Below are 57,671 nucleotides of genomic sequence, written 5' to 3' on the forward strand. Positions count from 1 at the left end.
TCGTTTCAGTATTTTATATTCTGAAGGCGTTGCCAAAGGTAGAATTTCGATTCATGAATTTGTCGATATGATTTCAACAAGTGCTGCAAAAATATTTGGTTTATTCCCGCAAAAGGGAACAATCGCCATCGGCTCTGATGCAGATATCGTTATTTTTGATCCAGAGGCAAAACGCCAAATTTCGGCTAAAACACATCATATGAACGTCGACTATAACCCATATGAGGGATGGGAAGTGACTGGCGAGCCTGTTAGTGTGCTAGTACGTGGCGAATATGTCATTAAAAATAAAGAATTTGTTGGTGTACTAGGTAGCGGACAATATATTAAACGTCCATTAAAAACAGTAGCTGCGGAAGCCTTGAAGATTTAGCTTCCTTCAGTTTAGGACCGATTGTTTTGGCTGGAGAACAAAACAATCGGTCTCGTAATTGGTGCACGGAAAAAAGAACACATGAGGGGGATGTGGAATGGTTCCGATTCAAGAAAATGCGATGACCTTGCAGCTTAAACGTAATTTTGTGGAATTAAAAAACAAGATGACAAAGAATGAGGCTATTGAGGAAGCCAATCGTTGTCTTTATTGTTATGACGCACCATGTATTAAAGCTTGTCCGACAAGTATTCAAATTCCAAATTTCATAAAAAAAATCGCATCTGGTAATATGAAGGGCTCTGCTACGACTATATTAGAAGCAAATCCTATTGGTGCAAGCTGTGCAAGGGTTTGTCCAACGGAAGAATTATGCGAAGGAGCGTGTGTCTTAAATTCTTCAACAAAGCCAATCAAAATTGGGGAGTTACAGCGTTATGCAACGGATTGGGCAATGGAAACGAATGCTCAGCTATTTAAACAGGGGCCAAGTAATGGTCATAAGGTAGCCATTATTGGAGCTGGTCCTGCTGGTTTATCGGCTGCACGTGAACTAAGTCGTTTTGGCTATCAAGTAACTATCTATGAGGCTGAAGCGAAGGCAGGTGGCTTAGGTAGTTTTGGTATTGTAGCGTTCCGATTACCTAATGATGTTGTTGATTGGGAAGTCGAGCAAATTGAACAGCTTGGAGTGGATATTCAAACTAATATGACGGTTGGCGTCGATATTACTGCCGATGAAATTTTGGGAGAATATGACCATGTTATTTTAGCTGTCGGTATGGGGGCTGTTCCCAATCTAGGCATTGAGGGAGAAGATTTAGATGGTGTCCACGATGCTATTGAGTTTGTCAGAAAAACAAAAATGGGGCCGCTTACAAATGAGATTGTAGGAAAACGTGTTGCTGTTATTGGTGCCGGAAATACAGCGATAGACGGTGCTACAAGTGCAGTGCGTTTAGGGGCAGAGAATGTCCAAATACTTTATCGAAGAACGCAAAAAGAAATGACTGCCTATCAATTTGAATATGAATTTGCGAAGCAGGATGGTGTGGAATTTAAATGGCTCACAGCACCAAAGAAGATTATTGGCAATGAGGATGGCAGGGTAACAGGTATTGAATGCGTGAAAATGAAGCTTGGTGAACCTGGGCCTGATGGTCGACAAAGACCAGAGGAATTACAGGGCTCTAATTTTATTATTGAAGTGGATGCGGTCATTAAAGCCATTGGGCAAACTCGTTTTGTTTCATTAATTGAAGCATTTGGTTTAGCCCATACAAATGGCGTTGTTGATATAGATGAGACGACGATGCAAACGTCCAATGACAAAGTGTTTGCATGTGGAGACGTTGTCTTTGGCAATGGACAGGGAGAAGCGATGGTGGTGACTGCTGTACAGCAAGGAAAAGATGCAGCATACAAGATTCACGAACGTTTAAGAAAACCAAGTGAGATTGCATAAAGGGGGAACTTACATGGCAGACTTACGCATTAACTTAGCAGGCATCCAATCGCCGAATCCATTTTGGTTGGCATCCGCACCGCCTACAAATTCTGGTTATCAGGTACAACGCGCATTTGAAGCAGGATGGGGTGGTGCTGTATGGAAAACATTGGGGGATCCAATTTTAAATGTATCCTCCCGTTTTGCGGCTGTTAGTTTTAACGGCCAGCGTGTAGCGGGCTTCAATAATATTGAATTAATTACAGATCGACCGTTAGAAGTAAATTTACAAGAAATTTATGAGACAAAAAAGAAATTTCCTAATCACGCGATTATAGCCTCTTTAATGGTGGAGCCAAAGCAAGAAAAGTGGCATGAAATCGTAAAACGTGTAGAAGATGTGGGGGTTGATGGTCTTGAGCTTAACTTTGGTTGTCCACATGGGATGGCAGAGCGAGGCATGGGTTCTGCCTCTGGTCAAGTCCCTGAACTGGTGGAAAAACAAACGTACTGGGTAAAGGAAGCGGCACGTACACCTGTTATTGTGAAATTAACACCAAACATTACGGATATTACAGTTACGGCAGAAGCAGCTAAAAGAGGTGGAGCAGATGCCATAAGTATGATAAACACGATCAATAGTTTGGCAGGTGTAGATTTAGATACTTGGAATACAGTTCCTCATGTTGCTGGTAAAGGGGCGCATGGTGGCTATTGTGGTCCAGCTGTAAAGCCGATTGCACTCAATATGGTAGCAGAATGTGCTCGTAATCCATTAGTCAATGTACCGATTTCGGGCATTGGCGGAATTTCTAATTGGCAGGATGCCGCAGAATTTATATTAATGGGTGCAACAGGCGTTCAAGTTTGTACAGCAGCGATGCACCATGGCTTTAGTATTGTGGAGGATATGATTGATGGGTTGAACAATTATTTAGACGATAAAGGTTTAGCTTCCGTCATGGACTTAGTAGGTCGCTCCGTTTCAAGATATTCAAACTGGGGTGATTTAGACTTAAATTATAAAATTGTCGCAGAAATTAATAATGATGTTTGTATTAATTGTAACAAGTGTCATATTGCTTGCGAGGATACGTCACATCAATGTATTGATCTTTATACAGAAAATGGACGTCCATTGCTAAAAGTTCGTGAAGAAGACTGCGTTGGTTGTAATCTATGCTCTATTGTTTGTCCAGTAGATGGTGCCATTTCTATGGTTGAACGTAAATCAACCGTTCCACCGATGACATGGAATGAACGCCAATCGCTCATTAGCAGTCTCTCAAAATAAAGACTTTTCATCTTTATTCAGTAGTAGACATTTATAGGGATGAGCTATAGCCTATCGAACACCAACTGAATGAAGATAAATGAATAAAATCGAAATTCCACCTTCCTTCATCAAGTGGCGATGGAGGAGGGAAAAACTTCAAGTAGGTTGTCACGGAAATTAGAAAAAAAGGAGAGAAACTTTATGGAACGTGAAGGGAATTATTTAAAATCCCCAGATTTACTTCCAGTGACACATCAACAAAGAAATATTGGAACATTTGGTTTTGCGGTGATTTGGATAGGGATGGCGATTGTTTTAGCGGCTTTTGCAATTGGCGGTTCAGCCATTATGAATTTATCCTTACCTATGGTTATTTTAGCTACGTTGGTAGGTTCCTGTTTGATCGGTGTCTTTATGACGTTAATTGGTGATATAGGTATTGAGCATGGATTATCATTCCCTGTTTATATGCGTGCACCATTCGGCACATTTGGCACTCATATTCCTTCTCTTGTAAGGGGCATAACAGCCGCATGTTGGTTTGGTCTTAATACGTATTTTGGCGCATTAGCCATAAACGGCATTTTAAATTTATTGTTTGATTTTGATAATTGGTTCATTTGTTTCCTTGTATTTGCGGCGCTTCAGCTCTTTAATACATCACTCGGCATTAAGTCCATTGAGCGCTTCGCTGATCTAGCAGCGCCTGTCATTATTTTGATTTCTTGCTGGATGTATTACACATTAGCTGATAATGCTACGTCCCAAGGGAAAAATATATGGACGTGGGTAGAAACGCCAACAACGGGCTTTGCTGCCTTTACAGCTTTTATGGTAGTGGTCATGGCAAACATGGGCTTTTGGTCAACACTGGCAGCTGATATGCCATCATTATCTCGCTTTTTTAAAGCACCTAAAAATGAACGCAATTGGTTCAAACGGAATAAAACACAGCTCGTGGGCTCATTAATTGTTATGCCAATAACGAACACATTTATTGTTACAATTGGTGCAGTTTGTTATATGGCGGTAGCATCTGCTGACCCTATCAATGCTTTACAACAAAGTGCGAGTGGTTTTATTTTAGGTATCCTTTTGCTGATGATTGTTTTAGCACAATGGTCAACGAATACGTCTGCTAATGTCGTACCAGCAGCTACTATTTTCTCAAATATCGGTGGCCCCAAAGTACCTTTTTGGGTAGGGGTTGTTATTGCGGGGATTATTGGTATTCTTGCTCAACCATGGAATTTATTTGATGTAATGGTCAATGTTTTATTGATTATAGGTGGAATATTAACGGCGATTGTAGGGATTTTATTTGCGGATTATTATCTCATTCGCAAACGACGTGTACATGTCAAGGAACTCTATGAATTAGATGGGCAATTTAAATACTATAAAGGTTTTAATATCGCCGGGTTAGTGGCCTGGGTAATCGGTGGTGCTATCGCCAATATTTTTTCAACTTATTCTTCTTTAGTAGGGTTCTTTGTAGGAGCAATTGTCTATTATGTCTTAGCGAAGTATTGGTGGTTTAAAAAATACCCTCAAGCAGAGCTAGTAGATCCAAGTGATGCGAAGTATTTAGGTATTACAGTCGGACATAATTTGGATGAATTATTTGGCCAACAAGCACATGCGCCACTGACAGATCAAGAGGAAGATGAGCTAGTGGAGCAACCAGACCCTCTGCTAGAAATAAAAGGTGCCGAATAAGTGACACTACATCAAGACATTTTCAAATGAAGGTGAGGTGATGGCATGTCTGAATTCCAACAAAGCAAAGAGGAAATCCAAAAAGTGGATCTTTATTTAGATAGCGGCTTTAAAATCAAATATGTCTACGAAAATTTAAGTGGGATGTTTGTAGAATTTGCTCGTCAGGAAGAAGTGACCTTACTACAAATTCTAACGGCAGATGCACGAAAGTATTTCACAGCAAAATTACAGGAACAAACCTTACTATAATAACGAAGTAACCTCTATTTCATTCGCCAAGGATGGATAGAGGTTTTTTGTTTGCCAGTTCTTTATGTAACAACAGAGCAAGCCTTTAGTTTTATGGGAATTGACATCAATTAAAATAAAAAAGATGTCCCTATGAGAGACACCTTTTTCTTATTCTTTATTCATTTCGCTATGCTTTCGACCATAAACCAAATAAACAATCAAACCGATGATGAACCAAATACCACATGCAACCCATGTAAGGACAGAAAGCTGTGATATTAAAAAGAGACATAATAGGAATGATAAAATCGGTAGGACTGGGAAAAACGGTACTTTAAAGCCCCCAGAAGGGATATTTTTATTTTTACGTAAATACACCACACCGATGGATACAATAGTAAATGCGACTAATGTGCCCATATTGACTAGTTCGGCAAGCTTAGAAAGTGGCACAAATCCTGCACAAAAGGCAACTAATATTGCGAAAATCCATGTGTTTTTCACGGGAGTTTTAAATTTAGGACTGAGCTCAGCCATACTTTTTGGCAGTAAACCATCACGGCCTAATGCGTACAGTAGTCGTGTTCCTCCGTAAGACATCACTAATATAACAGTCATCATTCCAACTACGGCACCTAATGAGATTATTCCCGCAATCCAATCTTGGTGGACCATCTGCATCACATAGCTAACAGGGTCACTTACATTTAACGCATGATAGGGAACGATACCTGTTAAAACCATTGATACAACAACATAGAGCACCGTACAAATAAGTAAAGAACCGATGATGCCAATGGGCATATTCCGCTGTGGATTTTTAACTTCCTCAGCAGCCGAAGATACCGCATCAAAACCTAAATAAGCAAAAAATACAAGTGCTGCTCCACTGAAGACGCCGCTTATGCCAAATGGTAGAAAGGGCTCCCAGTTAGTAGGCTTTACATAAAATACCCCTACGCCAATAAATAGTAAGATGACAGCGACCTTCAAGAAAACCATCCAAGTATTGAATCGAGTGGATTCTTTAATACCAAGCGTTAATAAAAATGCCGTAGCAAAAATAATCAAAATCGCAGGTACATTCATATATGTGCCAGCAGCAGGATTAAAGGCTCCTGAAATTGCTTGGGGCAAAACGATATGAAAGCCGGCAAGAAGTGAGGTTAAGTAAGATGACCAACCTGTCGCAACAGCGGCAACAGCCAGTCCATATTCCAAAAGTAAAGCCCATCCTACTAACCACGCGATAATCTCGCCAAAGACAATATAGCCATACGTATAGGCGCTCCCAGTTACGGGGACACTTGATGCAAATTCGGAATAACACATGCCTGCAAAAGCGCAAACAATGGCGGCGATAATAAAGGAAAAAACGATCCCAGGCCCAGCATGTGTTGCTGCCACCGTTCCAGGCAAGATGAAAATACCAGTGCCGACGATGGCACCAACTCCTAATAATATAAGATCAAAGGCACCTAACGTTTTCTTTAGTTGAATAGTCCCGCTATTTTGTAATAGTTCCTCGATTTTCTTTCTTCTAAATAATATTTTACTCACGCTCAATCCTCTTTTTCTTAGAAATATGTAAAAATATTATACTTTTTTGATAATTAGGTCAATCTTTTTGTCGAAATAAAGTGAAAAAACTAATATATTTAGAATTTTTAGAACAATAATAGTAAGGGAGCTACTCCATATGCTAAATCTACCAAAAAAACATTATTTTTTGTTTTTCCTAAAAATACAATTGTCTTTTTTAGAAAAATTGATTATGATTTTAAAGTATATTCAACGTAGATAGAACAACAGGAAAAGAGGCGTTATGGAGTGGCCAACAAAGAATTACAACGAGGATTAGAGGCACGTCACATCCAAATGATCGCGCTAGGCGGTACGATTGGTGTGGGCTTATTTATGGGTTCTGCAAGTGCCATCCAATGGACAGGACCTTCAGTACTCCTTGCCTATGGAATTGCAGGTATTTTTATATTTTTCATTATGAGAGCAATGGGTGAGATGCTTTATATGGAGCCAAGTACAGGCTCTTTTGCAACATTTGGCTATAAATACATTCACCCTTTAGCAGGCTATTTAACAGCATGGAGCAACTGGTTCCAATGGGTAATTGTTGGGATGTCTGAAATTATAGCCGTGGGAACGTATATGCAGTATTGGTATCCTGATTTACCAGCATGGATACCGGGTCTCATTGCAATGATCATATTAGGTGTGGCAAACTTTATCTCAGTTAAATCTTTTGGTGAATTTGAATTTTGGTTCGCCATGATTAAAATCGTAACCATTATATTAATGATTGTAGCAGGGGTTGGACTGATCTTCTTTGGCTTTGGTAATGATGGTATTGCGATTGGCTTATCAAATCTATGGAGTCATGGTGGCTTCTTTACTGGTGGCTGGACAGGCTTCTTCTTTGCATTATCGTTAGTAGTTGCAGCCTACCAAGGTGTAGAGCTTATTGGTATTACAGCAGGGGAAGCAAAAGATCCACAAAAGACAATTACGAATGCTATTCAAAGTATTATTTGGCGCATTTTAATTTTCTATATCGGAGCTATTTTTGTCATTGTGACAGTGTATCCGTGGGATGAATTGGGTACGATCGGTAGTCCCTTTGTTGCGACATTTGCCAAGGTAGGTATTACAGCTGCTGCAGGTATTATTAATTTTGTCGTTATTACAGCTGCTATGTCTGGCTGTAACAGTGGTATTTATAGTGCAGGACGTATGTTATATACTCTTGCGATGAATGGACAAGCACCGAAATTTTTCGCGAAGCTTTCTAAAAGTGGTGTACCTTTATTTGGTACAGCTGGCGTGTTAATTGGTTTAGTGATTGGTGTCATTTTAAGCTATATTGCACCACAGAATTTATTTGTCTATGTGTACAGTGCAAGTGTTTTACCAGGAATGATACCATGGTTCATTATATTAATTAGCCAAATGAAATTTAGAAAAGTAAAAGGTGAACAATTAGCGAATCACCCGTTTAAAATGCCACTAGCCCCTATTACGAATTATTTAACAATTATCTTCTTAATGATGGTGCTGGTTGGCATGTGGATTAATGACGATACGCGTATATCATTAATCGTAGGAATTGTATTTTTAGTAATTGTAACTATTAGCTATTATGCATTTGGTATTGGCAAAAATCGCTACAGTACGGATCAGGGCGAATAGCAAAAAGATGCTTCTCTTAACAAGAGAGGCATCTTTTTTTGCATATTTTTGCTAGCATATTTTTTACATAAACATTCGTAAACATGCCAAACTATAAAAAACTACGTGTGGAGACTGGTATTCGTTGAAATAAAAGGGGTTGAACGGAATGCACGAAATACCTGAACAGCTTGTTGCTAAATTAAAGAAGGAAATAAATGATGTAGATGATGTAAAGCTAAATATGATTGCAACAGAAGAAGGGGATGTTACCCTTATATATTTTTCCTCTCTTATAGAAAAAATGACGTTACAATCAATGGTATCTATTCCGTTAACCAATAATATCAAACAAATTCATCAAATGGCTCAATATGTGGACCCTAAAGATATACAAGGCGTCATTAAAAAATTGAACTCTGGGCAAACACTGCTGTTTTTTCATGAAACCAATGCACTTTTAAGTATGGATACGTATAGTGCACCTACAAGGGCCATTACAAATACTGAAACAGAATCAACCGTTATAGGGCCTCAGGATGCATTTACGGAATCTTTGGAGACCAATATTTCTCTAGTGAGAAGACGAATTCAAAGCGCTCAGCTAAAAAATGAAAATCGTATTGTTGGTTCTGAGGCTAATATTAAAATTTCCATTATGTATATGGATAATATTGTGAACCATAAAAACTTAGACGATCTTAGGAATCGTATTGATCAGGTGGAATTCCCTTTATTTACAGATATTTCGGTGTTGAAGCAATTAATTGAGGATAATCCGCTATCCCCTTTTCCCCAATATTATATGACGGTACGCCCTGATAGTATTTGTCGATACTTAATTGACGGCCGGATTGTCATGTTTATGGATAATAGCCAATTAGCGATTGTCTGTCCGACCTCGTTTTTTGAAATGTTCGTGTCGATTGAGGATTATTATAACCGATGGACAACAGCCTCATTACTAAGGATGCTGCGCTTCTTTGGTTTTTTCTTAACGATCATGATTACGCCCATGTATATTTCTGCCTTAACCTTTCATCCAGAAATATTGCCATATGAGCTTTTGTTAAATCTTCAAGAATCGAGAAGTAAAGTGCCTTTTCCACCTCTTATCGAAGTGTTATTTATCGAATTGATTGTAGAGGTATTACGGGAAGCGGGTTCTCGAATGCCGGCAAAAGTAGGACAAACAATCGGTATCGTAGGAGGTATTGTCATTGGGACTGCGGCTGTGCAGGCAGGATTACTTAGTAATATTCTCATTGTGTTGGTGGCCACTTCTGCACTATTATCTTTCCTACCACCGATTTTCTTGATGAGTAATGCTAGCCGATTTGTGCGATATATTTTCATTTTATCCGCTGGGTTATTTGGTCTATTTGGGCAAATGCTTGCCTTTGCTTGGTTAATTCATCATTTACTAAGTTTAAAATCATTAGGAACTCATTATATGACACCAGGTATACCGAGAAATCCAACAGATTTGTTAGATAATGTCATCAGATTTCCTATCAACTATTTAACGAAAAAATCAGGCATATCAAGTGCTCAGAAAAAACCGACAGAGGAGAAATGAGGTAAAAGACTTGGGCGCAGCTAACGTAAAGATGTTAAATCGCTATCACGTCATTTTTTTGGCCCAGAGTATTATGGTAGGGACAGGAATACTATCATTGCCGCAAAAATTAAGTGCTATGGGTTATACCGAGTGGTTTATGCCCGTATTGTTCGGTATTATTGCTACCTTAACTCTTTGGCCCATGATTTGGCTTTGCTCGAAATACCCGAATGAACATCTATTTCGTATCAATGAAATTCTTTTCGGGAAAGTTTTAGGGAAAAGCCTTAATCTCTTGTTTGTCATTCAATTTATTATCTTTAGTGCAGGAATTATTAGCAACTATATGCATCTCATACAAAGTACAGCGTTACAAGAGCAAACCATCACTTTACCTGTGCTGTGTTTCTTACTGTTACTGATATATATTGTAAGTGGTGGTATCAAATCCATTGCTAGATTTTGCATGATGAGTTTTTTTATTACAATCGGCATGTTCTATTTTACACAGTGGGCTATTGAAAAAGGGGAGGTAAGTCATTTACTCCCTTTATTCAATTTTAGTGGGCTAGATTTCTTTAATGCATTTAAAGAAGGCTATTTATCAGTCCTTGGCTATGAATTAATTATGTTTTACTTTCCATATATTATCGATCAGAAAAAAGCCTTTCGTCATTCATTGATTGGTATTTGGATTAGTATTTTCCTTTGTTTTTTCACGACAGTAGTAAGCGTCATCTATTATTCTGAATGGCAGTTGAAAAACGTAGAGTTTTCCGTTTTGAATTTATTTAAAGCCGGCGAACTTACCTTCGTGGAACGAATCGATATTATCGGTATAACATTATGGGTATTTTTAATATTATCGACAGCCACAGCCTATGTATGGTGTGCTAAATTAGGCGTGGATACGCTGTTTAAAAAGAAAAATAGTTATCAATTATATGTGATTGCTGCTATCATTTTTTTGATTATTAGAATGCCATTTTCTCGAGAATTCCAAGAGAAACTTTTTACAGCAAGTAATTACATTGGTTATATGCTAATTATTTGGCCAATCTTCTTAAGCATGATCTATATAGTTCGAAAAAAGAAGGTGCAACAATGAATAGAAAGCTTCTACTAAGTATCACACTTGCGCTTTTATTGTTATTGGCTGGTTGTTCAAGAAAAGAGCTGAAGGTACCTTTAGAGGATATAGGGATGGTTGGAACAATGGCGTTTGATTATATTGATGAAGATCAAATGAAATTAACGGTCGCTATTCCTCAATATTCACCAGAGGCACAACAAAACACACAAATTTTTTCGGTGTCTACAGATCTTGTATCGAATGGCATCGTAGAAATCGAAAAGCTTTCGGATAAAAAAATTGTCTTTAACCAATTACGAGTTGTGTTGGTTAATGAAGATTTTGCACGAAAAGGTGAGATACAAAATGTCATTCAGCATCTATACAGAAATGCTGAGGTGGGCAATAAAGTCCTCATTGCTATTGTGAAGGACAAAGCAGAAGCCATTATAAAGGGAAATTACCCGGATAAACCAAACATTAATATTTACATTAATGATTTATTGGAACCCAGTATAAATACAGCATTTAATCCGAATACGAATATCCATGATTTTATGTATACAATAACGAATCCTGTGACGGATACGATTATTCCATATCTTGAAAAACGCGATGAGAAGATTGAAATTAAAGGTGTTGCTGTTTTTAAGGGGAACCATATGCATGAAGTGATTAAGCCAGAGGAGGCACTCATTGTTCAAGCATTACTAGGAAGAAAAAGTCTAGCACCTCTCCATTTAGATCTACATGAGGGATATGGGGAGGAAAAATTAATGATTGATTTAATTGAGAGCTCTATTAAAATGCAAAGTAATAAAAATGTTGACTCACCTAAGCTCATCATTCACCTACAAATTAAAGGAACGTTAAGTGAATACAAAGGGGCGAGAGAATACGAGTTGAATACGATTGAAAGCATTAGTCGGTTAGAGAAGGATGTAAATAAGCAGCTAGAAGTGGATATTACCAAGTTTTTAGATAAACTAAAAAATATGGATGTCGATCCTAGTGGGTTAAGTGAAAAATTTAGAATGTACTATCATGGAAAGTGGACGACCAAAAAAACGAGGGAAGTCATAAGTAAATTACAAACAGAGGTACATGTTGAGACGTCAATTATTAGTACTGGTACATTAAAATAAACAGGACAATCCTTATGCTGAAGTGGATTGTCCTTTTCGTTTGTTTAAGATTTTCGCATAATAAAGCTTAAATGTCTGCCTGCCTGTTTGTCCTGACGATAGGAGAAGCCATCAGGGCTAAGGAATGTACAAGTGGCATCAACTTGGATTTGCTCAGATGGAATACCAGCAAGTTCACATTGTTTTTTCACCGTTTTTTGATTATCAATATGGTATTTATTCGTCTCGGTATTCAAATACATAAATTCCTCTGCATAACCAAGGCTGTGGAACTTCTCATACACATCAGCATCTACCTCAAATTTTTGCTGGCTTAATGCCATACCAATTTGAACGTGAAAATCCTCTGGTCGACATTGTTCTTCTTCCAACAGATGCTGGAACAGTTTAGGAGTAATTTCTTTAATAGTGCCCTGCCACCCTGAATGAATGACGCCCACTAAACCATTGGCCACATTATAAAAAATCACAGGAACGCAATCTGCCGTAAAACTACATAATAATAAATTAGGCTCAACTGTATAAAGAGCATCTGTGTTTTTCACAGCCGTATCCATTTGCACGGCGCCACGTCCTTTATCGGCTAAGGTCACTCGATGGAAGTTGGCACTATGTGTTTGTTCCGTACAAATAAAATCTTGTAGGTCGCAGTTCAATGCTGTTGCTAATTGTTGACGATTGTCAATGACATCATGGATATGATCGCAAACATGCAACGCCATATTATTATGCTCTAATTCCATCGTATCCTTTAAGGTAGTGCCAGCGATAAATTGATCATTATCTACATATATTTTTGATTTCATTCAATCACCCCGCTTTACTATATAGGATTCCACTACGAATGTATAGGTTCCATTCCCTTGAATATTTGTTACTACTTTCCCTTACTCTACTAGCAAACTTTTAGACATAATGAATAGATTTCTTCACATATAGTATGAGGAATCATATGTGGAGGGAGAGAGTAAAAAATGGCTCAACTAGATATTTTATTAATTTGCCAAATAGGCATGGGCCTTTTCTGGATTATTACATATATATTAGTTATTTACAAAGGGTGGAAGGATAAAAAATACGGCATGCCTATGGTTGCTATTTGTGCCAATATTGCATGGGAATTTATCTTTACTTTTCTTTACCCACAAAATGACCTTCAACGATTGATTACGCTCACTTGGCTCATATTAGATGTCGTTATACTGATGCAATTTTTACGTTTTGCACCACCAGAATATCGGAGAATCCTGTCTAAAAAATTATTATATGCCTCTTTTTTGGTCACTTTAATTTTCAGCATGTTAATGATTTTAGGGATTATTCATCAATTTCAGGATTTTGAAGGGAAGTACGCAGCGTTTATGCAAAACCTCATGATGTCAGGATTATTTATCGGTTTATTATTACGAAGAGGGAATTTAGATGGTCAATCCATGGGCATTGCTGTCTGTAAGATGATTGGAACATTGTTTGCTGCAGTTGGCTTTTATCTTTATTTCCGTACGCCGTTTATTACCATTATTTCTATAGCTACCTTTTTTTATGACTGTCTCTATATTCTATTAATTTACCAAATGAAGAGGAAATTAGTAGCGAAGTAGGGTTTCTTCAGTAAATATGGAAGACTAATTTAGTTGGTAATGTTTGTTAATGACAATTAGATTGCAACTTGATGACAAGGTGCATCATGATAAATGGTGTTAAATTGGGATTCGTAAATTTTTGTTGTTCATCTGTCATGTATTTGTAAAAATCCTTCCAAATATTTTGTGATGATCATTGCTCAAAAACTATTTACCATAATAGGAGAGCAAACAGGAAGGATGATAGACATGTTGAAAAAAGTAAAAAAAGCGGCACTTGCTTCAGTTATTGCAGCTTCATTATTAGTACCAGTGGGGGCAATGGCGGCTGAATCCTATACAGTCTCATCTGGTGACACTCTTTGGAAAATCGCATTGAAAACGGAATCAGGTGTACAAGAATTAATGGATGTAAACCCACAGCTTGCCAATCCAAATCAAATTTATCCTGGACAAAAAATAAATGTCCCTGTAAAGGAACAAGCAAGCGTTGAACAAGAAGTCATTAAACTGGTGAATGCGGAACGCGCCAAAGCAGGTCTCTCAGCATTACAAGACGACTGGGAGTTATCAAGAGTAGCTAAATACAAATCTCAAGATATGCATGATAAAAAATACTTTGACCATACAAGTCCAACGTATGGAACGCCATTTACGATGATGAAAAATTTCGGTATTTCATATCGATCAGCCGGTGAAAATATTGCCAAAGGTCAACGCTCTGCACAAGAAGTCGTTACAGCTTGGATGAACAGTGAAGGGCACCGTGCGAATATTCTCAACAAAACCTATACACATATCGGTATAGGTTATGTAGCAGATGGCAACTACTGGACGCAAATGTTTATACAAAAATAAAAGAAGAACTGCCCCAATCAGGTAAGACTGAGTTTGGGCAGTTTTTTTGGAATTTATTTAAATATATCCAGATCTTCTAAGAGCGGTAAATTATTATTTTGTACAACTATAAATAAATGAATCTTTATAGCAAAAGGCATCAGTGTGCCTTTTAGGAGCTTTAATGTTTTTTGAGGGCAATCGCCTTGGCTCGGGAGTTAACCCCTAGCTTACTATAAATTGTAGATAAATAAACACGAACAGTGCCTTCTGATAAATGCAGACGTTTAGCTATTTCACGATTAGTTATACCATCTACTAGCAAATCATAAATATCCTTTTCCCGTTGTGTCAGCATTGATGGAGCTTTGGCAGGAAATGCGGTCCCTTCTTTTAGGTAACTAAAATAAACTGTCGGTATGGATTCCCATCGTTGATGAAGCTGTTCGAAATAAATTTCTAATAGCGGCTCTAAATCCTTTTCATCTAAAAAGGATCGAACATAATAGAAGGGTGCTGCGAGTTCGAAAGCCTCGTGTAAAGATTCTAAGGCGAGTTCTTGGTGACCTAGACGGTATTGACAAATAGCTTCAAGAATTGTGGCTTCAATAATTGTAGCAATTTGCTCTTCCTGCTGACCTTTCATTTTTATCTGAATTAAGCTCGTTAAGGCTTCGTTCGGCTTTTCCTTCAATAATAGTAAACGGGCATGTACTAAGAGCCAGAATGGTTGCTTTGATTGGATAGACTGTAAGATCAACTCAGCCTGATGACTATCGCCTGCAATAATATGACAGTAGGCTTGCATAATTTGTATAGATGTACGCCAGTGCTTTTCCGTCACATCCTCTAATAGCTGGGTCAGCATAGCAACAGCTGAACTTATTTGATTTTGCTGGATATAGATTTTTGCTTTCAGGAGATACATGGGGATACATAATCCAGGATCTTGTAACTGATGGCCAAGCTTAAGTGCCATTTCGATTTCTTTATGGGTAAACGGTATTAGGTTGCGTTCATACAATGATTCGGCGGCAACACCATAGCTAAAAGCAGTTACATTAGCTGTTTGTAAAGACGTTTCTCGAAAAAGCTCACTTATGACTGTTCCTTGTTCCATTGTTTGAAGTTTTCCTTTTGAGCCAATGCTTGTTCGTAAAAGCTTATATTCAAAACTATTATAGGGAATAGGCACATGATCCCATCTAGAGGGGATATGTCCTTTGGCGAGCTGTTTTCTCATAATTTGTTCCACTAACTGTAAATCACCACCAGCGGCAACGATAGCAAAAGCCTTTGCACTTTCATAAATATAGGTCATGGCCGCATGCTCCTCTTGCTCCATCCATTGTTCAGTCAGCTGCCGCAATTCAAGTTCCTCCATAAGAGATGACGCTGCTTCAACTTCCGTGGTTGAAATCGATGTCAAAAAGCCAATGACTAGCATTTCATAAGAGACTTTATATTGGTCACGACGAAGCTGGTGCAACCACCGCATAAACGTTGCTGTTTGACCTGATAAAAAAAGCTGAACAAGATGATCGGTCATCCATGGCGTCGCTAGGTCATATTGTCCATGTTTAAGTGCTAATTCAATAGCAGAAATATAATCCCCTTGGTCATAAATGAATTGAGATGTTTCGAGAACAAGATTACGTATGTCCTGCTTCGAAAATTGTCTTGTTAATTCCATTTGCAATGCTTCCGCTAATAAATGATGGTAACGGAATATGGGCTGTTTGGATTGCAACCGAATGGTGAAAAGTCCTTTTGCTTCTAAATGTTCCAATTGTTCAAGACTATTTGTCTGTTTGGTCAATTGATCACAAATAGCAGGGTCCAGCTCCTGCAATAGGGAAGTGCGCAGCAAAAATTGTTGTGTTTCAGAAGGTAGATTATGAATAATTTCTTGCCATAAAAATTCTGAAATAAAGGGCTGTGCAGCTTCTTCCAAAGCTTCTATATCAGGGTCATGTGCAAAGCTAGTTAACAATAATCCGGCTACCCAACCTTCAGTTTTATCTAAAATAGCTTGCAACTGTTGGTGGTTGAGAGCAGGTAAATGTTTGCAGGAAAAAAATCGCTTCACCTCCTGTAACGTAAAGCGTAAATGTCCCGAATGGATTTCATGTATCCACTGCTTAACTCGCCACTTAGCTATTGGTAGTGCAGGGACGGAACGAGAGGACATATAGATATGTGCATGACTAGGTAAATATTCTACGAATTGTGTCATGAGTTGATGTATCACTGGATTTTCTATGACATGATAATCATCTAGTACAATCGAGATGGGCTGTTGGATGGCATTCATTTCTTCTAACAGAGAATAGATAAAAAATTCAAGTGTTGCAGGGTCCTGCGAGTTGAGTAGCGGTGCAAGAATCTGATCTATTTCACTTTTAGAAGACCTAGCAATAGCGTGTAAAATATATGTCCAGTAACGTATCGGATCATTATCAGCAGCATCTAGGGAAACCCATGCAGTGGTTTCTTTTTTATTTTTCAACCAGCTAGTTAGTATACTGGTTTTCCCATAACCCGCTGGAGCTCGTAAAATCGTTAATTTAACATGTATATGTTGATCGAATAAATCGAATAATTGAGTTCTTTCTATTAAAGTGGGTGAATGATGTGGCATTGTTATTTTAGAAGATAATAATGTTTGAGGCACCTTAATTTCCTCCTTTAGTTCAGAAAAGTTCCATAATTTTCATTGTACTAAACTATTATCATTTTTTCGTATGTTAATAGTCCTATCATTTCCATCTTTCATTGTTTTTTGGTGTCTAATGGTAGTGGACATTCAAAACTGAGGCCATCGTTCTTCCTCTTTTTCATGATCCATTTCAACATGGTACAAAGTCTATCTTACATCACCCAAAAAAACTAAAAGTGCTGGTATCTCATGTAAACAACTAATCTACACATTTCACACAAGTTCAAATAGGTAAATATACAAGAAACTCAATTTTGTGGGCATATAGTAGTCATATATGTCTGGGAGGTTGTTCAGTGTGGGAAAAGAACAAAGATTTTTTAAAATCAAGTTTAAATCAAATCCAGGTTGTCATTGCCATTGCTGCGGTTTTTGTTGCCCTTGTCGTTGTAAGCACCCATTTTTACCAGTACCACCAACTTGTAACTATCTCGTCTATGTAACAGACGCTGGACAGTTAGCAACTCCTGATAACAGAGTATCAGTAATCGATACAGCAACCAATACGATAGTCGCTACCATTCCAGTAGGAACGGCTCCACTAGAAATAGCGATTACACCAAATGGTGCGTTTGGTTATGTGCCAGCGCTCTTCTCCAATAATGTAACTGTATTTGATACAGCGACAAATACGGTAGTCGCTACGATTCCAGTTGGAAGTGAGCCTCTTGGTGTAGCGATTTCACCAAATGGAGCCCTTGCCTATGTTTCCAATCACGGATTAGGCGCTAACTCTGTATCCGTCATAGATACAGCGACAAATACCGTGACAGCAACAATTCCAGTAGGGCTTCAACCTCAAGGTATTGCTTTTACGCCGAATAGTGCGTTTGCTTACGTGGCAAACGAAAATTCAGGTAGTGTATCTGTTATAAATACAGCGACCAATATGGTGGTTGCTACTATCCCTGTTGGAATTCGCCCAAGATCAATTGTCTTCACATTAAATGGACAATTTGCTTATGTTACAAATGAAAATAGCGATAATGTATCTATCATTAATGTTGCAACCAATATAGTAGTTGGTACAATCCCTGTAGGAACAGGACCTGTAGGATCAGCCATTACACCTGATGGAACACTTTTGTATATCGTCAACAAAGGTAGTGATACCGTATCTGTCATCAGTACAACGACAAATATGGTGATAGCAACAATCCCTGTTGGTTCTTCACCTGACCAAGTAACGATCTTACCAAATGGCACTTTTGCATATGTCACAAATCAAACGGACAATACAGTGTCTGTCATAGATATAGCAACCAATATGGTAGTGGATGTAATCCCAGGGTTTAATGGACCGACTGGTATAGATACAGGGGTAATTTGTCTATAGCCTGTAATAAAGACAAGTTAATTTCATCCACCAATGTTCTGGTAGCTCAAAGGTTTCAACAAAATACTCGTAGTACTCAAATACTTTGCAAAGAAAAAAATAGTAAGATACGTTCTGTCAATTGTGCATGATTAAAGAGCAAAATATTGGGGTAGCAGTCGTTTACTTCTAACTTGTCTTAGTGCCAGGCTATCCCTGCGATACATAAGAAAAAGCCTACCTTATTAACTGTGATCGTCAAGAGTAAGCAGATCCGGAAGTTTCATTTTGTCAGGCAAACAAATAAATATCTACAAAAACCACACACTATAAGCAATATATGAATAAGATGTCTCTGTAGTATGAACATAGAGGTAGGTGTATATGTTGAAAAGGAAGTTAGTTTCCGCATTTTGTGTTTTATGTATGGTGGGACTAGTAGGTTGTCAAAAAAATTTGAACAACGACCAAAGTCTAGAGCAAGAAAATCAACCATTAAAACAGCCAGTCGAAGAAATGAAAAAGCCAGTTACCTATGAGCAAGTTCCACAAAATGGGCCGGCTCTTGTGGAGATTGTAGATCCGAAAACAAAGAAGATTATTGAAACCATTTCACCAAAGGATAGTGGCTATGAGACAAATTTGCAAGCCTATCAGCAGCATATCGAGCAGTTAGCAAAGGAATTAGCAAGAGGGATGGATGAAATGGAGGGCTATGACCAGCGAATGATGCTTGATCGATTGGATGAAGAAGGAAAAGTAATCAAGGGAAGGCCGCAAATGATTTTAAAAGAAAGTGAATTAGTAGAGAGAATACTGGATGCCTCTGCGACTGGTGGTCAAGTGGAGATACCTCTTTATTTGACGCAAAGTGGATATTCATTTGAGGACATTCCTTATTTAGAGGAGGTCGTTGTAGCATCCTATACGACGTATTTTAATAGCGCTGATTTGGGAAGAAATAAAAATATTGAGCTTTCTGCCAAGGCTATTAATAATGTCATCGTGGGTAGTGGTGACCATTTTTCATTTAATACGATGGTTGGACCTCGAGATGAGGCAAATGGCTATCAGCCTGCACCAGAAATTATTAATAAGAAAGTGGTAATGGGGATTGGTGGGGGTATTTGTCAAACTTCCTCGACCCTCTTTAATGCAGTGGATCAGCTACAAGTCAAGTATGTAGAACGTCACCATCATTCTCTGGATATTGGATATGTGCCAAAGGGAAGGGATGCGACGGTTGCCTATGGAAGCTTGGATTTTAGGTTTCAGAACACTAGTGATGTTCCATTTGTAATTCAAACTACCTATGGAAAAGATTTTTTGACAATCGACATACGAACTGCTGAAAAATATGTAGAAATATTGACAAAGGGTTAATGCGACGAAAAGACACCATAGGACGTTGGTGTCTTTTTATAAGTGTCATGATATAGTTAAAATTGAATAGTTAGTAAATATTTGGGGGGGACAGACAATGCATCCAAAACTAATGGCCGTCATAGAGACGATGGATTTATATCAGGCAACATACCCAGAAGATGCTTGTGTCATAGTGGCAGACACTGAAAAAGTACTTGCCTATAAACCGGGGAAGCATGTTGACTTAAAAGTAGGTGTAGGTGAGCCAGTACATAAATATCGAGGAACAGCAACAGAAATCGCGTTGAGTTCAGGTCGATTCGTTAAAGAGGAACGAGGAGCAGAGGGGTTTGGTATGGCCTATATCGCCTCGGCACAGCCTATTTTTGATGGAGGTCAAATTATAGGTGTAGTAAGTGCCATCATTTCTAATGAAAAAATGGATCATATGCGTCTATTGGCGACGGATCTTTCGAGTGCGGTAGAAGAAATGACTGCCACAAATGAAGGATTAGCTACTGCCAGTATAGATGTTTCCAATCGTTTAGGGGCACTATCAAATTTCTCCGAATCAATGGCAGGTGATATTGAACAAATTAATGTAATTGTTCAATTAGTAAAAGACTTAGCGATGAAATCTAAAATTCTTGGCTTGAATGCATCGATTGAAGCGGCACGTTCGGGGGAGCATGGTCGTGGTTTTGCAGTTGTCGCATCTGAAATACAAAAAATGTCCCAGAGCAGTACAGAAAGTGCAAATAGTATTACGAAACAATTAGAAAGCATTAAACAATCGATTGATCAAGTGAATGCTTCTGCTAATCAAGTGGCTGCCTTTACCCAGCAATTTGCCACGAGTATGTATGAATTAAGCGATGCGTATAAAGGAGTAAATCATACTGCTGAAAAGTTAATGCATATTAGCGAAATCAAAGCTTAAACATATAAAGGATAATAGCCAGTAAAGGGCTATTATCCTTCTACTAAATAATCTCTAAAATCTCCTCAGGTGTCGTTACCTTGTATTCAGGCTCTTCATTTTGTATAACTTCAATTGCATCATAGCCCCATTCCACCCAAATAATAGGTACTCCAGCTTTTTTACATGCTACAATATCCCTCTGTTCATCCCCTATATATACCACTTCAGTTGCTGAAACATTCGATTCTTTTAAAAACTTCTTCATGACTTTATCCTTGCCAAAAATACGATTGGAGCAAAGGACATCTGCAACACAGTGAATGCCATTCATTTTGAGAAACTCTAAAATATTGTCCTTCGAATTGGAAGAGATAATTAAAATCTTATACCCTCTTTTATCAATTTCGAGCAAAACTTCCTTCATCCCTTCAAAAAGATGAACATCGTTTAATGATTGGCGATATAATTTGTAAAATTGCGGTAAAATCATAGGTAATTTATACATGGGGAAGTCAAATAATTTACTACGTTCTGAAATCGATAATTTTTTTAATGTATCAATTTCCTTCAATTCAATTCCTTTAAATTTATATTTTCGTGCTAACGTATTCCATGCTGATGCAAACACGGCGGTCGAATCCGCAAGCGTTCCATCAAAATCAAAAATTATATGCTTCATGGCAAACTTTCTCCTTTATCATCTAGTTGTATAGACGTTTTATGCAAAAAAATGTTACATGGAATGGGCAATTGATTGGGTCATGAAACAGGGAATAACAATCAAAATAAAAGGTCTGTAATCATCATATGGTAAATATTATCAGAAAATGCGGCGTTTGCAACGGAAATCATGTAACAAAAGAAGGTGTCACAAAAATCAATTGAGACACCTAATACGCTATATAACGAAAATAACAGTGTTTCATTTTAGTCCTATTCAATTTGCAAGCCGTTTTTTGTGTGTTGTACGATTTTAAATCTGAAATTTGGATATTTTACTATTCCGCTGTTTGTGAGACGAAATAAAATGAAGAGTCTTAAAGGTGAAAGCTGTGACTAATTAACGTTCAAGACAGGTTCTAACTATAGTTAGAAGGTATATTTTTTGTATTTTTTCATTGCTGTAACGTGTGCGTCAATTGATATCCGATTTCTTTAAAGCATTTGGTCATTTCAAATTTGGAATGTTTTTTTAGCTATATCTCTGATACTAAAGTAGTAACATAGTTTGTATCATTCATACTACTAATGCAGGATGATATGTTTGGGCTGAAAGCTATTGAAAAAATGATAGGAATTGGACCGGAATTAATGGGGGAGCGTATTTCCAGCACCTATCACGCTAAGGTGATAGGTCTGGTATCTATGCGAGTGTTATTCTATTTTTTTTCTCGTGTTTTAACTAAATAATAAGCATTGACGGAGGAAGCGATAGGAATAATGAGGGCAATGCCGATGCCTGCGCAAAAAATCGTCATCATTTCCGCACTAAAGACTTTGGAATTGACGATTTCGCCAATCGAATAAGAGAGATCCTTAAACCATATCAATAAACTTAAATAGCCACCAAAGAAAGCAAAAAATAAAGTATTTGTATCGGTTCCTAAAATGTCTCTTCCAATACTTATTCCAGATGTAAAAAGTGTCTTTCTACTGATCGAAGGATTGCGATAAAAAATCTCATGCATAGAGGTAGCAATGGAAATGGCAACATCCATAATGGCACCTATCGTACTCATAATAATGACCGATGCACCAATCTGCACGAAATTAACACCGATATAGAGAGAAAAGATACTTAATTCTTCCGTTGATTCTTCCCCAAATCCTTGAATCATGGCCTTTTTCGTTATAAACGTAATAAAAAGCAATAAAACAACAATCGTTACCATTGTAGAAATAAACGCTGTAATGGTTTTACTATTCGTTTTATTAATATAAAACAAACTAATGCAACTGATAACAGTGCACGCAATAAACGTCAGGACAATAGGGCTATTTTTAGGGTCTGTCATAAGAAAAATAGTCACAAATAGCACGCCGAAATTTAAAAATAAGGAAAGAAACGAGCGTAGTCCTTGCTTTCCTCCAATTACCACCATTAATATACATAAAATTCCTGCCAATACAACGATAACATTCATTCCTTCACCCGCTTTCGATTAATGAAAAAAATAGCGGTGTATTGACTAATCGGTATGGTGAGGACGACTCCAATACCTCCTGCAAGTGCACGAGCTAGCTCTAATGAAAGATTCAAGGATAGTGTTAGTCCTAATGTTGAAGAATTTTTCAAATAGAGTATGACCATTGGTATGGAGCCACAAATATACGCGAAAAATAAAATGCTTGTAATGGTACCCATAATGTCTTTTCCAATTTCTTGTCCAGATGCCTTCAAAGCTTGTAAAGAAATACGAGAATCCTGTTCGTATAGGGCGAAAATAGAAGAGGACATCGTAATGGCAACATCCATAACAGCCCCAAGTGAACCGATAAATAAACCAGCCATAAAGACAGTTCGGTAGGGACGTGTTAAAAATTGCATTTCCTCATAGCGTAGACCATTTTCCCCCGTCAACCACATCACAGCAGTGCTAATTATGAGTGCTATCATTGTCCCTAAAAGTGTAGATATAATGGCTGCATATGTTTTCGTATTCAAACCACTAATCAGTAACAAGGAAATGACGGTAAATAATAGGACACAAACCCCACTTATGAATAATAAATTGAGGCTGCCATGCTTTACGTAAAGGTCTAATGCCAATGTTAAAATGCAGGCATTTACGACTAAGCTAATAATGGCAAATAAACCTTGTCTCTTACCGATGATGAGTAGTACAAGGATAAAAATCCAAGCGATCATCATAATTGTTTGATCTCGTTTCAAATCGAGAATGGTGCCCGTTAACTCTGATTGTTTTGAATGTGCATCTATAGCGACAAAGATTTCATTGCCAACATTGTATTCCTGATCAAAGGCTCCAGATGAAGAATAGTCATTCGTCAAATCAATCGTTTTTCCTTTGTGCTGCCCATTTTTAAGTACGGCTTTAATTTGCTGTGTATACAACATATCTTCATTCTCATACATATCTGTTATTGGTTCAGATTCTGTTACTTTGACTTTCAGAATTTCTGCAATAGGTCGATCATAAAATTGTTCATTATGGTGAACGAAAAAAATGGATAGGGCACAGCCAAGTAATAACAAGGCATAGAAAATACGTTGTTTATAAGTTATTTTTTTAAAATAGTGCAATGGAATGACCTCCAAATTAGTGGACTAAATAGTCACTTGTACAGGAACGATTTTAAGAATAGTAAGTTCCAATATATTCTCTAGTTTAACGATAGGAATGATAGATTCCAAGGCATTTATGCTATAAAAAAGCGGCAGGATATTTGTATTCTAGAAAAAAATATGATAGATTATTTAATACTATAAATTCGAAGGGAGGGCGAAGTAATGGAAACTGTTTGTGCTAAAGGTTTAACCGAAGTAGAGGTAAAATCTTACAATCTTTGTGGGGATTTGCTGGCTAAGGGAGAAGTATGCCCTTTTTTAAGCAAATTTCATATCGATGCAGGTTCCGGTTGCTTTTTGCCTTCTTTATTTCTTACTGATTGACATCCAATTAAATGGGATGTATAGATTGCTAGACGCCGGTTCGTAACGGCGCTTTTTTTGTTTAATTATAAAATTTAACATGCCCTTTTTCTCATAGGGATGTTTGTAAGGTGCCGTTTTATGACGGCGCCTTTTTTGTGTTTGTTTGAAAGGAGTGAAAAGTGATGTGTAACCTTATATGTCCATTTATTTCTTGAGCAATTCGCTTAGTAGTAATGGATAAAATAAATAAGGAGATTGAAAAAATGATACTTCAATTAAATGGAATTAGTAAGAGCTACTTGGGAGATCCGATTCTTTCAAAGATAACCATGAAAATGGAACGTGGCGATCGGATTGGACTTATAGGTGTAAATGGGGCAGGAAAATCAACGCTACTAAAGATCATTACAGGGGATCTTCCCTATGATGAAGGCGACATTTTTATAGGCAAGGGAATGAAGCTAGGTTATTTGCGACAAGATAGTGGGTTACAGCCAGAACATACGATTTGGACTGAAATGCTTGGGGCATTTACTGAGCTTCAAGAGGCTGAAAAGGAACTTCGAGAGCTGGAAATGCAGATGGGTGAGCCTTCCTGCATCAATAACCCCGAAAAGCTGGAACAGGTAATGAAGATATATGCCAGCAAATCAGATTGGTTTTCACAGCAAGGTGGCTATGATGTCGAGGCAAAAATAAATAGTATGTTAAATGGAATGGGCTTTGGTAGCATCCCGACAAACACTCTTATCGAATCATTAAGTGGTGGACAGAAAACTAGACTGGCACTTGCTAAAATTTTACTAGAGCAGCCGGATTTATTGCTGTTAGATGAACCGACTAACCATTTGGATTTTGCGACTTTAAACTGGCTTGAAAGCTATTTACGTGGCTATCAGGGTGCTATTATTGTTATTTCGCACGATCGTTATTTTTTAGATGCCCTTGTCAATGAAATTTATGAGATTGAACGCACCCATGGAACAACATACAGCGGTAACTATTCTAAGTATGTGGAAAGCAAGGTGAAAAATCGCGAATTAATGGAAAAGAAATATACGATGCAACAGCAGCAAATCGCCAAAATGGAGGATTATATTGAGCGGAATATTACGATGGCTACTTCCTCGAAAAGCGCTAAGAACAAAAGGAAGCAGCTCGAACGAATAGATCGTCTTGAAAAGCCTCAGAAGGATCTAAAACACGCACAAATGACATTTGCTACAGATAAGAGATCTCATAAAGAAGTGTTGAAGGTAAAAGATGTAGTGCTCTCCTATCAGCTAGAAGATAGCAAGAAAATATTATTGCAAGATATTGAGTTTTCCTTGGATAGAGGAGATCGGGTCGCATTAGTAGGTCCAAATGGTGTTGGGAAATCAACGCTTTTGAAGGCGTTATTACATGAATTGTCTCCGGACCGTGGCGTTATCGCATGGGGAAATGGTGTGACAATCGGCTATTATGATCAAGAGCAAGAGACATTACATCCTAATAATACGGTATTACAAGAGGTTTGGAGTACTTTCCCTTCGATGGAAGAGGCAAGAATACGGTCAGTACTCGGTAATTTTTTATTTACGAAAGAGGATGTTTTTAAAAAGATAGCCTCCCTTAGCGGCGGGGAAAAAGCGCGTGTAGCGTTAGCAAAGCTTATTTTGCAAAAAGCCAATGTGCTTATTATGGATGAGCCGACCAATCATCTTGATTTATTTAGCAAGGAAGTTTTGGAGGAGGCGCTATTGCAATTTGACGGCACCTTATTATGCATTTCTCATGATCGTTATTTCCTTAATAAGCTAGCAAATAAATTGCTTGAATTATCACCAACTGGGATGACGGCCTTTTCGGGAAATTATGATGATTATGTTCAAAAAATAAGCCATTAAAGGATTTAGGGGCTACCTCTATAGCAAGAGGTGGCCCCTTTTTTAAAAATTACAGACAGAAGTATAGATAATATAATTAAATAGTGTTATCGTAAGAACTAGCTAAATAAAATGATCCTTCGGGGTAGGGTGAAATTCCCAATCGGCGGTGATGAAGTAATTCAAAGTCCGTGAGCGCAAGCTGATTTGGTGCAAATCCAAAACCGACAGTAACAGTCTGGATGGGAGAAGGGTATAAGTGCGAGCTTTTTAAATTCAATGTAATTTAGAAGGTCTATTTGACTATGCATTTATGACACGACTTCCCGCAAGTATGTTGGGAAGTTTTTTTATTTAGCCAATCAATTGAATAGAAGATGTTCTTCGGGGTAGGGTGAAATTCCCAATCGGCGGTGATGAAGCAATTCAAAGTCCGTGAGCGCAAGCTGATTTGGTGCAAATCCAAAACCGACAGTGATAGTCTGGATGGGAGAAGAACAAATAAGATACTAGTCTATGGAAAAAATGTATATCCAAATAGGCTTATTTATTGATGTCTTATACTCCCAAAACCCCTTTGTCAAAGGGGTTTTTCTTTTTATATGAGCTTTAAGAAGGGAGACGGATAGAAGCTCAAGAGTGGTGGATAGAAACCCAAAAGTGACGGATAGAAGCTCAAGAGTGACGGATAGAAACCCAAAAGCCACGGATAGAAGCTACGTAAGATCAGTGTGAAAGCAGGTGAAGAAATGTTTACAGGTATTGTGGAGGATATTGGCACTATTAAAGCCTTGCAAATCAATAAGAACAGTATGAAAATTACGGTTCAATCATCGAAAGTTGCTGAAGATGTGGGGTTAGGGGATAGTATAGCGGTCAATGGTGTTTGTTTAACGGTTACTCATTTTACGAATCGAGAGCTTACGATGGATGTTATGCCTGAAACCGTCAAAGCTACAAATTTACATCAGCTGACAATAGGGGATCCGGTTAATTTGGAGCGTGCGATGCCTGCTAATGGGCGATTTGGGGGTCACTTTGTTGCTGGTCATGTCGATGGTGTTGGGAAGATTTTACGAAAACGTCCGGTGGCCAACGCGGTTTATATTGATATCGAATTGTCTGAGGAACTAACAAGTTTCTGTATTCCGAAGGGCTCCGTAACGATTGATGGCACAAGCTTAACAATCTTTCATGTTGAAACGAAGCAGGTCACGATTTCACTGATTCCTCATACTTACAAGGAAACGATTTTAGGTATGAAAAAAGTAGGCGCTTTCGTCAATATTGAAACAGATTTAGTCGGTAAATATATTTTAAACGAATTGAAAAATGAGCAAGGCAAGTCAATGATTACAAGAGATTATTTAGCACGACATGGTTTTTAAAATCACATAATGAGGAGATGAAAAATAGTGCTACATGCAATTGAAGATGCCATAGAGGATTTAAAGCAAGGGAAAATAATCATCGTAGTGGATGATGAGGATCGGGAAAATGAGGGGGATCTTCTAGCGCTTGCTGAATTTATTACTCCGGAAACGATCAACTTTATGGCGACTTATGGAAAAGGTCTAATTTGTACGCCGATTTCGCAGAAGCTAGCACATCAGTTAGATCTGCACCCAATGGTTCAGCACAATACGGATAACCATCAAACAGCATTTACCGTAAGTATCGATCATATGGACACAACAACGGGGATTAGTGCCTTTGAGCGGGCATTCACCATACAAAAGATGTTGGGATCTCAGGCGAAAAAAACTGATTTTCGTCGACCAGGACACATTTTTCCACTAATCGCAAAGGATAATGGTGTCTTAGAGCGAAGGGGCCATACGGAGGCGAGCATTGATTTAGCTAAGCTTTGTCACAGTATTCCTGCTGGAGTGATTTGTGAAATTATGGGGGACGATGGTCACATGATGCGCTTTGATGAATTGACAAAGTATGCAGCACATCATGGATTAAAAATGATTTCCATTGAGGCGTTAGCCGCTTATCGCAGTCAATCATTTACAACAAACTAATAACGAGGGAGATTTTAAAAAATGGGTCAAACATTTGAAGCACAATTAATTGGGACGGATTTAAAAATTGCGGTAGTCGTAGGTCGATTCAATGAGTTTATTACAAGCAAATTATTAGATGGTGCAATGGATGGATTAAAAAGACACGGTGTAGATGAAGCATCCATTGATGTTGCATGGGTGCCAGGAGCTTTTGAAGTGCCTTTTATTGCGAAACAATTAGCAGAGACAAAGAAATATGATGCCATTATTGGTTTAGGGACTGTTATTCGTGGTTCTACAACACATTATGATTATGTGTGTAATGAGTCGGCAAAAGGAATTGCGAATGTATCCTTAACGACCAATGTACCAGTTATTTTCGGTATTGTTACAACAGAAAATATTGAACAGGCGATTGAGCGTGCGGGAACGAAATCAGGTAATAAAGGCTATGATTCCGCGATATCGGCAATTGAGATGGCTAATCTACAAAAAATGATTGGCTAAGAACATTCTGAATAGGTTATCACAGTATTTGTTTCTTGAATAATTTTTATGTCCATGGGAAAAATATGCCTAAGTATATTTATTACATGTCGTAGTTTTCATAAATGTACTAAATTTGAGCAGGCTCAGTAGGAGATGAGAAGTATTTCAATGGAACAAATGATGAATTTGAAAATGTTGAAATCACTATTTCAACGCTCTGCTGATATAATATTCCAACAGTATAAATTTCAGCAACATACAGTCCATATGATAACCTGTGATGCTATGATAGACGAAGAACTCCTTCAAACGGTTGTGGTCGAACGTGTTCAATCCTTATTTAACTGTGGTTCTGATGAAACGTTAGAGGAGCTAATTGAACAGCATCTTCATGTGCCCTATTTACAAAAGGTCACTAAGAAAGAGGATATGATTACAAGAGTCTACAAAGGCCATGTCTTATTATATTTTGAGGAAGATCATTTGATTTATTCCAGTGATATTTCAAATAGACCTAATCGTGAGCCGGGGGAAACAACGCTTGAGTTAGTTGTAAAAGGACCAAGAGATGATTTTATTGAAGATGTATTTATTAATATAGCTTTATTACGAAAACGTTTACCTACGAATTCATTTAGTGTAGAAACATTAGAAATCGGTCAACGCTCTAAAACAACGGTAGCCGTTTTATATATGGAAGACATTGTGAATTTAAATATGCTAGAACAAATCCGATTACAATTACAAAAAATTGATACAGATATTGTCGTCAATGGTGATTTACTGATGGAGGCAATTGAACAGACGGCTAAAGTTCTACCTAGACATGATTATACGGGAAGACCAGATTTTGCTCTTCAAGCATTAATGAGAGGAAGAATACTAATAATGATCGATGGCGTTTCCTATGCCATGATTATTCCCGCCAATATTATGCTGCTCTTTAAAACATCTGAGGACAATGAATATCCGGTCATTGTCAGTTCAATGGAACGGGTGCTCCGAATTTTTGGGATACTGATTAGTATGTTACTTCCTGGTTTTTGGCTAGCCGTAACGACGTATCATCAAGAGCAGCTCCCCTATCTTCTACTTGCGACAGTGGTTGAATCAAGAACGGGGTTACCGTTTCCAACGATACTTGAAATCATGATGATGCTATTTATGTTTGAAATGTTCCGCGAGGCCAACTTACGCTTGCCTAGTGCCATCAGTGGCTCGATCAGTGTTGTTGGAGGGTTAATCATTGGAGATGCTGCGATTAAAGCTGGCGTGACAAGCCCTTCGATGATTGTTATCATTGCGATTTCAAGCATTGCTGCATTTACACTCGTCAATCAAGCCTTTGTAACAGCAATGAGTATTTTTCGATTAATTATCATTTTATTTTCAGCCTTTTTGGGTCTGTTTGGATTTTTTATTTCGGTCTTTTTCATTATTATCTATGCAGCAAATATGCGTGTACTCGGTGTGCCCTATATTAATTTTAATGCAGATTTTGAACAGGGTAATATTGGAAAATCCTTACTGCGTTTATCGCCGAAGGGCTATAGTCTAAGACCGTCCTTCCTAAAACCACAGGACCGGACACGAACGGCAAATATTAAATCAAAAAAAGATCAGGGGGTATGACCGTTACCTGACATCAGACTATAGACAAGCTCAAAAAAATTGGAGTTTGCCTATAGTCTTTTTTTATAATTAATTCCACTACGGGAGATGAGCTGTTTCTAATCCACTTTTAAGAACTCCGTAGTGCTGAACGACTATTTCTCCGCATATGAAAGAGAAAGAATAACAAAAACCATTGAGAGTCATTATCTTCTCAATGGTTTTTGTCTAAAGCTCTCTACATTTTGTAGCTATTTGAAAGGAATATGGACGATGGCAGTCGTTTCAAGATGTTTCGATGATTCAATCGAAATATCTCCATGATATTTATGGACGATTTCTTTCACAATAAATAGTCCTTGCCCTCGAATTTTCCCATTTTCATGCTTCTTCGTAGAGAATCCTTGTTTAAAGATTTGGTTTGCGTCTACAATATTCGGTCCTGTATTCGTAATTTTAAATTCATATTGTCCTTCATCAGCTTGACAACAAATCATAATTTTACGTTGCCCCTCAGGCAATTCATTCGCAGCATCAATCGCATTGTCAATTAAGTTCGATAGAATCTTGATTAAATCGGTCGTTTTAATTTTATTAAAATCGCCCTGAGAGATGGTGAAATCCATATCAATATTATGATTCTGTGCTGTTAGCTTTTTCGTTTGTAATAATATGGATAAACCTGGATGGTCAATATTTAATTTTAATGATTTAATCGCTTGTACTTCTTTCGACAGTGATGCTAAATATTGTTTTGCTTGATCCGTTTTTTCTAATTGTAAAAGGCCATGTAAAACTTGGATATGGTTCGTGAAATCATGACGTAACGATGACACCGAAGTAATCAATGTTTTGATTTCTGCTTGGTAAGTGTCTTCTGTGGCGCCTACTTCCTTCGCTACCTCTTTTTGGTACCATCTTTGTAAAAATAAAAAAGAACCAGCAACAATTAAAATAAATACACCATTGAAAATAAAAATAAATAGGTTATCTTCAATCACTTTGCCTTTAATACCATTCAATGTATCTGCACTTATATCAATGCCTAGGTAACCGATTATTTGGCCTGTATCATCTTTAATTGGCGCACCAACAGATAAATAAGAACCATGGACTGAATCATGGATTACCTCTGTGACATAGGTTTCACCATGATAGGCTTTTTCTACTTGTTTAGCTGGAACAGTACAAACCTCACCTATTTCAAATCCTTTTTTTAGTTCACTTGGCAGACCCATCACCATTGCTTTTGATACTTTTGGATTATCCACCTGCAATGTATAAACAAATAATGCACCTAGCTTTACCCTTGCATCATTTAAGTAACTTCTTACTTCCCAATAATAATCATTTTTTTGCGGATTATTCAAAAATTGCTGATAAGCAATTGTATCGATGGAAGCAGCAATGGAATTAGCAGCCTCTAGACTTTGATTAGCAATTGATTCTTCAACGGTCTTTTTAATTTTTACATAGGATGTAATGATGTTTAAACTTGTAAACAAACATAATAAAATGGTGGATAGAATTAATATAAGCTTTATTTTTCGATTTTTCATATTACTCGGGACTTCCTCATCTATTAATATTCTAGAATATTAATTAACTCTATTTTTTGTTTGTAAACCAAACAATGCTTGTTTATCCTACATAAATTAAAACACAAAATCAATATGACTTTAAAATTACACACCGTAAACACTAGTTTAATAATCCTTTACAAGAAAGTAAACTAAAAAGGTGAAACAGCATATTTTAAGTCTCATTTCCTATACTCATGGAAAATTCAAAAAGTTTCTAAAACAAAGGTCACATAAAAAATGAGTGGGTCCCAGTCATATATAATCTTTTCACTCCTATTTGTAGTTAAAGTACTTTATATAAAAGTTAAAAGGAACGAGGATCGGCGACTCCTGCAGAAATCGACAGTTCATTTATTTCCATGTGAAAATAGGGAGCTTTTTTCTATTTGTAAGACATACATTACAAAGAATAAAGTGATAAAATGAAGGGGATGAAAAAATTGGAAAAGGATCTCCTGAAATTATTAAAAGAGGGAGGACTTATTTTATATGCAAGACATGGGACTGCAACAGTTGGTGTAGATCAAGTAAATGGTCTATTTCAAAGTTGTCAGTATCAAAGAAATTTATCCGAACAAGGCCGTCATGAGGCTGTATATTATGGCCAAATGTTGCGTTATTGGCAAATTCCCATCCTTGCGCCTATCAATGCAAGTCCTTTTTGTCGAACGATTGAAACAGCTCAGTTGGCTTTTCCGAATGTTCAGGTACAAATAGACCCTTTTTTGTTTGAGATTTTTATGTTAGATGGAAATCTTTCGACTGTTCAACAAAATTCAATTTTAATGGCTTTTCAATCTATGTTGGAAATGAAACCACCAGAGGGAATCAATAGAGTCATAATTGGTCATAGTTTTCCGAAAAATGTGGGACTAGGGGTCATCCCGAATATGGGCACGGTTATTATAAAACCCAAAGGCTTAGGTCAAGGATATGAAATTTTGGGGAAACTGACATTAGAAGATTTAGCAAAATTAGATTCCATTTGAGATGAGGGAAACGATGAATATTAAAACAGTTTCACAATGTACATTAGAGGAAGTATTACGGGCGTGGAACAAAGGCTTTGAAGGATACATTGTGCCCATCGACATGACGGCAGAGATGTTTTTACAGCGGCTTGTTGGGGAGGGGCTGTCAGTTGAGCACTCCATTGTCGCTTTTGACGATCATGAACCAATTGGTATTGTCATGAACGGCTTTCGACACATGGGTGGCAAGAAAATAGCATGGAATGGGGGCACGGGTATTTCGCCTACTTATCGTGGGAAAGGCGTTTCACGATTATTAATGGAGGAAACTCTAGCTATCTATGAACGGGAAAATGTTGAAATTGCCACACTGGAAGCAATAAAGGAAAACTCAGTAGCAATTGCTTTGTATGAAAGATATGGCTATGTTATAACTGATCATCTTCAGTTTTTAAGTGGGGAATATGAGGCGAAGGTAGAACATACGTCAGCTATTCGGACTGAAATAATTCGCCCAGAACAATTACCTCATGTGCCGTTTTATCAGGAAGATGTTCCTTGGCAATGTAGCTGGCATAGCATTAAGCAGGGAGAAGCTAGAGTTTTCTATAATGAAGCAAATGATGTGCTCGGCTATATGTTATATAAAACAGTGTGGGGGAAACAGGGTGAGTTGGAGCGGGTCATTCTGTATCAATTGGAAGTATTAGAAGAGTATAAAGTCGATTTACTAGCACACTTCTTAGCCAGTGTGACAGCTCAGAAGGTGAATATAACCGCCGTTAATTTCCGAGCAAGCAACCCAGCAACGAGCTATTTAGTGGCAAATGGACTAAAGGTGACGACAGAGCAGGTACAGATGAAAAGCAAATCTAACCATAGTTGTCAACCTAACGAAAATCCAGTATACTAATGCGATAATGAATGGGAATAGAGGATGAAGGACATGACGTTTGAAGAAATATTACCACGCTTAAAAGCAGGAGAAAAAAGTATTCGTGCAGGCTGGGGCGGTGCTGAACTATATGTGAAGCTAGTTGGTCAAAGCCAACACGATGGAGAGACTTTGAATCCTTATTTTTTAATTAATGTACGCGGAGAAGGGTACACAATGTTCACGCCTACAGTATGTGATTTATTAGCAGAAGATTGGATTGTCGTTGAATAATAATATGAGAAGTCATCTCAATTTTGAGGTGGCTTCTTTTTGTAAGGAGACATGGTATGAAGTTTGAAGAATATAAAAATAAAACTGTTTTCATTACGGGGGCAGCGTCAGGCATTGGATATGCTCAAGCCCTTGCATTTTTAGAAAATGGTGCGAATGTATTTGGATTTGATATAGAGGTACGAGGGTTAGTCCAATTGCAGCAGCAATATCCAGAGCATTTTGCCTATATGGTAGGAAGTGTTTGCAGCCAACAAGATGTGGAACAGTCATACGAGGCTGCTATTTCTTCATTTACACAAATTGATATTTTATGTAATACAGCAGGCATTTTAGACGGCTTTGCAAAAACGCTAGATACAGACGAAGCACTGTGGGATAAAATTATGAACACGAATGTCAAAGGAACGTTTTTTGTGACTAATAGAATCTTGTCTCATATGGTTGCACGTGGAGCTGGTACGATTGTCAATATGGCTTCGATTGCTGGACTTGTTGCAGGTGGTGGAGGAGCGGCCTACACAGCTTCTAAGCATGCCATTGTTGGCTACACGAAGCAACTAGATTTAGATTACTGTAGAGCGGGAATACGGGCTAATGCAATTGCACCTGGAGCCATTCAAACGCCGATGAATCAGGCAGATTTTGAAGGCGATGGGAAAATGGCGAAATGGGTGGCAGAGGAAACACCTGCTGGTCGCTGGGCACAACCTCAGGAGGTGGCTAATTTAACCTTATTTTTAGCAAGCTCAGCAGCAGATTATATGCATGGCACTGTCTTGCCAATCGACGGCGGCTGGTTGACCAAGTAGCATTGTTCATTCAGTTATTCTTCTGCTATAATACGCAAGTAAGTAAAATTGCTTGCACTACGGCACTTCATATAGGGCGCTAAGCTCTCTTCCTTTGGTCGTAGTTATTACTAAAATAGCGATTAGCTATTTTACAAAGGAGAATAAAATTGAATACTTCGATTGTAAAAGATTCAAGCCGTCTGTCAGTAAGTGAGCTGACAAAGATGGCTCTTGTTGCAGCTCTCTATGTTGCTGTAACTGTTTTATTGTCAGTCATTAGCTTTGGCGCTGTCCAACTACGTTTGTCAGAAATGTTTAATTATCTGGCCTTGTACAATAAGCGCTATGTAGTAGCAGTAACGTTAGGCGTTATACTTGCAAATTTCATGTCGCCCACATGGATAGTAGATGTGCCTATTGGTGGGATTGCCACCTTCCTAGTCTTATTACTTTGTAGAAGTATTACAAAGCATATCGCTAATGATATTGGAAAAATGGTAGTGACAGCCCTGATATTTGCTGTATCTATGTTTACGGTTGCTGGGCAATTAACTATTCTTTATGACCTTCCTTTTTGGGCTACATGGTTCACAGTGGGAATTGGAGAATTATTGTCTATGACTGTTGGTGGACTGACAATTTACTTATTAAATAAAAAAATAGATTTGTCTAAATAATTGAATGATTATAGCATGATCCATACAGCAAGAAGGGACTCCCATTGGTCGATAAAGCACCATTGGGAGTCCCTTCTATTTATCCTATTGGTTAACTTGAGCGTCTATGGACGTCTCACCACTAGTATTATCAGGCTTTGCAAGAAGCTGCACTGAATTGGACGTATTTGATAGTATATAATTTCCTTTGCCCACAGCTAAAACCTTAGCCACATATTCTGTGGATGGGATGAGTGGTTTACCAAATGCATCCAACTCTATATTTAGACTTTGACTTACATTGGGGAGACCATTCTGATAAATTCTAGTACTATTATTATTGTTAATGGCATCACTATCTTTGAAGCTATCTGCTTCATTTTTAGGTAGCATAAACACTCTATATTCCGTTACATTTTGTCCGTTATTGACCTTGAAGCTAATTGTAATATCGGAATATTTATTAGGACCCTCTTTAAAACTCAGTTGCACACTCTCCATCGTTACAGGTGCTGAGTGATCCACTAAAGTAATAGAAGAAGATGGGTAGGATAAGGTATACATGGCCTTGGCAGTTCCATTACCTACGGACAATACATACACACGATACTCTTCACCATTCGTGATAAGTCTTCCATCTATATCTTTACTATCAGTTGCCAAACTCATACTAGATTGACCTTTATTTATATCTGTAAAATTAGCTACTTTACTAGCTGCGTTCACATCAAAGCCATTTGCTTTTGATGCGGGTACGACAAGAATGCGGTAACTACCTATATTCGATTCATCAGAAGGCTTCGAGAATGATATTTGTAAATCTCGACCATCTCCAAAATCACCAATATCGCTTGCAGTAACATTACTTACCGCCTGAACAGCTTTACTTTTACTAAGTGTTATTACAGGCGAAGCGGAGGATAGGGCATAGGTATTTGGAGAATTCCCATTGGAAACAGTCAGTACATAGACGCGGTAGCTAGTTCCTTCCGTAATATAATTACCACGCACATCCCTAATCCCATCCAGCGTTCTAGTTGTAGCGGTATTCCCACCTTTGCTTTCTGTGATGTAATAATTGCTACTATTGGCTTGTGAAAGATTAAAGCTGCTGTAATACGCTGTCGGTACGATTAGAATTCGATAATGATTGACATTTGATTCATTAGAGGGCTTCGTAAATGTTACTTGCACATCACGGCCATCACCATTATCGTCTATATCTGTGACATTTAGATTGGTTACAGCTTGCACATTAAAGTTCTTATTTAACGTCATTGTAGACGTCGGCGCAGAAAGTGCATTGCTTCCTATGCCATTCGCGACAGTTAAAACATAGATACGGTAGCTAGTACCTTCTTTGATCGTATTACCGCGCACATCCCGAGTATTTTCAGATAATGTTTGCTCATACGTAGATTTTCCAGATTTGTATACAGTCGTGTAATTGCTGCTGGATACATTACTTGCTTCCGTCAGACTGAAGCTATTGTAATATGCTGTTGGTACAACTAGAATCCGATAGTGACTAATGATTGACTCGTCTACAGCTTTATTGAAAGAGACAAATAGGTCACGTCCATTACCATAATCACTTACATCGCTAGCATAAAGATTCGATACTGCACCTGCATTGCTGCTAAATAGCGTAATCGTATTGGAGACTGAAGACAGCATGTTATTCGCTGAGTTATTTGCTACGGCCATAACGAACACACGATAGTTAACTCCATTTTGAATGGGATATCCGTCAGTATCTCTAGCCCCTGAAGAGAGCACCTGAGTAATATTGTAGCCTGTTTTATTTACTTGTGTGTAATAAGTGCTAGATAAACTGTTCGCCTTCGTCAATGTAAAGTTCGAATAGTTGTTAGCTCTTACTACAAAAATTCGGTAAGCGTTGATAGTAGATTCATCGGACACTTTATTGAAACTCACTCTCAAATCTCGCCCATCCCCAAAGTCATTGACGTCATTCACTTGTGTAATAATTGGTGTAGACATTGTATTTTGACTAAGTGTTACTGATGATGAGCCAGTTGACAGCTTATTTCCTAATGAATTCGTATTACTTACAGATAGAACGACCGCTGTATAAGGTACGTTGTTTTTAATGAGATCACCGGCAGTATCACGTGCAGTGGAAGACAAAGTTCCTGTCAAAATACTGCCGTTACTTCCCGATTTATTCACTGTTGTGTAGTAGCTGCTTGATAAATTATTTGCAGTGGTAAGATTAAAATTGCTAGCATCCCTAGTCTTTACGATAAACACACGATAATTGGAAATATTATTATCATTTTGCGGACGAGTGAAGCTAACTGAGATATCGCGTCCATCGCCAAAATCGTTTATATCATTCATTTTCACATTTGTTACCTCTGTAACAAACGACAAATTGGTTAAGGTAATTTTTGCAGAAGAACTCGATAAAACGCTAGAATAAGAACCTTTCCCAACAGCAAGTATACGAACCACATATGGCTGATCATTTCTAATATAGTCCCCGTCCACATCTCTTGAATTCTGCGATAAAGTAATAGCACGGTTCGAACCTGATGTAGACACCATTGAATAATTAGAAGGGGAGACTTTCAAGGCAGATGCCAAATTAAAGCTCTTTGAAGCCTTCAACACCATTACCCGATAATGATCGACGTATGATTCTGTAGATGATCTGGAAAAGCTAACCTCCATGTCACGCCCATCTCCCTGATCATTGACATCGCGAACCGATACATTGCTCGCAGGAGAAATACTAATATTGCTTGGTGTGTCATCAGATATAATCGTTACGGTCTGATTTCTTGAGTTCCAGTCAACTTCCTGACCAAGCGCTTCACTTACGAAGCGGACTGGTACCATTGTTCTGCCTCTTAAAATTTGTGCTGGTACATCAAGTGTAACTGACTGGCCATTAATAGTAGCTACCTTCGATTTCATCTTGAGAACTACTGTTGTATCTCCTTTATAACCTGTTACCGTTTGACTCCTTGAATCCCAATTTACACTAGCACCCAATGCCTCAAAGATTGCTCTAAGTGGTAGCATAACACGCCCTTGAATCATCGCTGGCGGCTGATCGGTCTTCAATTGAACCCCGTCCACAGTAATTGTAATGGCTTTTGCCGCTTGTGCGGTTGCCGGTTGCAGCAATAGCGGTACAATAAGCATTGCTGCGAAAAATAAAGTCCATATTTTTTTCATAAATTCCACCCTTCTTCATGCTATATGACTGACGCAGCATGACAACTAATTTAACGTATCAAAGGTCTAAAAGTTTCACCAATTTACCTCTAAAAGAAAATTTAACCATTAGTGGCTGTGTAGCGGTATTTTCTGGGGAGGAGGATCTACTAAAATAGAGGATTACACTGATCTTTATAAAATAAAGAAGGCAACGCTCTTACCCATAGTCACTTCCACTGAATGAGAGGATGGTGACTATAGATAAAAGAATTGCCGAGAAATTACAATGGCTTACTTTTTGGTGTTATTCCACTGTTACTGATAGTTCCTTTACAAGTAAAGATGAGGAGCCATATCCTTTTGGCAGGAAGTAAAGCTCGGAGCTAGTTTCTTTAATATCATGTAGGAATTCGAAAAAATTACCGGCTATGGTCATTTGCTTAACTGGGGAGGCAATTTTACCATTTTCAATATGAAATCCTTTTGCAGCAACTGAAAAATCACCTGAAACCGTATTCGTACCAGAGTGAAGCCCAGACAATTCAGTAATCAATACACCATTCCTAACCGAGTGAATTAACCCATCTAGTGTTTTCTCACCAGTTGAAATATATAAAATTTGAGGCGCAATCGTTAACGCTCCCTTGTAGGAATCTTTATGGGCATGCCCGGTTGTTTCGCAGTTATCTATTTTAGCCGTTTTTCTATTATGCAGAAGCGTTTGGAGTGTACCCTCTAAAATAATTTCCTGCTCTTTAGTTGCAACACCCTCACCATCAAAGCTTGCTCCAGACAATGCGGCAGGATGGAATGGAGTACTCAGCAATGTAACAGCTTCTGATGCCACTTTTTGCCCGACTTTTCCTTTTAATAGAGATTGATCTTTTTGAGCATTTTCAGCGGACAATATCGGCATAAACGTTTCTAATAATGAGGCTGATGCATCAGAACGAAGAATGATTGGATATTTACCACCTGGAATCGATTTTTCACCTAAATTCGCAAGAGCTTCCTCTGCTGCTTCCTTTGCAATATCATCCGCCTGAAGAGAATGAAAATCACGTGTCATTTTCAAATAACTGCCTGTTTTCATTTCTTCGCCTTCTTTTACAACTGTGGAGAGGAAAATCACGAAGCCGTTCTCCTTATGGGATAAGGCAAGATTTTTACTATTCACTAATGAGCGTTCAGCCGTAAATTCTTCCATGAAACAATAATCGAGAGTAATAATGCGGGAATCGTAGGCATGAATCTTTTCCTCGATGGAACGAAGAAGCTCTATTTTTTCTGAAATTCCGATCGTTTCTAATTTTTCATTGTAATAGTCATAAGATGGGTATTCAGAGCTGCCATCAAAAATAGCTATGCCCTCATCCTCATCAAGTATGTTTGCATTGGCTTTAGCGCTATTAATTAAAAAGGGAATTGACTCATCGTCTAGCTTTTCCGTATAGGAATAGCCCATTTTACCGTTGTAAAGTCCTCGTAGGCTTAGACCTCCGTCCTCAGACGTTTCATAGCTATCAATCTCGCCCTTGTAAAGCATGCATTTGATCGATTTATTTTGTTCATAATAAACCTCAGCTTCTATAAAACCAGCTTCTTGTGCCTTATCTAATAGTTTTTCCTGGTATTTAACCATGTTCATCCATTATTCCCCCTTCGTTCCACCAACTGTTATTTCACTTACGCGAATCATTGGCTGACCTACATTGACAGGAAGACTCCCACTTAGAGAACCACACATACCTGCTCCATGAGCGAGATTATTACCTACTCGATCAACAAGCTGCAATGTTTTTGCGCCATTGCCAATGAGTGTAGCGCCACGAACAGGGCGTTCGATTTTTCCGTCTTTGACGATATAGGCCTCCATTACCGCAAAATTATAATCGCCAGTAGAAGGGGAAACTTGTCCACCTCCCATATACTTTGCGTAAATACCATACTCTGTCGATGCGATAATATCGGCTGGCGTAGATGAGCCTGGGGCGATATACGTATTTGTCATACGTGATGTAGGGTTAAATCGATAGGATTGTCGACGAGAAGAGCCTGTTGGCTGAGCATCCATACGGCGAGCATTAAATTTATCAATTAAGTAGCCCTTTAAAATACCATTTTCAATTAAAATGTTCTTCCTTGTTTTTTCTCCCTCGTCATCAATATTTAATGAGCCCCACTCGTTCGGAAGTGTACCATCATCAATATATGTAACAATTTCAGGAGCGACTCTTTCACCGATACGATTGGCGAACACGGAATTATTTTTGGCAACAGCAGTTGCTTCTAAGCCATGTCCACAAGCCTCATGGAAAATGACGCCACCGAATTCATTATCAATAATGACTGGGAATTTACCGCTTGGACATTCATCTGCATGAAGCATTGTGACTGCGATACGTGCAGCTTCCCCTGCGTAATGGTTTAGGTCTAGCTTTTCAATAAATTCAAAGCCTGCATGTGCACCTGGGCCATAGAAGCCCGTTTGTACCTCAGTACCCTCTGTAGCTGTCGCTTGCATGCTAAGTCTACTGTGAACACGCGTATCCTCAACAAATTTACCTTCTGAATTTGCAATCAGTACGTTTTGTTGTTCATCGAAATATCGAACTTTTACCTGGTGAATTCGGGGGTCATATTGTCTGGCAATCGAATCTGCTTGTCGCATAACAGCTGTTTTTCTTGCATGCTCCACTGTATGAGGCATGTGAAGAATTTGATGAATAGGAGTGATGATCTCTTTATGAAGAGGGTGAATGGTACCCGATCCACCGCCTTTGATGGCTAAGGCTGCACGTTCTGCCGCTGCAAGTAAACCTTCCTCAGAAAAATCATTGGTATACGTATAAATGCTTTGAAGTCCTGAAAAAATACGGATGCCGATTCCAAAATCACGCCCAGTAATACTTTGTTCAATCTTGCCGCTTTGTAAGACAAAGTCATTGACATATTTATCCTCTATAAAAATTTCTGAAAAGTCCCCACCAGTTGCTAGCGCGGCTTCAAGGACATTTTCAATAATGGATTGTTTGATCATATATCTTCCTCCTTTTCTTGATTATACCAAATAGTTAAAAAATTCTGTACTATCCTATTTTCCTAGATTTGAAGATAGGGTCACATAAATTTATGTATAGTACATAAAAAATTTTTTATGACATATTTCTCTAACCATTTCGCCACACTAACAGAAAGACAGAGGAAGGTGAAAAGATGCAACAACCATATAATGTCGGAGATATCGTTTATATTTTTTATCGGAATCCTCATATTCAGGATGTAGCGAATATACAGGAAGCCGCGGTTGTTTATCATCCAGAGCAACCAGAAGAGCTAGCCGTATTTCTATTTGAAACCTATTACCCGATAACGCAAGACATGTTAATTTTTTCAAGCGAAATGGCGGCTGAGCAAGCCTACCATCAGTATTTTCATTAAGGGAGGATTATGATGAATAAGCCATTTATCCCTCAGCTCGTCTATTTTGAGCCTGATGCGCTTCACTATCCGTTAGGTCAGGAGTTAAAAGAAAAGTTTGAGCAAATGGGGATTGAAATACGTTATACCACTTCGCATAATCAAGTAAGAAATCTCCCTGGAGACAATGATTTTCAAAAGTATCGCGTAGCGAAATCTACTTTGGTAGTAGGCATTCGGAAAACGTTAAAGTTTGATACATCCAAGCCCTCCGCTGAATATGCCATTCCATTTGCTACTGGCTGTATGGGCCATTGCCATTATTGTTATTTACAAACAACGATGGGGAGCAAGCCTTATATTCGTACTTATGTCAATGTGGATGAAATATTGGAGCAGGCGGATCATTATATGGCTGAACGAGCTCCTGACATCACACGTTTTGAGGCATCCTGTACGTCCGATATTGTAGGGATTGACCATCTCACACATACATTGAAACGTGCTATTGAGCATTTTGGACAAAGTGAGTTAGGTCAATTACGATTTGTGACGAAGTTCCATCATGTGGATCACCTATTGGATGCTAAACATAATGGTAAGACAAGATTCCGTTTTAGCGTCAATGCGGATTATGTTATTAAACATTTTGAGCCAGGAACTTCTCCATTAGCAAAAAGAATTGAGGCAGCTGGGAAAGTGGCAAGGGCTGGCTATCCGCTCGGTTTCATCGTCGCCCCCATTTATCTGCATGATGGATGGCAGGAGGGCTATTATCAAATGTTTGAGCGGTTAGATGCTGAATTACCAAAGGATGTGCGTGAGGATATTACGTTTGAATTTATCCAGCATCGCTTTACGAAGCCAGCTAAGCGTGTGATTGAAAAAAATTATCCTATGACAAAGCTAGAACTCGACGAAACCGTGAGAAGGTATAAATGGGGGAAATATGGAATAGGTAAATACATTTATCAAAAAGATGAGGAAGAAGATATTAAAGAACATTTATATGGCTATATGAAAAAGTTCTTCCCACAAGCAAAATTAGAATATTTTACGTAATGAGAGAGAGCCTTTGTCGTTCTCTCTAAATTTTTATTTAAGCTACATATGGTTCATGGCATTGTTTGTGACTAATCCTATTGTATAATCCCCCTTTCAATGGTAACGCTAACAGAGAACGACAAGCAGAAGGGGAGAACAAGGATGGACTCATTTCAAGTAAATTGTTGGTCGGAGCATGAGGAACTAAAGGTGGTCATGCTTTGTGCACCTTCGATAGTAGATGTAACTGATTCAAAAATAGCTGAGCAGGTTGGGTGGAGTGAGCCTGTCAACCATCATAAAGCTATGGAAAATTTCCTGGCATTGAAGACAACGCTTGAAAAAGCTGGGGTAAGAGTGATTGATTATGCCGAAGAATTATCAAATGATCAGCAGCTGTTAAGTGAGCAGCTCATTAATCGTTATTTTGTGCGCGATTTAGCCTGTGTTGTGGGACAGCAGCTTTTACCTGGAAATGCAGGCAGCTCGTTAAGGCGCCCAGAGTATCCACATGCCCATGCTATTTTAGCCAAGTGGTTTCCTGAACAATTTATGCGTAAAGAACAGCCTTCTCAATCACTTGAATGTGGGGATGTGATGCTATTAAATAAGGATGCAGTCCTCATGAATCTAGGGATGAGAACGTCAATAGAGGCTATTGAAAGCTTGAAGGAGCGCTTTTTTCAACAAGGATTTTCAGAAATTGCGGTCATTGATTTACCGAAGGGCAATGATACGCTTCATTTAGATATGAATTGTAATGTTGTACATCATAACTTAGTGATTGCTAAAAGCTTTGTGCGTTATTTTCCTGTACAGGTGTTCACAGCCCAAGGGAATTATTATGATATGCCAGAACCATTTTTAAAGCGGCATGGCTTTGATGTTTACTGGCTCGAAACCTATAAAACCATTCCGGACATTAACTTGATTAATCTTGATCCAGAAACATTAGTAATCAGTAAGCAGGCATCTAAGCAGCAGTTATTAAAGCATCCATTACTGCACAAAAAGAAATTACTAGAAGTGGACGTCACAGAGCTTGAAAAAGGTGGGGGAGGCATTCGATGCATGACATTGCCTTTAGTCAGAAAGTAGTGAAGGGTTGATTACATGACATCAAATACAAGTAAGGGCAGGTTGTCTTGGTGGCAACTTTCGCTTCTCGGTATAGGTTGCACATTAGGAACAGGTTTCTTTCTTGGGACAAGTATGGCCATTCATAAAAGTGGACCGGCTGTTTTAATTCCTTTTTTATTAGCGGCCATTTGTACGTATATTGTTTATGATGCACTTGTTAAAATGTCTGTTGAAAATCCTGATAAAGGCTCATTCCGTACTTATGCTAAACAGGCATTTGGGAGGTGGGCAGGATTTAGTAATGGCTGGGTCTATTTAATTTCTGAGATTCTTATTATGGGGAGTCAGCTCATGGCACTCGGTATTTTTACGAAGTTTTGGTTTCCGGCGTTGCCATTATGGGTTGCAGCCTCTATCTATGCTGCTATAGGGCTAGTCGTGATTCTAACAGGCATGAAGGGTTTTGAAAACTTCCAAAACATCTTTGGGGCATTAAAGGCGGCAGCAATTGTAATGTTTATTATTGTAGCTGTTGTAATCCTCATGAAAGGCTCACAAGCATCAACATTGGATTCACTCTATGCGAATTATGAACAGTTTTTCTCACAAGGTATAAAAGGAATTTGGCTCGGGCTATTGTATGCCTTTTACGCCTATGGAGGCATTGAAGTAATGGGGTTAATGGTCATTGATTTGAAAAATCCAAAAGAAGCACCAAAGGCAGGAAGAATAATGTTAGTTGTTATTACGATCATTTTTTTAATGGCTATTGCCCTTGCGTTAGCGCTTGTCTCTTGGAAAGACTTTACGATTGATGAGAGTCCCTTTATTACAGCCCTTCAAGGTTATCACATTCCCTTTGTGGCGGATATTTTTAATGGTGTTTTAATCATTGCTGGTTTTTCAACAATGGTAGCTTCTCTCTATGCGGTGATTACCATTCTTATTACACTTGCAGAGGATCACGATGCACCCAAAATATTAGCGAAGAAAGGGAAAAGGAAAGTACCTATTCCTGCCTTTATATTTTTAACTTGTGGCTTAGTCATCACCATTGTTATTGGCTTTCTCATGCCAGAAAAAATCTTTGAATATTTGATGACGGCAGCGGGTTTAATGTTGATTTATAACTGGCTCTTTATTTTAGTGACATATATGAAGCTGATGGAGTTATCTAAGTGGGAGCATATGAAAAATGGGTTGGGGATGCTGCTCATTGCTGTTACGGTATCTGGTACGTTAGGAGAAAAAACAAGCAGACTCGGTTTTTTCGTGAGCCTGCTCTTTATTGTCCTAATAGGGATTGCAACCTGGATTGTTGTGAAAAGGCAAAGTCATAAGGAAGCCTAATGAATGTTAGTTTTGTTGCCTCCGTAAGAACGGACATTTGGAAGGACTTTGATTATCATCACTTAAAAAATATTGCTTCCATTCATAACTATTTTCTTGTCCGTACCATTTTAAATCGGGATGCCCTGGGAGTGCATCATAATGGGCAATGCGTTGACGGATGAGCTTTTTTAATTTTCGCCCAAATGCAGTAGAGTCGTTTATTTCTTCAAAAATCCAGCGTGGTTGAATGGCCATCAGCAATGTAGAAAAATGGCGACTCCTGCGCAATTTATGTGCGGGTGTTGCACAGGAAATAAAATAGGGCTCCCCGTTAAAACAAAACTCCCATTCATTGTGGTTAGGGTCAGTTGGTATTTCTTCAGGCCAATCGAGATCATCGATTTTAGTTAATTGGTTAAGAATGGTCCAAAATAATTGCTGATAATCCTCGACTTTATAGTGAGAGAGCATATCCTGAGGGCTATGAAAGAAAACAGTGAGTGTCGTATATTTACCAAAAGTTTGGGAGGATTTTGCGAATTCCTTTAAACATTGTGCTAGCTCATGAATGGATGGCTCCTTCCGTGGATCTCCGATAAAACTATAGCGCAAATGGTTCGATAAAAACCCCATTCTTGCAGGTACACACGGAAAGGTATTATCTTCATCGGCAATTGTGGCGGCAAAATCCGTGTAGGCAGATTGTTGCCAAATGGGAAGGGTGTCCAAATGTTCCTCAATCCACTTCCTATCAAATACTCCTACGTCCACTTGAGTCTCCTCCTTCTATACACCTTTATTCTATTAAAGAAAAAGCCAATAGGTTACGAAATCATTATGAATATGTAAGGGTATATGGATCGATTATTAATCACTCAATGAATGGTATCAATGGTAGAGTTTTGCTTAATTTGAATTGTTTAGAGCACAATTGTTTTGAAAACCAGTGCTGCTTCAATGGCTGACAAATCAAAACCATTGAAGCAGCACATATTAATCTTTTTGTTGAAAGACCTTTTGTTCAAGGATAGATAGGGCATGTTGAATATCCTTTATATCCTCCTGTGTCGCATGCTGAATAAGCTGTAGAAAGCGTTCCTCGATGCATGCAAAGGCCGCCTCCATCATTTTTTCCCCCTCAATAGACAAGCGAATATACTGCTTTCTTCGGTCCTCCGTGTCGTTCCATTTTTCAATGAGGTTTTGGTCTTGTAATTTTCGTAATTCACGACTTGTGTTGGGTAAGGACATATGCTGGCATTCGCTTATTTCGGTAGGCGTGACGGGCTGACTTACTTTAATATATTCAAGAATTTTATATTGAAGCGGTGTAATATTGGCAACGGTCACGTTTTGTGTTAGCTCGTGTGTCACTTGGTGGACATTAGCTGTAAACGTTACGAATTGATGAAATAAACTGCTTTTATCCAATCGGATCACCTCTTATTGTCAAGATAACAAATAACTTGTCTTAAAACAATTATCATTTGACAACAAAAATCGAATCCATTATTATTTAGTTATCAAATGATAAGTAATGGAGGCGTAGTATGAAAACGTTAATTGTCTATACATATCCAAACCATAAGAGCTTAAATTATGCATTTTTACAGGAAGTAGTGAAGGGGTGTCAAGAGAATCCTGCCATTGAAGAGATACAGCTACTAGATTTATATGAAGAAGAATTCGATCCTCGTTTAATTTTCCATGAGCATAAACGACGTCGGGATATGTATCGTGATCCGCAATTGGAAAAGTACCGTCAACAGCTGACATGGGCAGATCAAATTGTATTTGTCTATCCAATATGGTGGGGGAGACCGCCCGCTATGCTGTTAGGCTATATTGATCAACTGTTTGCATCAAATTTTGCGTATCGGGATACAAAGGGATTATTTCCAGAGGGACTCTTAAAAGGAAAGTCAGTTGTTTGTGTGTCAACGATGAAAGGGCCGACCAAATATCCACTGCTTTGGCTGAATAATGCTCATAAAATTTTGATGAAAAGAGCGTTATTTAGCTTTGTAGGAATGAAGAAAGTGAAGTTTTTTGAGTTTGGAAACATGGAGAGTAAAAAAGGGCAGCAACAGCGAAAGTTGAACAAAGTTTATCAGTATTTTAGAAAGGTTGCTTACTAATAAAAAAACTCGTGCAGACATCCTTAATCGTTTGCACGAGTTTCTGTAGTATCGATGGGCAATGTAATCAAAAAGGCTGTAAATTTTCCAAGCTTGCTTTCGACGGCGATAGTTCCATGGTGCATATCAATAATTTTTTTGACGATGGCTAAACCGAGACCACTTCCTCCATTTGCGGCAGTCCGTGATTGATCGGCCTTATAAAATCGTTCAAATATATGCATTTGCTGCTCTTCGGATAGCCCAATACCAGTATCTTGCACAATGATGGTAATGGTATCGAGATGTTGTGTCATAGTTAAAGTGATTGCACCTCTGTCGGATGTGAATTTAATGCTATTCGTTAGCAAATTCATCCAAACTTGATTCAGTAAATCTTCATCTGCTGTAATCGTTATATTGTCTAAATGGAGATCAAAATCTAGTTGTTTAGCTACCCAATTTGGTTCAAGAGCCAAAATGACATTCCGCAATTGTTTATCCAATCGATAGGTTGTCGTTTCAAATGGATGATGCTGTGATTCTAAGGAAGTAAGCTTCAGCAAATTATCACTAATCTTTGATAACCGATTACTTTCCAATTCAATAATTTCTAAGTAATGTTGACGCTTTTCTTCAGGTAGATGAATGTTCTTAAGAGCCTTCGCAAAGCCATTAATAGATGTTAAAGGCGATTGAATCTCATGGGAGACGTTTGAAATAAATTCCTGTCGCATTCTTTCAAGTTCTCCTAATTCAACAGCCATATGATTGATGCCGTGGATTAATTTTCCAAATTGGTCTTCCTTATTGCCTTTTACATCTAATTGGATATTAAAATCCCCTTTTGCCATTTGTCTTAATGCTTCAACAATAGCGTCCCAGTAATTCCGTTGTCGATTGAGCCCAATTAAGAAGATAATAGCGGCCGAACAGGCAAAGAGCACAAAAACACCAAGGACGGTGCCTAATTGCTGCCAAAAATCATGGGGTTCTGTACCTAACTGACCATATAGCCATCCTGTTGCATGATAAGAAATAAAGGCAAATAGTGTATTCGTAATGAGAAAGAGGAATAGAACAAATAGAATTCTAACAAAGAATTTTCGTTTTCTCATAATGCTAGTTCCAGGCGGTAGCCAAGACCACGAATGGTGCGGATGGCAAAGCCGCTAATCTCCTGAGGAAAACGCTCACGTATTCTTTTAATATGGACGTCTACTGTGCGTTCGTCTCCTTCATAATCATAGCCCCAAATTTCTTCAATCAATTGTTCACGAGAAAATGTTTTGCCCACATAGCTCGCTAATGTAAATAATAATTCGAATTCCTTTAACCGAAGGACAATGATTTCTCCGTTCAGATCAACTTCATGTGTATGTCGATCGAGTTTAACATTGCCAGCTTCTACTACTTGAGAGAGAGCAATACGATATCTTTTTAATATCGATTTAACACGCACAATTAGCTCGGCAGGTTCAAAAGGTTTTACCAAATAATCATCTGTCCCTAAATGGAAACCCTTGACCTTTTGAGCGGTTTCTCCTTTAGCAGTAAGCATAAGAATAGGGAGATCTGTGTTGTATGAGCGAATTTCCTCACATAAAGCCCACCCATCCATGTTTGGCATCATGATATCCATAATCACCATATCTACCTTTTCAGAGGCTAACTTGGACAGTGCATCGACACCGTCCGTCGCCTCAATAACATCTAAACCTTCATTTTGTAGAAATACTTTTACTAATTCTCGAATATGGGCATCATCATCTACCATTAATAGTTTGGTCATCTAAACAATTCCCTTCGTTAGTCCTCTTTAATTCGTAATTGCTGCTTGGCAAACTCACGATACATGGCATGCGTCTCAAAGAGTGATTCATGTGTACCACAACCTGTAATATGTCCTTTTTCTACAAATAGTATTTGATCGGCATCGACTACCGTCGAAAGACGGTGAGCAATAACTAAAGTTGTGCGACCTTGCATTAAATTATCTAACGCCTTTTGTACATAAATTTCTGACTTACTATCTAAACTTGATGTAGCTTCATCGAGCATTAAAATTTGTGGATTCCGTAGTAGCGCTCTGGCAATAGAAATACGCTGACGTTGCCCCCCTGAAAGCTTGATGCCTCTTTCGCCTACTTCTGTGTCAAACTTATCGGGAAGATCGTTAATAAATTGATCAGCATAAGCCATTTTAGCTACTCTTTCTAGCTCATCATCCTGCACTTCACGGTCAACACCATAGCAAATATTTTCTCGAATTGTTCCTGACAGCAGGGCACTTTCTTGAGCCACATAGCCAATTTGACTACGCCATGAGTGAAGTGAAAATGTCTCGATTGGCGTTTCTCCTAGCGTAATATTACCGCTAGTTGGCTGGTAATATCGTTCTAACAGGGAGAATGTGGTTGTTTTACCGCCACCACTTGGACCTACAATGGCCGTTACTTTGCCTGGCTCTATTGTGAAGTTAATATCGGATAAAATCGGCTCCTCACCATATGAAAAATCAACATGGTTAACATAAATCGGTTGATCTATTTTTTCAACAGTAATGCCTTCTTCAATATGTTCCTCTTCGTGGTCCAGTAATTCACTAATGCGTTCAGTGGCACCCATTGCTTTTTGAAGTTGCGTAAAGAACATCGTTAATTGTGTCATGGGCATGATGATTTGGATTAAATATAAAATAAATGCCACCATATCACCAGCTGTCAGCTCACCAGAGGAAACGCGCACGCCTCCATAGCCAATAATAGCGACGAGAACTGACATTAGAACGAATGAAATTAAGGGTGAAATAAGCGCATGGATTTTAGCTTCTTTTAAGCCAAAGTTAAAGAGGTTCGTAATGCCCTTTTTCCCACGCTCATATTCTATTTGCTCCGCATTAGAAGCTTTAACCAAACGTGTTTCAGGTAAAACTTGGTTTAATACCGAAGTAAACTTAGCGGTTTCGTCTTGCATCCCTTTAGAAATCACAAACATGCGTTTTCCTAGCAGCATTAAAATAACCATCGCTAGTGGGACAGCGATTAACATCACTAATGTCATTTTCCAATCTAGGAATAAGAGAATGATAATGGAACCGATGATAGAAATAACACCCGATAAACAGTTTGCTAGATGCTCTGTAATGAGCTCCTTTACGACCGCTGTATCATTTGTTACACGACTTAATGTTTCACCTGTATCGTTTTCATCATAATAGGGGATGGGTAAATGCAGTAGCTTGCGCCAAAGTTGATCACGTAATTTTGCTACTACATGTTGACCTACACGATTTAAATAATAGATAGATAATCCACTTGCAATGGCTTGGGCGATAAAAGCAATACCAAGCAAAATGATCTGCCAATAATTAAGCGATTCTAATGAAAAGCCGTCCACTAATTGTTTTGTAAATAATGGGACGATAAAACCTACGCCCGTAGTTGCTAAACTCATAATTAAAGCTATAACTAGGAGCCAAATAGGTGGTTCAGCTCGTTTTACTAATTGTATAAAACGACGCCAATCTGGTTTTTTAGTAGTTTCTTTTGATGTCTCTTGCAAAGAAATAAGCCTCCTTCAATATCGTCAAACAACGTATGTCGTTCCTATGGCTTTTACTATAGCATGTGTTTATGAACTGAATATGAAATGAAATAAAAGGTGATGTGCAATTCATCATCACCTTTTAAATAGGACTAGTCAGCAAACTCATCATGGTATAAAGACTTACCGAGTAGTCGATAAATTCTTAGAGCTAATTGTATTTGTAATAGCTCTTCATAGCTTTTTAAATCGGTCTTTAAAATCTCTTTAATTTTTTCGATACGATAAATTAATGTATTGCGATGAATAAACATTTCCTTAGCGGTTTCGCTAATATTCATATGATAAATAAAATAATTTTCCAATGTAATTAAATAGCTCGTCCCATGTAATAAATCATGCTCAAAGACAGTCCCTAAGCTCTCTAAGAAAAAGTCTTTTAATTGAACCTCATTAATATTCGAATCTAAAAAGTGATAGATGGAGTGATCGGCAAAATGGGCCACTGCTCCGCTTTCCTCGAATCGGTGCATAAGACGGAGAGCTTCGTGTGCCTCGGCAAAGCTTTTATGAACGTAACGAATTTGTTTATATTCTTTTCCAATACCTATCAAAAAGGAAGTTTCTGCTTGATACTGACTTAATAATTGCAGAATTTCCTCAGCATACTGTTTCGTTTCATTAACAGTCATATCTTGCTTACCTTCTTGTTGTCCCACCAACACAATAATTTGCTGGTTTCGATAAAGGCATGTAATTTCACCATTGACGGTACTAGAGTGTTTATAGATTAAATTCATACATTTTTTTGCAATATTATCGGATTCGTACTTTCGAGAAATTAAATCATGATGATCTTGCAGGTTATCACGGATCATAGAGATTACAATACAGTAATATTTATAATGGACATTTAAGCCATGAAGGTCACAGAGCGTTTGAAGCGTCTCGCTAGATGTGATTTTTCCCGTTAATAAATCATCAAAAAACTCCTGTTTGATTTTAAGTCGGACATCCTCAATTTCCTTCTGTTTAATCCTCTCTAATGCCACGATTGTGGAGGCTTGCTCTAAAACAATATAATCAAATTCATTGAGATCATGAACGGTTTGCCAAATGACGATATAGCCGTAAATATAATTGGCTACTGCTACAGGGAGAATTCTGCATTTTACAGTAAGATCCTCTAAATGATAATTTCTTGTAATCAATTTTTGCATCTCATTGAGATCCTTAGGAATGGAATCGATAAATTCCTTTGAAAAAGTCGGACGATTTTTTTTTAGGTCGATGCCATAGGCAAGTGGGACAGGATTGACATCGAGATCAGTGAAATGGAGTAAATTCCAATCCTGATCTAAAAAGATAATAGGATTATTAATGGTTTCCGCTAATTTTGAGGAAATCGATTCGATGCCTCCTCCTTCCAGTGCCACCTTAAACAATGTATTGTGCATATCCAATGATTTTCGATTTAATAAGTCATAGCGACCAGATGCCTTTTCATTAATAATCGATATGACCTTGGATAAGATGTAGTTATAAGGTAACTCCAATAAAGGTAATCCATATTGATTGGCAATATCAATCATGTTTTGAGGTGTTTTTTGGAGATAACGTCTCATTTTAATGACGAGGCCCGCACAATTGACTTTGGACAGTTCTTGGATAATTTTATTTTGTAGTTCTTCATCATCTTGGAAGATATAACCGGTTGTTAATAATAATTCATTCGGTGTTAGCCAATCAAATGCATCGGGATTCTCGATAATGTTCACAAGTGATATTTTATTGTGAATGCCTTGCTCTCCCGCAACAATTTTAATTCCCTCCAAAGCCTTAATTTCTAATAAATCTTTAATTGTTAGCAAATGATTTCACTCCTTTGCCATAATCTTATCACAAAAAATTGTACATATTGCCCAAATCATCTCCATTCTTTTTGGTATTGCTAAACAATGATATATAGGGCATAAGAGAATAAAATAAAGCATGTAAGACGGGAATGTGAAAAAACTAACATTCTCGCGATTCATTTCCCTTTAGTTGAAATGAACAATAGGTCGGGAAAATGGAGGAATGAAAGAAATTGGAAGATACAATTATCATCTCAGAATTTTTAGCGGCAGCTGAAGCGGGAGATATAGATACTTTGCAACGTTTTTTACAACAAGGTGTAGATATTAATGCTCGCAATAAGCAAAAGCGAACAGCCATTTTACTTGCTGCCATGAGCGATCAATTAGAAACGGTGAAATTTCTAATACAAGAAGGGGCAGATATTAACCTTCAAGATCAAATTTGTTTAAATCCATTTTTATATGGCTGTATTAATGGAAAATTAGAGCTTGTGAAAATAATGCTCCAAGCAAACACAGATTTGGAACGTCTAACACGTTTTGGTGGAGTAGGTGTTCACCCAGCAAGTGAGAAAGGATTTGTTGAGGTAGTTCGTGAGCTTGTGACAACGACAGATATTAATGTTAATCATACAAATATTTGTGGTTGGACACCATTAATTGAAGCAATCCTTTTGAATGATGGTGGAGAGAAGCAACAAGAAATTGTTCGTTTATTAGTAGAGCATGGTGCAGACACACAATTAGTCGATCAATATGGAGTGACTCCACTAGCAATCGCTAGAGAAAAAGGATTTACGGCTATTGAAAACATTTTACTAGAAGCTGGGGCAAAATAGTAGCAATCCTACGACTTAAAGAGGTGTACATATGATACACGCTAAATCTGGTGATAACTATTTCCTTCAGCAATTAGTTGAGACGGAGTTTACGGGAACGGTTCATAGTGTATTTAAGCATGCATTAAATATTCGCAGTGCAGCAAATGATGAAATTTTTACTCTTGCAACGAAAGCTATGGATAATGCTCCTAATACGCTTGTCATTGATCTTGATACTTTGGACAATTTGCACATAATCCAAGATGACCAAGTAAGGATGAAGCATCACCAATTATTAATAGAAGATAAATTAACAATTGCGATAGAAACAGCCGCTCTTTGGCAGTGTCATCTACCTATTTTCCCGTTAGACATGGCAACGATAAAACAGAATATCGTTCAAGTGAAACAGTTTATTGATATATATGGGAAAAGTGGGGGGATGAAGCGCAGTGATTCACCAGTTAGTGCATTTGAGGCAGAAACTTCGAGATTGCTAAAAGAGCGCACAGCATTACTCCATGAAGAATTATGTAATCGCCGTTTTGATAATTTTCAGCAGTATGCACTTGATTTAGTGGGCTTGGGGCCAGGGTTAACGCCATCAGGTGATGACTTTTTAGTTGGATTATTGACGGTCATCCATTTAGAACAGAGTCCGTGTTCTATTTATCAGCCATTGTGTGAAAGCGTCATCAAATTGATGAAGCCTTTAACCAATGATATTAGTTACACAACATTGAACAAGGCTGCATATGGACAGGTTAGGGAATCTATTCAAGCACTTGTCTCTGCCATGCTATCTGGCACGGAAGGTGAAGCGATCGAAGCACTGAAAAAGGTACTTGCCATCGGCTCTTCATCAGGTACAGATATCGCCTTAGGGCTTATATGTGGCTTTGAAGCCAATATAAAATTAGGAGGATAATAATGAGTATTAAAGTCGTAATTAAGCGAAACACATATTTTGATTCAGTATCATTGATGTCACTTTCAACAAAAGCGAATCAAATTGAAGGCGTCGAGCAAGCCATTATTGGTATGGGTACAGAAATGAACAAGGGAGTTATTCGCAACGTTGGTTTAATGACTCCTGAAGTAGAAGAAGCAACAGCAGGGGACTTAATGATTATTGTAAAAACTGCTAATGCGGATGAAACAGAAAGCGCTTACTTAGCGGTAGAGGAATTATTTACAAATAAAAATTCAGCACAAGTAAAAAGCGATATTAAATATGCAACGATTGATTCGGCTGCACAAGGTATCCCAGATGCAAACTTTGCTGTCATTTCTGTGAATGGTGCTTTTGCGGTTCGTGAAGCACGCAAGGCTCTTGAGAATGACTTACATGTTATGTTATTCAGCGATAATGTAAGCGTCGAAGACGAAGTGGAATTAAAAACATTAGCACATGACAAAGGCTTATTAATGATGGGTCCAGACTGTGGTACAGCAATCATCAGTAATATAGGGCTTGCCTTTGCAAACGCTGTAAGAAAAGGCAGTATCGGTATCGTTGCAGCATCTGGTACTGGTAGCCAAGAGGTGAGCGTTCGTATTCATGACTTCGGTGGTGGGATTACTCAACTTATCGGTACGGGTGGCCGTGATTTAAGTAAAGAAGTAGGCGGAATTATGATGCTGGATGGTATCCAAGCTCTTGATGCCGATGAAGCGACAAAAGTAATCGTTCTAGTATCAAAGCCACCTGAAGCTAGCGTAGAGAAAAAAGTATTAGCACAAATTAAAGAGTGTAGCAAACCTGTAGTTGTTTACTTTATCGGTGGTAATGAAGAAGCAGTAATAGCAGCTGGCGGACATTTCGCTAAAACGTCTAAAGAAGCAGCGTTACAAGCGGTATTACTTGCTGGTATTGATGAAGCAGGCATTAACAAACGTGCACTGAACCTTCCATTAATTGAAGAAGTTCGTGCTAAATTATCACCAGAGCAAAAATATATCCGTGGATTATTCTGTGGTGGAACGCTTTGTGATGAATCTATGTATCTAGCAATGGAAAAATTCGATCATGTATATAGCAATATCCAAAAAAATCCTGACTTCCTATTAAGAGATATTAATGTGAGCCAGGAACATACTTTCATAGACTTTGGGGATGATGACTTTACTAACGGTAAACCGCACCCAATGATTGACCCATCTTCTCGTATTGAGCGTTTCTTACAAGAAGCAAAAGATCCATCGGTTGGTGTCATTGTAATGGACTTCGTTTTAGGCTTCGGTTCACATGAAGATCCAGTTGGTGTTATGCTTCCGGCTATTGTTGAGGCTAAACAATTGGCAGAAAAAGAAGGCAGACACTTAGAGATTATTGGATATGTTCTAGGAACAGATTTAGATAAACCAAGTTTAGAAGAGCAAGTGAAAAAATTAGTCCATGCAGGTGTGACACATGCAAGCAGCAGTACAAATGCAGGCTTACTGGCTAGAGAAATGGTTTTGAAAGGAGATCATCATGAGTAAGATTAATGAACTTTTTACTAGTAAAATCAACGTAATTAACGTAGGTATTGAACTTTTTAACAATGATATTTTAGCGCAAAATGCGAGTGCTACACACTTAGAATGGTCACCACCAGGTGGAGGGAAACCAGAAATAATCTCGGCACTAAACAAAATCGATAAAACTGAATTGGCTGAAAAAATTGAAGCAGCAAACCGTCTTGCAGTCGAAAAAATTGTTAACTCTCAACCGGTTCTAATTGGTTTCGACCAAGCAATTAATGTAGTACCAGGCATGACGAAGAAAACAATTTTACACGCTGGCCCTCCAATTACATGGGAAAACATGAATGGTCCAATGAAAGGTGCCGTTATGGGAGCTATCATTTTCGAAGGCTTGGCAAAGGATCTTGAGGAAGCGGCGGAAGTTGCAGCATCAGGAGAGATTGTATTCTCACCATGTCATGAGCATAACGCTGTAGGATCTATGGCTGGTGTTACATCTGCCTCCATGTTTGTGCACATTGTTGAAAATAAAACATACGGTAATCGTGCATTTACAAACTTAAGTGAGCAAATGGCTAAAGTTTTACGTATGGGTGCAAACGATGACAGCGTTATTGATCGTTTAGTATGGATGCGCGATGTTTTAGGACCAATTTTACGTGACGCTATGAAGCTCAATAAAGAGGGGATCGACCTTCGTTTAATGCTCGCACAAGCACTTCATATGGGGGATGAGTGTCATAACCGTAACAATGCAGGTACTGCTTTACTCATTCAAGCTTTAACACCTTATATTTTAGAAACAGATTACCCTGTTGAACAGAAACGTGAAGTATTTGATTTTGTAGCAAGTAGTGAGTATTTCTCAGGTCCTACATGGATGGCTTGTTGTAAATGTGCATTAGATGCTGCACACGGTATTGAGCACAGTACGGTTGTGACAACAATGGCACGTAACGGTGTAGAATTTGGTGTTCGTATTAGTGGGATGGCAGGTAACACATGGTTCACTGGCCCTGCACAACAGGTTATCGGACCAATGTTTGCTGGTTATAAGCCAGAAGATTCAGGTCTAGACATTGGAGATAGTGCAATTACTGAAACATACGGTATCGGTGGTTTCGCTATGGCTACTGCACCAGCAATCGTTGCTTTAGTAGGTGGAACAGTGGATGAGGCAATTGGTTATTCACGCCAAATGAAAGAAATTACGACAACTGAAAACCAAAACATTACTATTCCATTATTAAACTTCATGGGAATTGCTACTGGTAT

General features: G+C 38.3%; 49 protein-coding genes, 1 pseudogene and 2 riboswitches (2 of these 52 only partly in view). Of the genes and pseudogenes, 34 read left to right on the plus strand and 16 right to left on the minus strand.

Features of this window, described 5'->3' with window-relative positions:
- From hydA to MKX57_RS07350, 5 genes are all read left to right on the plus strand, one after another.
- Positions 1-373, plus strand: the end of a protein-coding gene (gene hydA / locus MKX57_RS07330) for a dihydropyrimidinase (protein WP_043990169.1). The gene continues 1,031 nt to the left of window position 1, outside the view; 373 of the gene's 1,404 nt are visible here — the last part of the coding sequence; its start codon lies beyond the left edge, outside the window; the stop codon is at positions 371-373.
- 97 nt (positions 374-470) lie between these two features.
- Positions 471-1,838, plus strand: a complete 1,368-nt coding sequence (locus tag MKX57_RS07335) for an NAD(P)-dependent oxidoreductase (RefSeq protein ID WP_089986570.1) — start codon at positions 471-473, stop codon at positions 1,836-1,838.
- Positions 1,839-1,851: 13 nt separating this feature from the next.
- Complete coding sequence (gene preA / locus MKX57_RS07340; protein WP_043990168.1) at positions 1,852-3,114, plus strand: NAD-dependent dihydropyrimidine dehydrogenase subunit PreA; 1,263 nt, start codon at positions 1,852-1,854, stop codon at positions 3,112-3,114.
- Between the two features lie 183 nt (positions 3,115-3,297).
- The gene (locus MKX57_RS07345; RefSeq protein ID WP_043990166.1) at positions 3,298-4,815 is read left to right on the plus strand and encodes an NCS1 family transporter; all 1,518 of its coding nucleotides are present in this window, start codon (positions 3,298-3,300) and stop codon (positions 4,813-4,815) included.
- Positions 4,816-4,860: 45 nt separating this feature from the next.
- Positions 4,861-5,067: a hypothetical protein gene (locus MKX57_RS07350; protein ID WP_089986569.1), complete on the plus strand. Its 207-nt coding sequence runs from the start codon at positions 4,861-4,863 to the stop codon at positions 5,065-5,067.
- Between the two features lie 150 nt (positions 5,068-5,217).
- Here the strand turns inward: MKX57_RS07350 and MKX57_RS07355 are convergent, their stop codons facing one another.
- On the minus strand, positions 5,218-6,609 hold the full coding sequence (locus tag MKX57_RS07355) for an amino acid permease (protein WP_107921777.1): 1,392 nt from the start codon (positions 6,607-6,609) through the stop codon (positions 5,218-5,220).
- A gap of 270 nt (positions 6,610-6,879) precedes the next feature.
- On the opposite strand from MKX57_RS07355, the gene MKX57_RS07360 reads away from it, so the two are divergent.
- The 4 genes from MKX57_RS07360 (at position 6,880) to MKX57_RS07375 (ending at position 12,010) form a co-directional block, all read left to right on the plus strand.
- Entirely contained in the window at positions 6,880-8,253 is a 1,374-nt protein-coding gene (locus MKX57_RS07360; RefSeq protein ID WP_089986567.1) for an amino acid permease, read from the plus strand.
- 148 nt (positions 8,254-8,401) lie between these two features.
- Positions 8,402-9,811 (plus strand): spore germination protein, encoded by a 1,410-nt coding sequence (locus MKX57_RS07365; protein ID WP_089986566.1) that lies wholly within the window; start codon positions 8,402-8,404, stop codon positions 9,809-9,811.
- A 10-nt stretch (positions 9,812-9,821) separates the two neighbouring features.
- Positions 9,822-10,901 (plus strand): GerAB/ArcD/ProY family transporter, encoded by a 1,080-nt coding sequence (locus MKX57_RS07370; protein WP_237068757.1) that lies wholly within the window; start codon positions 9,822-9,824, stop codon positions 10,899-10,901.
- Positions 10,898-12,010, plus strand: a complete 1,113-nt coding sequence (locus tag MKX57_RS07375) for a Ger(x)C family spore germination protein (protein ID WP_008176589.1) — start codon at positions 10,898-10,900, stop codon at positions 12,008-12,010. Before MKX57_RS07370 ends, MKX57_RS07375 begins: the two co-directional genes overlap by 4 nt.
- Before the next feature lie 44 nt (positions 12,011-12,054).
- Here the strand turns inward: MKX57_RS07375 and pgeF are convergent, their stop codons facing one another.
- Positions 12,055-12,816, minus strand: a complete 762-nt coding sequence (gene pgeF, locus MKX57_RS07380; RefSeq protein WP_008176588.1) for a peptidoglycan editing factor PgeF — start codon at positions 12,814-12,816, stop codon at positions 12,055-12,057.
- A 168-nt stretch (positions 12,817-12,984) separates the two neighbouring features.
- Between pgeF and MKX57_RS07385 the strand changes: the two genes are divergently transcribed.
- Both MKX57_RS07385 and MKX57_RS07390 read left to right on the plus strand, forming a co-directional pair.
- The gene (locus MKX57_RS07385; protein WP_008176587.1) at positions 12,985-13,611 is read left to right on the plus strand and encodes a hypothetical protein; all 627 of its coding nucleotides are present in this window, start codon (positions 12,985-12,987) and stop codon (positions 13,609-13,611) included.
- A gap of 231 nt (positions 13,612-13,842) precedes the next feature.
- Positions 13,843-14,451 carry a CAP domain-containing protein gene (locus MKX57_RS07390; RefSeq protein ID WP_043990164.1) on the plus strand — a complete coding sequence of 203 codons (609 nt, stop codon included), beginning with the start codon at positions 13,843-13,845 and terminating at the stop codon, positions 14,449-14,451.
- Between the two features lie 160 nt (positions 14,452-14,611).
- Here MKX57_RS07390 and MKX57_RS07395 read toward each other — a convergent pair whose 3' ends face one another.
- On the minus strand, positions 14,612-17,104 hold the full coding sequence (locus tag MKX57_RS07395) for a LuxR C-terminal-related transcriptional regulator (protein ID WP_342550875.1): 2,493 nt from the start codon (positions 17,102-17,104) through the stop codon (positions 14,612-14,614).
- 460 nt (positions 17,105-17,564) lie between these two features.
- Between MKX57_RS07395 and MKX57_RS07400 the strand changes: the two are divergent.
- From MKX57_RS07400 to MKX57_RS07410, 3 genes and pseudogenes are all read left to right on the plus strand, one after another.
- A pseudogene (locus MKX57_RS07400) lies at positions 17,565-18,485 on the plus strand (beta-propeller fold lactonase family protein); the annotation flags it as partial.
- A gap of 405 nt (positions 18,486-18,890) precedes the next feature.
- Positions 18,891-19,847 carry a VanW family protein gene (locus tag MKX57_RS07405; RefSeq protein WP_171365175.1) on the plus strand — a complete coding sequence of 319 codons (957 nt, stop codon included), beginning with the start codon at positions 18,891-18,893 and terminating at the stop codon, positions 19,845-19,847.
- 97 nt (positions 19,848-19,944) lie between these two features.
- A complete protein-coding gene (locus tag MKX57_RS07410; protein WP_008176582.1) occupies positions 19,945-20,769 on the plus strand; it encodes a methyl-accepting chemotaxis protein in 825 nt (274 codons plus the stop codon).
- A gap of 43 nt (positions 20,770-20,812) precedes the next feature.
- Here the strand turns inward: MKX57_RS07410 and MKX57_RS07415 are convergent, their stop codons facing one another.
- The 3 genes from MKX57_RS07415 to MKX57_RS07425 all read right to left on the minus strand — a co-directional run bounded on the left by MKX57_RS07415 (position 20,813) and on the right by MKX57_RS07425 (position 24,016).
- The gene (locus MKX57_RS07415) at positions 20,813-21,430 is read right to left on the minus strand and encodes an HAD-IA family hydrolase (protein WP_342550876.1); all 618 of its coding nucleotides are present in this window, start codon (positions 21,428-21,430) and stop codon (positions 20,813-20,815) included.
- A 700-nt stretch (positions 21,431-22,130) separates the two neighbouring features.
- Positions 22,131-22,895, minus strand: coding sequence for a YibE/F family protein (locus MKX57_RS07420; protein ID WP_090001330.1), 765 nt, complete (start codon positions 22,893-22,895; stop codon positions 22,131-22,133).
- Positions 22,892-24,016 (minus strand): YibE/F family protein, encoded by a 1,125-nt coding sequence (locus tag MKX57_RS07425; RefSeq protein ID WP_089986562.1) that lies wholly within the window; start codon positions 24,014-24,016, stop codon positions 22,892-22,894. Before MKX57_RS07425 ends, MKX57_RS07420 begins: the two co-directional genes overlap by 4 nt.
- A gap of 207 nt (positions 24,017-24,223) precedes the next feature.
- Here MKX57_RS07425 and MKX57_RS07430 point away from each other — a divergent pair, with 207 nt between their 5' ends.
- The 6 genes from MKX57_RS07430 to MKX57_RS07455 all read left to right on the plus strand — a co-directional run bounded on the left by MKX57_RS07430 (position 24,224) and on the right by MKX57_RS07455 (position 30,368).
- Positions 24,224-24,385, plus strand: coding sequence for a hypothetical protein (locus MKX57_RS07430; protein WP_008176578.1), 162 nt, complete (start codon positions 24,224-24,226; stop codon positions 24,383-24,385).
- Positions 24,386-24,630: 245 nt separating this feature from the next.
- Positions 24,631-26,256: an ABC-F family ATP-binding cassette domain-containing protein gene (locus tag MKX57_RS07435; RefSeq protein WP_237068758.1), complete on the plus strand. Its 1,626-nt coding sequence runs from the start codon at positions 24,631-24,633 to the stop codon at positions 26,254-26,256.
- A 111-nt stretch (positions 26,257-26,367) separates the two neighbouring features.
- Positions 26,368-26,493: riboswitch (FMN riboswitch) on the plus strand.
- A 118-nt stretch (positions 26,494-26,611) separates the two neighbouring features.
- A riboswitch (FMN riboswitch) is annotated at positions 26,612-26,737 on the plus strand.
- Positions 26,738-26,984: 247 nt separating this feature from the next.
- The gene (gene ribE / locus MKX57_RS07440) at positions 26,985-27,623 is read left to right on the plus strand and encodes a riboflavin synthase (RefSeq protein WP_089986560.1); all 639 of its coding nucleotides are present in this window, start codon (positions 26,985-26,987) and stop codon (positions 27,621-27,623) included.
- Between the two features lie 27 nt (positions 27,624-27,650).
- Positions 27,651-28,265, plus strand: coding sequence for a 3,4-dihydroxy-2-butanone-4-phosphate synthase (gene ribB / locus MKX57_RS07445; protein WP_008176575.1), 615 nt, complete (start codon positions 27,651-27,653; stop codon positions 28,263-28,265).
- Positions 28,266-28,286: 21 nt separating this feature from the next.
- Positions 28,287-28,754, plus strand: coding sequence for a 6,7-dimethyl-8-ribityllumazine synthase (gene ribE / locus MKX57_RS07450; protein WP_008176574.1), 468 nt, complete (start codon positions 28,287-28,289; stop codon positions 28,752-28,754).
- A 150-nt stretch (positions 28,755-28,904) separates the two neighbouring features.
- Positions 28,905-30,368, plus strand: coding sequence for a spore germination protein (locus tag MKX57_RS07455; RefSeq protein ID WP_089986559.1), 1,464 nt, complete (start codon positions 28,905-28,907; stop codon positions 30,366-30,368).
- 230 nt (positions 30,369-30,598) lie between these two features.
- Here the strand turns inward: MKX57_RS07455 and MKX57_RS07460 are convergent, their stop codons facing one another.
- Entirely contained in the window at positions 30,599-31,906 is a 1,308-nt protein-coding gene (locus MKX57_RS07460; protein ID WP_008176570.1) for a GHKL domain-containing protein, read from the minus strand.
- Between the two features lie 464 nt (positions 31,907-32,370).
- Here MKX57_RS07460 and MKX57_RS07465 point away from each other — a divergent pair, with 464 nt between their 5' ends.
- The 5 genes from MKX57_RS07465 to MKX57_RS07485 all read left to right on the plus strand — a co-directional run bounded on the left by MKX57_RS07465 (position 32,371) and on the right by MKX57_RS07485 (position 35,540).
- Entirely contained in the window at positions 32,371-32,919 is a 549-nt protein-coding gene (locus MKX57_RS07465; RefSeq protein WP_043990160.1) for a histidine phosphatase family protein, read from the plus strand.
- A 13-nt stretch (positions 32,920-32,932) separates the two neighbouring features.
- Positions 32,933-33,814: a GNAT family N-acetyltransferase gene (locus MKX57_RS07470; protein ID WP_090001730.1), complete on the plus strand. Its 882-nt coding sequence runs from the start codon at positions 32,933-32,935 to the stop codon at positions 33,812-33,814.
- 33 nt (positions 33,815-33,847) lie between these two features.
- Positions 33,848-34,069, plus strand: coding sequence for a DUF2829 domain-containing protein (locus MKX57_RS07475; RefSeq protein WP_043990157.1), 222 nt, complete (start codon positions 33,848-33,850; stop codon positions 34,067-34,069).
- Between the two features lie 56 nt (positions 34,070-34,125).
- A complete protein-coding gene (locus MKX57_RS07480) occupies positions 34,126-34,881 on the plus strand; it encodes a 3-oxoacyl-ACP reductase (RefSeq protein ID WP_008176563.1) in 756 nt (251 codons plus the stop codon).
- Positions 34,882-35,030: 149 nt separating this feature from the next.
- Positions 35,031-35,540, plus strand: coding sequence for a QueT transporter family protein (locus MKX57_RS07485; protein WP_301337913.1), 510 nt, complete (start codon positions 35,031-35,033; stop codon positions 35,538-35,540).
- 84 nt (positions 35,541-35,624) lie between these two features.
- Here MKX57_RS07485 and MKX57_RS07490 read toward each other — a convergent pair whose 3' ends face one another.
- From MKX57_RS07490 to MKX57_RS07500, 3 genes are all read right to left on the minus strand, one after another.
- Positions 35,625-38,726, minus strand: a complete 3,102-nt coding sequence (locus MKX57_RS07490) for a copper amine oxidase N-terminal domain-containing protein (RefSeq protein WP_342550877.1) — start codon at positions 38,724-38,726, stop codon at positions 35,625-35,627.
- Between the two features lie 286 nt (positions 38,727-39,012).
- Positions 39,013-40,356, minus strand: a complete 1,344-nt coding sequence (locus tag MKX57_RS07495) for a TldD/PmbA family protein (RefSeq protein WP_043990154.1) — start codon at positions 40,354-40,356, stop codon at positions 39,013-39,015.
- 3 nt (positions 40,357-40,359) lie between these two features.
- A complete protein-coding gene (locus MKX57_RS07500) occupies positions 40,360-41,748 on the minus strand; it encodes a TldD/PmbA family protein (RefSeq protein WP_008176557.1) in 1,389 nt (462 codons plus the stop codon).
- A 176-nt stretch (positions 41,749-41,924) separates the two neighbouring features.
- Here MKX57_RS07500 and MKX57_RS07505 point away from each other — a divergent pair, with 176 nt between their 5' ends.
- From MKX57_RS07505 to MKX57_RS07520, 4 genes are all read left to right on the plus strand, one after another.
- The gene (locus MKX57_RS07505) at positions 41,925-42,149 is read left to right on the plus strand and encodes a transcriptional regulator SplA domain-containing protein (RefSeq protein WP_008176555.1); all 225 of its coding nucleotides are present in this window, start codon (positions 41,925-41,927) and stop codon (positions 42,147-42,149) included.
- A gap of 12 nt (positions 42,150-42,161) precedes the next feature.
- Positions 42,162-43,190, plus strand: a complete 1,029-nt coding sequence (gene splB, locus MKX57_RS07510) for a spore photoproduct lyase (RefSeq protein ID WP_012293725.1) — start codon at positions 42,162-42,164, stop codon at positions 43,188-43,190.
- A 144-nt stretch (positions 43,191-43,334) separates the two neighbouring features.
- Positions 43,335-44,270, plus strand: a complete 936-nt coding sequence (locus MKX57_RS07515) for an arginine deiminase family protein (protein ID WP_107921781.1) — start codon at positions 43,335-43,337, stop codon at positions 44,268-44,270.
- 15 nt (positions 44,271-44,285) lie between these two features.
- Positions 44,286-45,602 carry an amino acid permease gene (locus MKX57_RS07520; protein ID WP_043990153.1) on the plus strand — a complete coding sequence of 439 codons (1,317 nt, stop codon included), beginning with the start codon at positions 44,286-44,288 and terminating at the stop codon, positions 45,600-45,602.
- 6 nt (positions 45,603-45,608) lie between these two features.
- Here MKX57_RS07520 and MKX57_RS07525 read toward each other — a convergent pair whose 3' ends face one another.
- Together MKX57_RS07525 and MKX57_RS07530 are read right to left on the minus strand one after the other, a co-directional pair.
- Complete coding sequence (locus tag MKX57_RS07525; RefSeq protein ID WP_008176548.1) at positions 45,609-46,355, minus strand: YqcI/YcgG family protein; 747 nt, start codon at positions 46,353-46,355, stop codon at positions 45,609-45,611.
- A gap of 222 nt (positions 46,356-46,577) precedes the next feature.
- Positions 46,578-47,015: a MarR family transcriptional regulator gene (locus MKX57_RS07530; RefSeq protein ID WP_043990151.1), complete on the minus strand. Its 438-nt coding sequence runs from the start codon at positions 47,013-47,015 to the stop codon at positions 46,578-46,580.
- Positions 47,016-47,134: 119 nt separating this feature from the next.
- On the opposite strand from MKX57_RS07530, the gene MKX57_RS07535 reads away from it, so the two are divergent.
- Positions 47,135-47,722, plus strand: a complete 588-nt coding sequence (locus MKX57_RS07535) for an NAD(P)H-dependent oxidoreductase (RefSeq protein ID WP_090001738.1) — start codon at positions 47,135-47,137, stop codon at positions 47,720-47,722.
- Between the two features lie 23 nt (positions 47,723-47,745).
- On the opposite strand, the gene MKX57_RS07540 is transcribed toward MKX57_RS07535, so the two are convergent.
- The 4 genes from MKX57_RS07540 to MKX57_RS07555 form a co-directional block, all read right to left on the minus strand.
- On the minus strand, positions 47,746-48,819 hold the full coding sequence (locus MKX57_RS07540; RefSeq protein WP_342532404.1) for a HAMP domain-containing sensor histidine kinase: 1,074 nt from the start codon (positions 48,817-48,819) through the stop codon (positions 47,746-47,748).
- Positions 48,816-49,493 carry a response regulator transcription factor gene (locus MKX57_RS07545; protein ID WP_008176538.1) on the minus strand — a complete coding sequence of 226 codons (678 nt, stop codon included), beginning with the start codon at positions 49,491-49,493 and terminating at the stop codon, positions 48,816-48,818. Before MKX57_RS07545 ends, MKX57_RS07540 begins: the two co-directional genes overlap by 4 nt.
- Positions 49,494-49,510: 17 nt before the next feature.
- Positions 49,511-51,265, minus strand: coding sequence for an ABC transporter ATP-binding protein (locus MKX57_RS07550; RefSeq protein ID WP_089985138.1), 1,755 nt, complete (start codon positions 51,263-51,265; stop codon positions 49,511-49,513).
- Positions 51,266-51,399: 134 nt separating this feature from the next.
- Entirely contained in the window at positions 51,400-53,118 is a 1,719-nt protein-coding gene (locus tag MKX57_RS07555; protein ID WP_008176534.1) for a PucR family transcriptional regulator, read from the minus strand.
- Positions 53,119-53,336: 218 nt separating this feature from the next.
- Here MKX57_RS07555 and MKX57_RS07560 point away from each other — a divergent pair, with 218 nt between their 5' ends.
- The 4 genes in view from MKX57_RS07560 to MKX57_RS07575 are tightly spaced (at most 31 nt apart) and all read left to right on the plus strand, a layout consistent with a single transcriptional unit that may run on beyond the window.
- A complete protein-coding gene (locus MKX57_RS07560) occupies positions 53,337-53,945 on the plus strand; it encodes an ankyrin repeat domain-containing protein (RefSeq protein ID WP_008176532.1) in 609 nt (202 codons plus the stop codon).
- A gap of 31 nt (positions 53,946-53,976) precedes the next feature.
- Positions 53,977-54,855 carry a DUF2877 domain-containing protein gene (locus MKX57_RS07565; RefSeq protein WP_008176530.1) on the plus strand — a complete coding sequence of 293 codons (879 nt, stop codon included), beginning with the start codon at positions 53,977-53,979 and terminating at the stop codon, positions 54,853-54,855.
- Between the two features lie 2 nt (positions 54,856-54,857).
- Positions 54,858-56,411, plus strand: a complete 1,554-nt coding sequence (gene fdrA / locus MKX57_RS07570; protein ID WP_107921784.1) for an acyl-CoA synthetase FdrA — start codon at positions 54,858-54,860, stop codon at positions 56,409-56,411.
- Positions 56,404-57,671: the 5' portion of a DUF1116 domain-containing protein gene (locus MKX57_RS07575; protein WP_107921785.1), read on the plus strand. The gene runs 160 nt beyond the window's last position; 1,268 of the gene's 1,428 nt are visible here — the first part of the coding sequence; its start codon is at positions 56,404-56,406; the stop codon falls past the right edge of the window. The genes fdrA and MKX57_RS07575 overlap by 8 nt, the downstream gene beginning before the upstream one ends.

Origin of the sequence: Lysinibacillus sp. FSL M8-0216 (assembly GCF_038595555.1) — a bacterium.
In the GTDB taxonomy this organism is placed as follows: domain Bacteria; phylum Bacillota; class Bacilli; order Bacillales_A; family Planococcaceae; genus Lysinibacillus; species Lysinibacillus fusiformis.

Excerpts from the sequence above, each read along its gene's own strand:
- MKX57_RS07345 (WP_043990166.1), top strand. The coding sequence starts at position 3,298 with ATGGAACGTGAAGGGAATTATTTAAAATCCCCAGATTTACTTCCAGTG.
- MKX57_RS07535 (WP_090001738.1), top strand. The coding sequence starts at position 47,135 with ATGAAAACGTTAATTGTCTATACATATCCAAACCATAAGAGCTTAAAT.
- MKX57_RS07545 (WP_008176538.1), bottom strand. The coding sequence starts at position 49,493 with ATGACCAAACTATTAATGGTAGATGATGATGCCCATATTCGAGAATTA.
- MKX57_RS07420 (WP_090001330.1), bottom strand. The coding sequence starts at position 22,895 with ATGAATGTTATCGTTGTATTGGCAGGAATTTTATGTATATTAATGGTG.
- MKX57_RS07365 (WP_089986566.1), top strand. The coding sequence starts at position 8,402 with ATGCACGAAATACCTGAACAGCTTGTTGCTAAATTAAAGAAGGAAATA.
- MKX57_RS07405 (WP_171365175.1), top strand. The coding sequence starts at position 18,891 with ATGGTGGGACTAGTAGGTTGTCAAAAAAATTTGAACAACGACCAAAGT.
- MKX57_RS07500 (WP_008176557.1), bottom strand. The coding sequence starts at position 41,748 with ATGATCAAACAATCCATTATTGAAAATGTCCTTGAAGCCGCGCTAGCA.
- ribE (WP_089986560.1), top strand. The coding sequence starts at position 26,985 with ATGTTTACAGGTATTGTGGAGGATATTGGCACTATTAAAGCCTTGCAA.
- MKX57_RS07410 (WP_008176582.1), top strand. The coding sequence starts at position 19,945 with ATGCATCCAAAACTAATGGCCGTCATAGAGACGATGGATTTATATCAG.
- MKX57_RS07375 (WP_008176589.1), top strand. The coding sequence starts at position 10,898 with ATGAATAGAAAGCTTCTACTAAGTATCACACTTGCGCTTTTATTGTTA.
- MKX57_RS07480 (WP_008176563.1), top strand. The coding sequence starts at position 34,126 with ATGAAGTTTGAAGAATATAAAAATAAAACTGTTTTCATTACGGGGGCA.
- splB (WP_012293725.1), top strand. The coding sequence starts at position 42,162 with ATGAATAAGCCATTTATCCCTCAGCTCGTCTATTTTGAGCCTGATGCG.
- MKX57_RS07455 (WP_089986559.1), top strand. The coding sequence starts at position 28,905 with ATGGAACAAATGATGAATTTGAAAATGTTGAAATCACTATTTCAACGC.
- MKX57_RS07540 (WP_342532404.1), bottom strand. The coding sequence starts at position 48,819 with ATGAGAAAACGAAAATTCTTTGTTAGAATTCTATTTGTTCTATTCCTC.
- MKX57_RS07390 (WP_043990164.1), top strand. The coding sequence starts at position 13,843 with ATGTTGAAAAAAGTAAAAAAAGCGGCACTTGCTTCAGTTATTGCAGCT.
- MKX57_RS07565 (WP_008176530.1), top strand. The coding sequence starts at position 53,977 with ATGATACACGCTAAATCTGGTGATAACTATTTCCTTCAGCAATTAGTT.
- MKX57_RS07490 (WP_342550877.1), bottom strand. The coding sequence starts at position 38,726 with ATGAAAAAAATATGGACTTTATTTTTCGCAGCAATGCTTATTGTACCG.
- MKX57_RS07470 (WP_090001730.1), top strand. The coding sequence starts at position 32,933 with ATGAATATTAAAACAGTTTCACAATGTACATTAGAGGAAGTATTACGG.
- MKX57_RS07430 (WP_008176578.1), top strand. The coding sequence starts at position 24,224 with ATGGAAACTGTTTGTGCTAAAGGTTTAACCGAAGTAGAGGTAAAATCT.
- fdrA (WP_107921784.1), top strand. The coding sequence starts at position 54,858 with ATGAGTATTAAAGTCGTAATTAAGCGAAACACATATTTTGATTCAGTA.
- MKX57_RS07385 (WP_008176587.1), top strand. The coding sequence starts at position 12,985 with ATGGCTCAACTAGATATTTTATTAATTTGCCAAATAGGCATGGGCCTT.
- pgeF (WP_008176588.1), bottom strand. The coding sequence starts at position 12,816 with ATGAAATCAAAAATATATGTAGATAATGATCAATTTATCGCTGGCACT.
- MKX57_RS07520 (WP_043990153.1), top strand. The coding sequence starts at position 44,286 with ATGACATCAAATACAAGTAAGGGCAGGTTGTCTTGGTGGCAACTTTCG.
- ribE (WP_008176574.1), top strand. The coding sequence starts at position 28,287 with ATGGGTCAAACATTTGAAGCACAATTAATTGGGACGGATTTAAAAATT.
- MKX57_RS07460 (WP_008176570.1), bottom strand. The coding sequence starts at position 31,906 with ATGAAAAATCGAAAAATAAAGCTTATATTAATTCTATCCACCATTTTA.
- MKX57_RS07350 (WP_089986569.1), top strand. The coding sequence starts at position 4,861 with ATGTCTGAATTCCAACAAAGCAAAGAGGAAATCCAAAAAGTGGATCTT.
- preA (WP_043990168.1), top strand. The coding sequence starts at position 1,852 with ATGGCAGACTTACGCATTAACTTAGCAGGCATCCAATCGCCGAATCCA.
- MKX57_RS07335 (WP_089986570.1), top strand. The coding sequence starts at position 471 with ATGGTTCCGATTCAAGAAAATGCGATGACCTTGCAGCTTAAACGTAAT.
- MKX57_RS07505 (WP_008176555.1), top strand. The coding sequence starts at position 41,925 with ATGCAACAACCATATAATGTCGGAGATATCGTTTATATTTTTTATCGG.
- MKX57_RS07515 (WP_107921781.1), top strand. The coding sequence starts at position 43,335 with ATGGACTCATTTCAAGTAAATTGTTGGTCGGAGCATGAGGAACTAAAG.
- MKX57_RS07495 (WP_043990154.1), bottom strand. The coding sequence starts at position 40,356 with ATGAACATGGTTAAATACCAGGAAAAACTATTAGATAAGGCACAAGAA.
- MKX57_RS07475 (WP_043990157.1), top strand. The coding sequence starts at position 33,848 with ATGACGTTTGAAGAAATATTACCACGCTTAAAAGCAGGAGAAAAAAGT.
- MKX57_RS07415 (WP_342550876.1), bottom strand. The coding sequence starts at position 21,430 with ATGAAGCATATAATTTTTGATTTTGATGGAACGCTTGCGGATTCGACC.
- MKX57_RS07435 (WP_237068758.1), top strand. The coding sequence starts at position 24,631 with ATGATACTTCAATTAAATGGAATTAGTAAGAGCTACTTGGGAGATCCG.